Annotated in this window: 53 protein-coding genes and 1 tRNA gene (2 of these 54 cut by a window edge); 21 read left to right on the top strand and 33 right to left on the bottom strand. The window is 37.7% G+C overall.

The genetic code is table 11. The features are described from left to right. On the bottom strand, nt 1-41 hold the 5' portion of the coding sequence (gene fkpA / locus CBE70_RS13360) for an FKBP-type peptidyl-prolyl cis-trans isomerase (protein ID WP_099075947.1). The gene continues 709 nt to the left of window position 1, outside the view; the window shows 41 of its 750 coding nt (coding positions 1-41); the start codon lies at nt 39-41; the stop codon falls past the left edge of the window. Nucleotides 42-373: 332 nt separating this feature from the next. On the opposite strand from fkpA, the gene CBE70_RS13355 reads away from it, so the two are divergent. Beyond that, the gene (locus CBE70_RS13355) at nt 374-592 is read left to right on the top strand and encodes a SlyX family protein (RefSeq protein WP_023583298.1); all 219 of its coding nucleotides are present in this window, start codon (nt 374-376) and stop codon (nt 590-592) included. 80 nt (nt 593-672) lie between these two features. Here the strand turns inward: CBE70_RS13355 and slyD are convergent, their stop codons facing one another. The 4 genes from slyD to kefG form a co-directional block, all read right to left on the bottom strand. Next, a complete protein-coding gene (gene slyD / locus CBE70_RS13350; protein WP_098941721.1) occupies nt 673-1,317 on the bottom strand; it encodes a peptidylprolyl isomerase in 645 nt (214 codons plus the stop codon). Nucleotides 1,318-1,405: 88 nt separating this feature from the next. Beyond that, complete coding sequence (locus CBE70_RS13345) at nt 1,406-1,609, bottom strand: YheV family putative zinc ribbon protein (RefSeq protein ID WP_036914399.1); 204 nt, start codon at nt 1,607-1,609, stop codon at nt 1,406-1,408. A 13-nt stretch (nt 1,610-1,622) separates the two neighbouring features. Continuing rightward, a complete protein-coding gene (kefB, locus tag CBE70_RS13340; protein ID WP_100159728.1) occupies nt 1,623-3,476 on the bottom strand; it encodes a glutathione-regulated potassium-efflux system protein KefB in 1,854 nt (617 codons plus the stop codon). After that, nucleotides 3,476-4,027, bottom strand: coding sequence for a glutathione-regulated potassium-efflux system ancillary protein KefG (gene kefG / locus CBE70_RS13335; protein WP_098941719.1), 552 nt, complete (start codon nt 4,025-4,027; stop codon nt 3,476-3,478). Before kefG ends, kefB begins: the two co-directional genes overlap by 1 nt. 121 nt (nt 4,028-4,148) lie before the next feature. Here kefG and CBE70_RS13330 point away from each other — a divergent pair, with 121 nt between their 5' ends. The 3 genes from CBE70_RS13330 (at nt 4,149) to CBE70_RS13320 (ending at nt 10,389) form a co-directional block, all read left to right on the top strand. Next, nucleotides 4,149-6,083, top strand: a complete 1,935-nt coding sequence (locus CBE70_RS13330; RefSeq protein ID WP_100159727.1) for an ABC transporter ATP-binding protein — start codon at nt 4,149-4,151, stop codon at nt 6,081-6,083. A gap of 331 nt (nt 6,084-6,414) precedes the next feature. Beyond that, nucleotides 6,415-8,103: a methyl-accepting chemotaxis protein gene (locus tag CBE70_RS13325; RefSeq protein WP_100159726.1), complete on the top strand. Its 1,689-nt coding sequence runs from the start codon at nt 6,415-6,417 to the stop codon at nt 8,101-8,103. A 540-nt stretch (nt 8,104-8,643) separates the two neighbouring features. Further along, the gene (locus CBE70_RS13320; RefSeq protein WP_100159725.1) at nt 8,644-10,389 is read left to right on the top strand and encodes a methyl-accepting chemotaxis protein; all 1,746 of its coding nucleotides are present in this window, start codon (nt 8,644-8,646) and stop codon (nt 10,387-10,389) included. A 99-nt stretch (nt 10,390-10,488) separates the two neighbouring features. On the opposite strand, the gene CBE70_RS13315 is transcribed toward CBE70_RS13320, so the two are convergent. The 3 genes from CBE70_RS13315 to CBE70_RS13305 form a co-directional block, all read right to left on the bottom strand. Further along, nucleotides 10,489-12,033, bottom strand: coding sequence for a methyl-accepting chemotaxis protein (locus tag CBE70_RS13315; RefSeq protein WP_100159724.1), 1,545 nt, complete (start codon nt 12,031-12,033; stop codon nt 10,489-10,491). A gap of 149 nt (nt 12,034-12,182) precedes the next feature. Then, on the bottom strand, nt 12,183-13,043 hold the full coding sequence (locus CBE70_RS13310; protein WP_100159723.1) for an SIS domain-containing protein: 861 nt from the start codon (nt 13,041-13,043) through the stop codon (nt 12,183-12,185). Between the two features lie 714 nt (nt 13,044-13,757). Continuing rightward, nucleotides 13,758-14,363, bottom strand: coding sequence for a LysE family translocator (locus CBE70_RS13305; protein ID WP_100159722.1), 606 nt, complete (start codon nt 14,361-14,363; stop codon nt 13,758-13,760). A gap of 99 nt (nt 14,364-14,462) precedes the next feature. Between CBE70_RS13305 and CBE70_RS13300 the strand changes: the two genes are divergently transcribed. The 3 genes from CBE70_RS13300 (at nt 14,463) to CBE70_RS13290 (ending at nt 16,597) form a co-directional block, all read left to right on the top strand. Further along, nucleotides 14,463-15,443 (top strand): hydrolase, encoded by a 981-nt coding sequence (locus CBE70_RS13300; protein WP_100159721.1) that lies wholly within the window; start codon nt 14,463-14,465, stop codon nt 15,441-15,443. Next, nucleotides 15,440-15,661: a YheU family protein gene (locus CBE70_RS13295; RefSeq protein WP_023583288.1), complete on the top strand. Its 222-nt coding sequence runs from the start codon at nt 15,440-15,442 to the stop codon at nt 15,659-15,661. Before CBE70_RS13300 ends, CBE70_RS13295 begins: the two co-directional genes overlap by 4 nt. Nucleotides 15,662-15,727: 66 nt before the next feature. Continuing rightward, on the top strand, nt 15,728-16,597 hold the full coding sequence (locus CBE70_RS13290) for a phosphoribulokinase (protein ID WP_023583287.1): 870 nt from the start codon (nt 15,728-15,730) through the stop codon (nt 16,595-16,597). 88 nt (nt 16,598-16,685) lie between these two features. Here CBE70_RS13290 and CBE70_RS13285 read toward each other — a convergent pair whose 3' ends face one another. Beyond that, a complete protein-coding gene (locus CBE70_RS13285) occupies nt 16,686-17,093 on the bottom strand; it encodes an OsmC family protein (protein ID WP_023583286.1) in 408 nt (135 codons plus the stop codon). Nucleotides 17,094-17,405: 312 nt separating this feature from the next. Between CBE70_RS13285 and crp the strand changes: the two genes are divergently transcribed. Continuing rightward, entirely contained in the window at nt 17,406-18,038 is a 633-nt protein-coding gene (gene crp / locus CBE70_RS13280; protein WP_004246872.1) for a cAMP-activated global transcriptional regulator CRP, read from the top strand. Between the two features lie 90 nt (nt 18,039-18,128). Here the strand turns inward: crp and argD are convergent, their stop codons facing one another. The 3 genes from argD to ppiA all read right to left on the bottom strand — a co-directional run bounded on the left by argD (nt 18,129) and on the right by ppiA (nt 20,985). Next, on the bottom strand, nt 18,129-19,349 hold the full coding sequence (gene argD, locus CBE70_RS13275) for a bifunctional acetylornithine/succinyldiaminopimelate transaminase (RefSeq protein WP_100159720.1): 1,221 nt from the start codon (nt 19,347-19,349) through the stop codon (nt 18,129-18,131). Between the two features lie 117 nt (nt 19,350-19,466). After that, the gene (locus tag CBE70_RS13270) at nt 19,467-20,042 is read right to left on the bottom strand and encodes an aminodeoxychorismate synthase component II (protein ID WP_100159719.1); all 576 of its coding nucleotides are present in this window, start codon (nt 20,040-20,042) and stop codon (nt 19,467-19,469) included. Between the two features lie 373 nt (nt 20,043-20,415). After that, nucleotides 20,416-20,985: a peptidylprolyl isomerase A gene (gene ppiA / locus CBE70_RS13265; RefSeq protein WP_072064793.1), complete on the bottom strand. Its 570-nt coding sequence runs from the start codon at nt 20,983-20,985 to the stop codon at nt 20,416-20,418. 270 nt (nt 20,986-21,255) lie between these two features. On the opposite strand from ppiA, the gene yihA reads away from it, so the two are divergent. Continuing rightward, a complete protein-coding gene (gene yihA / locus CBE70_RS13260; RefSeq protein WP_100159718.1) occupies nt 21,256-21,888 on the top strand; it encodes a ribosome biogenesis GTP-binding protein YihA/YsxC in 633 nt (210 codons plus the stop codon). 151 nt (nt 21,889-22,039) lie between these two features. Here the strand turns inward: yihA and CBE70_RS18770 are convergent, their stop codons facing one another. After that, a complete protein-coding gene (locus CBE70_RS18770) occupies nt 22,040-22,087 on the bottom strand; it encodes a hypothetical protein (RefSeq protein WP_438361642.1) in 48 nt (15 codons plus the stop codon). 286 nt (nt 22,088-22,373) lie between these two features. On the opposite strand from CBE70_RS18770, the gene def reads away from it, so the two are divergent. Continuing rightward, nucleotides 22,374-22,892: a peptide deformylase gene (gene def / locus CBE70_RS13255; RefSeq protein ID WP_100159717.1), complete on the top strand. Its 519-nt coding sequence runs from the start codon at nt 22,374-22,376 to the stop codon at nt 22,890-22,892. Between the two features lie 169 nt (nt 22,893-23,061). Then, nucleotides 23,062-23,520 (top strand): hypothetical protein, encoded by a 459-nt coding sequence (locus CBE70_RS13250; RefSeq protein WP_100159716.1) that lies wholly within the window; start codon nt 23,062-23,064, stop codon nt 23,518-23,520. A 53-nt stretch (nt 23,521-23,573) separates the two neighbouring features. Here CBE70_RS13250 and polA read toward each other — a convergent pair whose 3' ends face one another. The 4 genes from polA to CBE70_RS13230 all read right to left on the bottom strand — a co-directional run bounded on the left by polA (nt 23,574) and on the right by CBE70_RS13230 (nt 28,933). Beyond that, a complete protein-coding gene (gene polA, locus CBE70_RS13245; RefSeq protein WP_100159735.1) occupies nt 23,574-26,372 on the bottom strand; it encodes a DNA polymerase I in 2,799 nt (932 codons plus the stop codon). A gap of 637 nt (nt 26,373-27,009) precedes the next feature. Then, nucleotides 27,010-27,633 (bottom strand): thiol:disulfide interchange protein DsbA, encoded by a 624-nt coding sequence (gene dsbA / locus CBE70_RS13240; RefSeq protein WP_100159715.1) that lies wholly within the window; start codon nt 27,631-27,633, stop codon nt 27,010-27,012. Nucleotides 27,634-27,653: 20 nt separating this feature from the next. Next, complete coding sequence (locus tag CBE70_RS13235; protein WP_100159714.1) at nt 27,654-28,649, bottom strand: serine/threonine protein kinase; 996 nt, start codon at nt 28,647-28,649, stop codon at nt 27,654-27,656. A 14-nt stretch (nt 28,650-28,663) separates the two neighbouring features. Next, nucleotides 28,664-28,933 carry a YihD family protein gene (locus CBE70_RS13230; protein ID WP_023583277.1) on the bottom strand — a complete coding sequence of 90 codons (270 nt, stop codon included), beginning with the start codon at nt 28,931-28,933 and terminating at the stop codon, nt 28,664-28,666. Between the two features lie 220 nt (nt 28,934-29,153). On the opposite strand from CBE70_RS13230, the gene mobA reads away from it, so the two are divergent. Both mobA and mobB read left to right on the top strand, forming a co-directional pair. After that, on the top strand, nt 29,154-29,738 hold the full coding sequence (gene mobA / locus CBE70_RS13225) for a molybdenum cofactor guanylyltransferase MobA (protein WP_100159713.1): 585 nt from the start codon (nt 29,154-29,156) through the stop codon (nt 29,736-29,738). A gap of 11 nt (nt 29,739-29,749) precedes the next feature. Beyond that, nucleotides 29,750-30,268, top strand: coding sequence for a molybdopterin-guanine dinucleotide biosynthesis protein MobB (gene mobB, locus CBE70_RS13220; RefSeq protein WP_100159712.1), 519 nt, complete (start codon nt 29,750-29,752; stop codon nt 30,266-30,268). Nucleotides 30,269-30,327: 59 nt separating this feature from the next. On the opposite strand, the gene CBE70_RS13215 is transcribed toward mobB, so the two are convergent. Then, a complete protein-coding gene (locus CBE70_RS13215; protein WP_100159711.1) occupies nt 30,328-31,986 on the bottom strand; it encodes an alpha-glucosidase in 1,659 nt (552 codons plus the stop codon). A gap of 216 nt (nt 31,987-32,202) precedes the next feature. Here CBE70_RS13215 and CBE70_RS13210 point away from each other — a divergent pair, with 216 nt between their 5' ends. Beyond that, a complete protein-coding gene (locus CBE70_RS13210; protein WP_100159710.1) occupies nt 32,203-33,183 on the top strand; it encodes a LacI family DNA-binding transcriptional regulator in 981 nt (326 codons plus the stop codon). A gap of 144 nt (nt 33,184-33,327) precedes the next feature. On the opposite strand, the gene CBE70_RS13205 is transcribed toward CBE70_RS13210, so the two are convergent. From CBE70_RS13205 to CBE70_RS13190, 4 genes are all read right to left on the bottom strand, one after another. Beyond that, nucleotides 33,328-33,822: a RidA family protein gene (locus tag CBE70_RS13205; protein WP_023583272.1), complete on the bottom strand. Its 495-nt coding sequence runs from the start codon at nt 33,820-33,822 to the stop codon at nt 33,328-33,330. A 45-nt stretch (nt 33,823-33,867) separates the two neighbouring features. After that, a complete protein-coding gene (locus CBE70_RS13200; RefSeq protein WP_100159709.1) occupies nt 33,868-35,289 on the bottom strand; it encodes an NAD(P)/FAD-dependent oxidoreductase in 1,422 nt (473 codons plus the stop codon). A 611-nt stretch (nt 35,290-35,900) separates the two neighbouring features. After that, the gene (gene gorA / locus CBE70_RS13195; RefSeq protein ID WP_100159708.1) at nt 35,901-37,256 is read right to left on the bottom strand and encodes a glutathione-disulfide reductase; all 1,356 of its coding nucleotides are present in this window, start codon (nt 37,254-37,256) and stop codon (nt 35,901-35,903) included. 144 nt (nt 37,257-37,400) lie between these two features. After that, nucleotides 37,401-38,243, bottom strand: a complete 843-nt coding sequence (locus CBE70_RS13190) for a 23S rRNA (adenine(2030)-N(6))-methyltransferase RlmJ (protein ID WP_100159707.1) — start codon at nt 38,241-38,243, stop codon at nt 37,401-37,403. Nucleotides 38,244-38,423: 180 nt separating this feature from the next. Here CBE70_RS13190 and CBE70_RS13185 point away from each other — a divergent pair, with 180 nt between their 5' ends. From CBE70_RS13185 to CBE70_RS13170, 4 genes are all read left to right on the top strand, one after another. Further along, nucleotides 38,424-38,813, top strand: a complete 390-nt coding sequence (locus CBE70_RS13185) for a DUF1090 domain-containing protein (protein ID WP_100159706.1) — start codon at nt 38,424-38,426, stop codon at nt 38,811-38,813. 333 nt (nt 38,814-39,146) lie between these two features. Continuing rightward, nucleotides 39,147-40,166, top strand: coding sequence for an inner membrane protein YhjD (gene yhjD, locus CBE70_RS13180; RefSeq protein WP_100159705.1), 1,020 nt, complete (start codon nt 39,147-39,149; stop codon nt 40,164-40,166). A gap of 69 nt (nt 40,167-40,235) precedes the next feature. Then, complete coding sequence (locus CBE70_RS13175; protein ID WP_100159704.1) at nt 40,236-40,445, top strand: 2-hydroxymuconate tautomerase family protein; 210 nt, start codon at nt 40,236-40,238, stop codon at nt 40,443-40,445. An 80-nt stretch (nt 40,446-40,525) separates the two neighbouring features. Then, entirely contained in the window at nt 40,526-41,536 is a 1,011-nt protein-coding gene (locus tag CBE70_RS13170; protein ID WP_100159703.1) for a serine hydrolase domain-containing protein, read from the top strand. 93 nt (nt 41,537-41,629) lie between these two features. On the opposite strand, the gene CBE70_RS13165 is transcribed toward CBE70_RS13170, so the two are convergent. The 8 genes from CBE70_RS13165 to CBE70_RS13130 form a co-directional block, all read right to left on the bottom strand. Continuing rightward, on the bottom strand, nt 41,630-43,159 hold the full coding sequence (locus CBE70_RS13165; RefSeq protein WP_232797397.1) for an insulinase family protein: 1,530 nt from the start codon (nt 43,157-43,159) through the stop codon (nt 41,630-41,632). Nucleotides 43,160-43,333: 174 nt separating this feature from the next. After that, a complete protein-coding gene (locus tag CBE70_RS13160) occupies nt 43,334-44,044 on the bottom strand; it encodes a HAMP domain-containing protein (protein ID WP_100159702.1) in 711 nt (236 codons plus the stop codon). Nucleotides 44,045-44,572: 528 nt separating this feature from the next. After that, entirely contained in the window at nt 44,573-45,574 is a 1,002-nt protein-coding gene (dppF, locus tag CBE70_RS13155; RefSeq protein ID WP_100159701.1) for a dipeptide ABC transporter ATP-binding subunit DppF, read from the bottom strand. Beyond that, on the bottom strand, nt 45,567-46,550 hold the full coding sequence (dppD, locus tag CBE70_RS13150; protein ID WP_100159700.1) for a dipeptide ABC transporter ATP-binding protein: 984 nt from the start codon (nt 46,548-46,550) through the stop codon (nt 45,567-45,569). Before dppD ends, dppF begins: the two co-directional genes overlap by 8 nt. A 12-nt stretch (nt 46,551-46,562) precedes the next feature. Continuing rightward, entirely contained in the window at nt 46,563-47,465 is a 903-nt protein-coding gene (dppC, locus tag CBE70_RS13145; RefSeq protein ID WP_069369576.1) for a dipeptide ABC transporter permease DppC, read from the bottom strand. Between the two features lie 10 nt (nt 47,466-47,475). Then, a complete protein-coding gene (gene dppB / locus CBE70_RS13140; protein WP_100159699.1) occupies nt 47,476-48,495 on the bottom strand; it encodes a dipeptide ABC transporter permease DppB in 1,020 nt (339 codons plus the stop codon). Between the two features lie 165 nt (nt 48,496-48,660). Beyond that, a complete protein-coding gene (gene dppA / locus CBE70_RS13135; RefSeq protein WP_100159698.1) occupies nt 48,661-50,268 on the bottom strand; it encodes a dipeptide ABC transporter periplasmic-binding protein DppA in 1,608 nt (535 codons plus the stop codon). 862 nt (nt 50,269-51,130) lie between these two features. Further along, nucleotides 51,131-51,207 (bottom strand) — tRNA-Pro (locus CBE70_RS13130). A 299-nt stretch (nt 51,208-51,506) separates the two neighbouring features. On the opposite strand from CBE70_RS13130, the gene CBE70_RS13125 reads away from it, so the two are divergent. Then, nucleotides 51,507-51,812, top strand: a complete 306-nt coding sequence (locus CBE70_RS13125) for a DUF5339 family protein (RefSeq protein WP_100159697.1) — start codon at nt 51,507-51,509, stop codon at nt 51,810-51,812. A gap of 55 nt (nt 51,813-51,867) precedes the next feature. On the opposite strand, the gene CBE70_RS13120 is transcribed toward CBE70_RS13125, so the two are convergent. Beyond that, the gene (locus CBE70_RS13120) at nt 51,868-52,203 is read right to left on the bottom strand and encodes a YceK/YidQ family lipoprotein (RefSeq protein ID WP_100159696.1); all 336 of its coding nucleotides are present in this window, start codon (nt 52,201-52,203) and stop codon (nt 51,868-51,870) included. A gap of 390 nt (nt 52,204-52,593) precedes the next feature. Between CBE70_RS13120 and CBE70_RS13115 the strand changes: the two genes are divergently transcribed. After that, nucleotides 52,594-54,252 carry a putative transporter gene (locus CBE70_RS13115; protein WP_100159695.1) on the top strand — a complete coding sequence of 553 codons (1,659 nt, stop codon included), beginning with the start codon at nt 52,594-52,596 and terminating at the stop codon, nt 54,250-54,252. A gap of 265 nt (nt 54,253-54,517) precedes the next feature. On the opposite strand, the gene CBE70_RS13110 is transcribed toward CBE70_RS13115, so the two are convergent. Continuing rightward, nucleotides 54,518-55,777 (bottom strand): valine--pyruvate transaminase, encoded by a 1,260-nt coding sequence (locus tag CBE70_RS13110; protein ID WP_100159694.1) that lies wholly within the window; start codon nt 55,775-55,777, stop codon nt 54,518-54,520. Nucleotides 55,778-55,947: 170 nt separating this feature from the next. Next, entirely contained in the window at nt 55,948-56,532 is a 585-nt protein-coding gene (locus CBE70_RS13105; protein ID WP_100159693.1) for a DNA-3-methyladenine glycosylase I, read from the bottom strand. A gap of 238 nt (nt 56,533-56,770) precedes the next feature. Between CBE70_RS13105 and glyQ the strand changes: the two genes are divergently transcribed. Beyond that, nucleotides 56,771-57,671 carry the 5' portion of a glycine--tRNA ligase subunit alpha gene (glyQ, locus tag CBE70_RS13100; RefSeq protein ID WP_004246832.1) on the top strand. It continues 5 nt past the right edge of the window, so the window shows 901 of its 906 coding nt (coding positions 1-901); the start codon lies at nt 56,771-56,773; its stop codon lies beyond the right edge, outside the window.

The following is a 57,671-nucleotide window of genomic DNA, read 5'->3' as shown; positions in this document are numbered from 1 at the left end:
AAACTGGTTGCCAGCAACGTCGTTTTTAATAAAGATTTCATCCCATTCTCCAGTATATGTTAGTGAGTCGCTACGTTTTACAAACGATCATCATAGATCATCGCTTAAACGTTTTGCATCACTTTTGCTGTCGTTGCGGTATATACTCATCCGCAGGTAGCAATTTTATATGAATTTAAAAAATTTGCCGACACCCTTAACAGTTAATGTTAGGATTTTTGTCAGCACAGAGTGCTATCACATTAGCAAAATAGTCTTTTATCTCAAACCAGATTTATGTCTTCCTGTGTATATATCAGTAAATAAGATTAAATTTCGCGAGTTTGTTAATCATATTCGTCGTAATAGGACATTTTAAAGGAGGAAAAACACAATGGATATTAAGGAAGTAGAGCGATTGCTCATTCAATTAGAAAGCAAAGTTGCTTTCCAAGACGCGACTATTGAAGAATTAAATCAGGTGGTCACACAGCAGCAAATTGAAATCAGTCGTTTTAAAGAAGCCTTAAAAATTGTTTCTGAGCGCCTAAAAAATTCTCAAACATCAATACTAGCTAGACCTGAGGATGAAACGCCTCCACCTCACTATTAAGCCGTCGTTCGCTGTTAATATCAAAACTGAAAACAAAAAAGGAGCGCTTAAACGCTCCTTTTGATCTTTTCAAAGAAAGATTAGTGCTGGCAACCACAACCGCCATTGCCGTGACCGTGGCCACCATGACCATGACCGCCACCACCGCAGCATCCACCTTCTTCACCGTGTGAATGACCATGACCGTGACCGTGACCACCGCCACAGCATCCGCCTTCTTCACCGTGACCGTGGCCACCACAACATTCGTGCTCTTCTTCTTCACCGTGTACGTGGCCGTGAGCTAATTCTTCTTCAGTCGCTTCACGAATTGCAACGATTTCAACATGAAACTTCAGGTTTTGACCTGCTAACATGTGGTTACCATCAACGATAACTTCGTCACCTTCAATACCTGTGATTTCTACTGGTACTGGACCTTGATCGGTATCAGCAAGAAAACGCATACCAACTTCTAACTCATCAACGCCCACAAAAACATCTTTCGGTACGCGTTGAACTAAGTTTTCGTCGTATTGACCATATGCATCATCAGAAGCAACTTCTACGTCGAATTTTTCACCGACTTCGCGGCCTGTTAATGCATTTTCTAAACCACTGATTAAAGAACCACGGCCATGCAGATAGTCTAACGGTGCGCTCACCGTGGACTCATCAACTAAAACACCGTCTTCTGATCTTACTTGATAAGCCAGACTAACTACCAAGTCGTTTGCTACTTTCATGACATCTCCTACATACCCGTGGGCAAAATTTTCCCGATTGTAACGAAAAATAAATCTTCTGTATCGGGTTATATCAAAAAACCTACAATTATTGTGGTGTAAAGATCCCAATGACTTGTTCATTTTCACGAACAAGTGAGTTAACTTCACCCTCTGTTTGCCGTTGCTGATGGCCACATTTTGCACATTCCACAATATCCACTTTATCTTCACGCCACATTTTAAGTGTATCTTGAGCTTGACAGTGTGGACACACGGCTCCTGCGATAAAGCGTTTACGGGTTGCAGACATGGGGTCAATTCTCCTATTTATCAATAGATTTTTTTTCTTTATGTATTTGAGGAATGTCTTCTGTTAAAGATTCATCCCAAATATCAGGTTGATGGTGCTCTTGACGAATTTCTTCACTAAAGAGCTCCTCAAGTTCTCGTCTCGCTTCTTTTACTCGTGAAACGTTAGAAACTTCTTCAGGAGATTCATCCACCAGCTTTCTCAATAAGTTAATATCCAAACGACGAAAATGCTGTTGTGCCCGATAAGCTTGATGGGGATGCATGCCTAATTCAATTAACGTTTTACGTCCTAATTCTAAGGCGCTAGAAAATGTTTCTCGGCTAAAATCTGTCACACCTGCTTTGAGCAATTCATGAGCTTCAACACGCCCTCTTGCCCTTGCAATAATATGCAAGTTAGGAAAATGATGTTGGCAAAGATGAACGATTTCCATCGTAGCTTCAGGTTCATTGCAGGTGATAACAATAGTTTTAGCATGCTCAGCACCGGCAGCGCGCAATAGATTGAGATCGGTTGCATCACCGTAATAAACTTTATAGCCATATTTACGCATGGTGCTTATGCTTCCAACATCATGCTCTAATACCGTGACGTTAATTTTGTTCGCCATTAGCAAACGCCCTACAACCTGTCCCATTCGACCAAACCCGACAAGAATGACCTCTGGGTGGTTATTTTCAACAAAGGGCTGTTCGTCCGTTTTAGCTTCATTATAACGACGAGCAAACACAGCGTCTGTCATTTGCATCACAAGAGGCGTTGTCATCATAGAAAGTGTGACAACAACCAACAATAACGCCATTTGCTGACTATCTAATACGCCCATTGCCATAGATGTCGAGAAAACAACAAACGCAAATTCCCCGCCTTGGCTTAATACAGCTGAGAATTGTAAACGCGTGGAAAAGCGTAATCTGGCTAACCAAGCAATACTATAAAGTATCAATGCCTTCACAATAACCAGAACTAAGACGCCCAATAATACTTGTGGAAGATAACGCCATAAAATGCCGATATCTAAAGACATACCAACAGAGATAAAAAAGAGTCCTAAAAGTAGACCTTTAAAAGGTTCAATGGAGATCTCTAATTCATGTCGATATTCTGAATCTGCCAACAATACTCCCGCAATAAAGGTTCCCATCGCCATTGAAAAACCTAGGGTTTCCATAAAAATAGCAGCACCTAAGACAACAAGTAGCGCAGCCGCTGTAAAAACTTCCCTTACTCCAGATTTCACAACTAAGCGTAAGAGTGGACGTAATAAATAACGACCACAAATCAGCAGCCCAGCAAAAGCAGCAACTTTCACGCCAATACGATACCAATCACTGCTTGCCGTTTCTCCGGCTAACAAAGGAATAACAGCAAGGATAGGAATAACCGCCATATCTTGGAAAAGTAAAACAGCAAAACCTAATTGCCCACCTTCATTATGATTCATTCCTTTCTCGTTCATCAGTTGCAATGCCATCGCAGTTGAAGACATCGCAATACCTAATCCACCAATAACGGCTGCCTGCCATGAGAAAGAAGTAAAAACGAGAATGAGTCCTGAAAAAATAGAGGCGGTTAATACCACCTGCATTGAACCAACACCAAAAATGGCTCGTCTCAATTCCCATAACTTGGCTGGATTTAATTCCAAACCAATAAGGAACATTAAAAAGACCACACCTAATTCAGCAAAATGTAAGATGTTATCGACATCTTTAAACAGCCCTAATCCCCAAGGTCCAATGGCAATACCAGCAATTAAATAACCGAGTACTGCACCAATTTTAAGACGTTGTGCAATAGGCACCATAACTACGGCAGCACACAGAAAAAAGAGCACAGCTTTAATCATCCAATTATCTTCCATTAAGCTTGCTCCCCTTCAAGTGGCGCACTTAACCAATGGCGATAAGCTTCACCAATATGAGTCAGTGTTGTTTTAGATTGTTGTCTTGCTGAATACACAATCATTGGTGATAACCAGCGCATACCACACATTTCTGCCATTAATTCAAAGGGACGTAATAATTCTGTGAGTGTGTAGTGATTCTTACCATCATGTTGATAAGCCTGCTCAGGCTCTCCCGTTGTAATAACACAACGAAATGACTTACCCTTTAATTGCGCTCTACCTGCTTTGTTAGCAAATGGACGAGTTAACACTCTATCTTGCCACTCTTTTAATAATGCAGGGCAACTATATGTTTGCAATGGAAATTGAAAAACAATCACTTGGTGTTTACACAACAAGGATTGTTCATGGTGTATATCAATAAAAAAATCAGGATAAGTAGCGTATAAATCATGGATAGTTATATTCTCTAAATCCCTCACCGCTTTTAATAACGCTTTATTAGCGATTGATTGGCGCGGCTCAGGATGAACATACACCAGCAATACATTTGATGCGTTTGACATCATTCCTCCTTACAAAACGTGTCAGAAACTGTTTTTTCCGTTACCATGCACGCATTGTGACCAACTGTTACGAACAACTTACTCTATATATTAATTTACATACTCTTAATAGACGATATTTATGATTGTTTTTTCTTCTTTGCAAATTCGCCGTGGTGTCAGAGTGTTGCTGGACAATGCCAGTGCAACCATTAATCCAGGGCAAAAAATTGGTCTAGTCGGTAAAAATGGCTGTGGCAAAACCACATTACTTTCTTTATTGAAAGGAGAACTTCAAGCTGAAGCAGGCAATGTCACCTATCCTAGTACATGGTCAATGGCATGGGTTAACCAAGAAACACCGGCACTTGACGTACCTGCTATTGATTATGTTATTGATGGTGATAGAGAATACCGCCAGTTAGAACAACGATTACAAAAAGCTAACGAGATAAACGATGGCCACGCTATTGCACTGATACACGGACAATTAGATGCCATTAATGCATGGACAATACAATCTCGAGCAGCGACCTTACTGAATGGTTTAGGTTTTAGCCAACAACAGCTTAATGAACCTGTAAAATCATTTTCAGGTGGTTGGAGAATGCGTTTAAACTTAGCACAAGCGCTGATTTGTCGATCAGACTTACTGCTACTCGATGAACCCACTAACCACTTAGATTTAGATGCTGTTATTTGGCTAGAAAAATGGCTAAAAAGCTACACAGGCACACTTATTTTAATTTCCCATGACCGTGATTTTCTTGATCCTATCGTGGATAAAATCTTGCATATTGAGCAAGAAAAAATATTTGAATATTCGGGTAACTACTCTTCGTTTGAAATGCAACGTGCAACCAAACTCGCACAACAACAAGCTTTGTTTGAAAATCAACAAGCCAAAATTGCACACTTACAGAGTTTTATAGATAGATTTAAAGCGAAAGCGACAAAAGCAAAACAAGCTCAAAGCCGTGTAAAAATGCTTGAACGAATGGAACGCGTCGCTCCTGCTCATTCAGATAACCCATTCCAATTTAGTTTCCGCCAACCTGAAAGCTTACCTAATCCTCTTTTATCAATGGAGAAAGTCAGCGCGGGTTACGGTGAAAAAGTTATTCTTAATGATATCAAACTCAATTTAGTTCCCGGCTCACGTATTGGATTATTAGGACGAAATGGTGCAGGTAAATCAACACTGATTAAATTACTTGCAGGCGAAATTCAACCGTTACAGGGAAAATTGGCGCTTTCTAAAGGTATTAAACTTGGTTATTTTGCCCAACATCAATTAGAGTTTTTGCGCTCTGATGAATCGGCATTACAGCATTTAACCCGCTTAGCACCCAAAGAAACTGAACAAAAATTACGTGATTACTTGGGGGGGTTCGGTTTCCATGGCGATAAAGTCACGGATGCTTGTGGTCAATTTTCTGGCGGTGAAAAGGCACGTTTAGTCCTATCACTTTTAGTTTGGCAACGTCCTAATTTGCTATTAATGGATGAACCAACAAACCACCTTGATTTAGATATGCGCCAAGCACTGACCCAAGCTTTAATTAGCTTTGAAGGGGCAATTGTTGTTGTATCGCATGATAGGCATTTATTACGCTCTACCACTGATGATCTCTATCTTGTACACGATGGCCAAGTTGAACCATTTGATGGCGATCTTGATGACTACCAACAATGGTTAGTTGATCAAAATCGTCAAGAGACTCAGGCAAATAAAAGCCAACAAGATAACAACAATACCACGACAACCGCCAATTTAAGTGCCCAAGATAAAAAAGAGCAAAAACGCAAAGAAGCTGAGTTTAGACAACAAACCCAGCCTTTACGCAAGAAACTCACAACATTAGAAAGCAAAATGGATAAATTAAGCCAAGAGCTTAATGATATCGAAACCGCTCTTTCTGATAGTGGTATTTATGATACTAGCCGTAAAAATGAGCTATCTGATTGCTTAAGCCGACAAGGTATTGCGAAATCCGCACTAGAAGAAGTTGAAATGGAGTGGATGGAATTACAAGAAACACTGGAAGAAATGACAAACACATTTGAAGCTCAGTAATACAACGTAATTCATTAAAAAAGGAACTATTTTAAGTGAAATAGTTCCTTTATTTTTGCCCTTTAATTCATTCTTAAAATTTATACAATTCATTTCACTTATGGTATTTATATCATTTTACAATAGCACGATTTACACAAAACATAATCTCACTCTATCTAGCAATAACCCAATAAAAATAACAATATAATGTTTATTTTCTACCTATTTATATTAAGTAAGGGAAATAAATTCTTTCACGCTAAAGTTTTTAACATTCCAGCCGAATTAATCATTCTGCTAAGTGGACCTCCCACTTACCAACGAAAAGACAAAGCTAATAGGTAGGGTTATGTTAAAACGAATTAAAATCTCTCAAGGTTTAATGTGTGTCCTGACTCTGTTTTGTATTATTCAGATCATTTCTGGAGTACAAAGTATTCACGATGCCTACCAAACTCAAAATACTCTTAAAAGAATTTCATACAGTTTCGATCAACTACGCACCATGGATAATACCTATGCGGAGTTGAATACATTACGTACTGATATTATTGCACAAGCATTTAGTTATATTTCAAATCCTCAAGCCGAGGATGCAAACATCACCACATTTATGCAAACTATGCCTGCGCGTAAAGCGCAAGTTGATGCATTGATGAATGAGTATGTTGAGCTATCCGCGCAAACAGGTTTCGATCAGCAACGCATGGCGCAGATCAAACAGCTCTATCAAAAGAGCCGAGCTGATCTTGATTTACTGGCGCAGTATTTAAGCGAACGTAATACTAACGCGGTTCGTTTAATTTTAAAAAGCCCAGCAAACACTAATTTCACGAATTCATTGTATGAAGCCACAGACTTTATTACCGATGAAGTTGTTAACCCTTCAGTGATTGAAGCAGAAGATAATTACCACAGCATGTTGTGGATAGCATCTCTCTTTATGGGTATCTTCCTCATCTTTACCACCTTAGTTCTTATTTGGATCCGCAAATACATTATTGTGCGCATTAACCAAATGATCACCTATCAAGAAACGATTGCTAAAGGTGATTTAGTCAGCCGCATTGATAGCGATATTTCAGGTAAGACTGAAATCGATCAGCTCATGCTTGGCTTACAGCAAATGCGTGCTCAATTAAAAGAGATGGTAAGCTCTATTCGAAATACTAGTGCAACTATTTACACTGGTGTACAAGAGATTGCTGCGGGTAATAATGACTTATCGAGCCGAACTGAAGAGCAAGCCAGCGCATTAGAAGAAACGGCATCCAGCATGGAACAAATGACCGCAACTATTCGTAATAACACGGAAAGCGCTCGTGAAGTAACAGAGCTCGTTATGAGCACTGCCGACATTGCCGTTCAAGGTGGTGAGCATAGTAATAAGATGGTCATGACAATGACTGACATTGCCGATCGCTCACAAAAAATTGGTGAAATTACTGCAGTTATTGATGATATTGCTTTCCAAACCAATATCTTAGCCCTTAACGCTGCTGTTGAAGCGGCAAGAGCAGGCGAACAAGGTCGTGGTTTCTCTGTTGTTGCCAGTGAAGTTCGCAACTTAGCACAGCGCAGTGCAGAAGCGGCGAAAGAGATCAAAGAGCTTATTGAATCGACAATATTACGTGTTAGACAAGGTAATGATCTTGTCGAACAAGTTAGCTTATTAATGGGTGAGATTGTTACATCTGTTAATCATGTCTCGGGTTCGATGAAAGAAATTTTGTCTGCATCAGAAGAGCAAACGCGTGGTATTGCACAAATCAGCCTTGCTGTTAATGAGATGGACAAAGCAACTCAGCAAAATGCGGCGATGGTTGAACAATCAACGGCTGCTTCTGCCACATTAAGTGAACAAGCAAGTATGTTGGATATGATTGTGAATACATTTAAAGTTGAGCATGAAAAAGTTGCACCAGCTAAAGCCAAATTGCCAGCATTCTCAGCTAAATCACAAGACACTGAAACACTTAAAACACCAACAATTAAAACCAATAATCATGAAATAGACGATAATTGGGAAAGTTTTTAATTATCTCTCTCACACAACATCGTGAAAGAGAGCAGTGTAGAAAATAATCCAGAACATATAACAAAACCTCTCCCTACCATACTCCCAGTAATTTTTCTGGGAGTATTTCTGATCTCACCGCACATAAACACAAAAAAACAGATCGTTTTTCATACGAAATAAAAGAGTTTTTTAAGAAATATTAAGAGTATTTGTGAAATCGATAATTTTATTTTACTTAACATAAGATAAAAAGATAAATAAAAATAAAATACTGCTTATTATCGTTTTAATATTCAACAAAACATTATTAATATTTATATTTAAACAATTAACACAAAAAATAAGTAAGATAATATACTTATAGATTATTCTATTAATCATTAGAGAATTTTAGCCATTAGCTGACAATTAAAGCTAAAAAAAGAAATATAAGTCGTCTTTACTATCAAACAGAGTAGAAAAGGTAAAGTTTTTAAATATTGAGCCGAATAAGTTTAATTGATAAATAGTTATCGCTCCTTGCTGTGTGTCCTACAAACCAATTAAATAGGTAAGGCTATGCTGAAACGAATAAAAATATCTAATGGCTTAATGTTTATCTTAATACTGTTTTGCGCCATTCAACTTTTTTCTGGTGCAATGAGTATCCGTGACGCGAGTTTAACAAATAAGCGGATCTCACAATTAGCGAATGGTTTTGAACAGATAAAAACGATGGATTATGGTTATGCTGAGTTGAATAAATTACGTGAAGATATGCTAAATGTTATGTTTGAAGCTCATCTCACACCCGATATTGCAGAAAATAAAATCTCTGATTTCCTTTCCTCTTATCCCAAAAGAAAACAAGAAGTTATACGTATTATTACCGCATACTTCACTGCGACTGAAGACGCAGATTTTGATCCCGAAAAAATAGAGAGTATGAAAAAGCTCTTTAATCGTGTGCTTTACGATCTTGACCAACTTGCATCATGTTTAGAGATCCGCGATTACTACGGTTTTCAATCTCTTTATGCACATAATACCAATGAACGTTTCACTCAATCCCTTTATGAAGCAACAGATTACCTCAGTGATAACGTTGTTACTCACGCAATAGAAGCAGCTCAAGGTAATTATGAACGTACCTTGGTCTTAGCTTTTGTCTTTATGTTTGTTTTTATTCTTTTTACTGTCCTTGTTGTATTGTGGATACGCCGAAATATTGTTTTACGTATCAATCAAATTGTCGATTATATGTCGGAAATTTCACAAGGAAATTTATTAGAAAATAAAGATGTCACAGCAAAAGGAAATAATGAAATCGACCAATTAATTACAGGTATTCAATATATGCGTACCGAACTGTCATTAATTGTGAATGCGATCCGAGGAACAAGTCATCATATTTATACTGGTGTTCAAGAGTTATCCGCAGGAAATACCGATCTTTCTTGTCGTACCGAAGAGCAAGCAAGTGCATTAGAGGAAACGGCATCAAGTATGGAACAACTCACAGCAACAGTGAGAAATAATACAGAAAGTGCACGTGAAGTTTCACACCTTATCAGTCAGACTTCCAATATTGCCAGCAAAGGAGGCGATGTCACCAATAGAATGGTGAAAACGATGACTGACATTGCTGATAGCTCACAAAAAATTGGTGAAATCACTGCTGTTATCAATAGCATCGCTTTTCAAACCAATATTTTATCATTAAATGCTGCGGTTGAAGCCGCCAGAGCGGGCGAGCAAGGTCGAGGTTTCTCAGTAGTTGCTACCGAAGTCAGGGAATTGGCACAGCGCAGTGCCGAAGCTGCAAAGGAAATTAAAGAGTTAATTGATGCCTCTATTAGCCGTGTTCGCCATGGTAATGATCTTGTTGAACAAGTTAGCATTTCTATGGGCGAAATACTGACATCCGTAAAACATGTTGAAGATTCAATGACTGAAATTTTATCTGCATCAGAAGAGCAAACTCGAGGCATTACTCAAGTCTCTCTTGCAGTCACTGAAATGGATAAAGCAACACAGCAAAATGCGGCTATGGTTGAACAATCTTCCGCTGTTGCCAGCCTATTGACTGAAGAAGCAGGTAATCTTGAACAAATCGTTGAACAGTTTAAAACGGCTGAAAGTGAACAGTTCAATAAAAAGGCACAACACAAAGTAATAGAAAAACAGTTCTCATCTGAAACATCACTACATACAAAAAATGAGAAGATAAAAAATACAGTCAAAGATGAAGTGAAAGAGAGAAAATCGGCAAAAGGAACAGCAACTGTAAATGACGGTGAGGATGATGATTGGACAAGCTTTTAAACCATTGATTTGATCATGATAAAAACGTGATTTAGAAAAACACAAAGACACCTATTTTTAGTAGGTGTCTTTTTCTTTTACTTGTTAAATAATGACAAATTAATGAAATACATTGATTGCACTAACTAAGTAGTTAGTTTGTACTTTCATTTCACCTGAAATCATTGAGGCTTTCGAAACATAATTCGCATTTTCATGCGTAATCGATTCCAATTTTTCAACAGCGCGACCAAGCTCTTTTAAACCTGCACTTTGCTCTGATGATGCAAGACTGATTTCACCAATTAAATCGGTCACATTTTTAACATGCACCACAATATCTTCCATTGTTCCGACTGTTTCATTGACTTGCTTTGAACCGACTTTGATATTGCTACTTGAAGCATTGATCAATGCTTTGATCTCTTTTGCTGCTTCTGCACTGCGCTGTGCCAATTCCCTGACTTCGGTAGCAACTACTGAGAAACCTCGACCTTGCTCGCCCGCTCTTGCCGCTTCTACGGATGCATTAAGTGCAAGGATATTTGTTTGGAAGGCAATACTATCAATAACACCAATGATATTACTAATACGATCAGAGCTTTTCGCAATATCATTCATTGTAGTAACGATATTATCCATTGCACTACCTCCTTTTATCGCTGCCTCACAAGTGATATTAGAAAGATTGTTTGCCTGCCCTGCCGTTTCACTATTACTGCTTACCGCAGTTGTTAATTCATTCATCGTTGAAGCGGTTGCTTCGACATTGCTGGCAGTTTGCTCTGTTCTCACATATAGATCACGATTACCTGCGGCTAATTGATCACAAGAGATATCGACTTGATGAATTTGATGACTCACATCACTAACCAACCAACGGAACATTCGTCCTAATTGATTAACTGAACGCTGTGTCATGCCCACTTCATCAATGCGATTTATATATGTAACGTTATGTTCATCGCCAGTTGCAACTCGATTCGCTTGCTCATTAAGTAATCTAATTGGCTTAACAATCTGAAAATACAGAATACGTTCATTTGCCATCAGTAATACCAGCAAAATCGCAATATGCACAAAAAGAGCATAACCCGATAAACCAGCAAACCATGCACTTAACAACATAAAAGGTAAGGGCAAGAGGATAAAAAGACGGAGTCGTTTTTTTAATGAAATTGTTTGATTCCATGAGCGCCAACGTTGCCATCCTTTATAAACAAAAGCGCCTTTTAAAAACGTGTGTGAAGGATATTTACCTTGATTAAATGCGGCATAAAGTGCTGAGGCTTGTGCTATTTCCTCTTTTTTTGCAGCAGTCCTTACCGACATAAAACTTTGAATTTTCCCCTGACGTATAATCGGGGTGATATTCGCTCTTACCCAATAGTAATCCCCATTTTTACGCCGATTCTTCACTATCCCGGTCCAAATTTCTCCTTGCTTTAACGTTTTCCACATATCCTTAAAGACTTCTGAAGGTATATCTGGATGTCGGACAATATTGTGGGGTTGTCCCACAAGTTCTTCCACTGAAAACCCACTGGCTTCGACAAAGTCCTCATTGGCATAAATAATATTGCCATCAAGATCTGTCGTCGACATCAGTGTTGCGTTTTCAGATACCGGGTATTCTCGCTGTGTCACCGGTTGATTGTTACGCATTAGTTACTCTCCTCGACATTGAAATTAAAACATCTCAACAAAAAAAGACTGCCTAAATAACTATCGTTTCGGCCGTTAGGAGAATAACTTTAGTAATAAGTGTAAATACCTACATTTAAATATTAGTTTTTTGAATCAGTTCAAAATTTTTAATTATCCAGGCTATTAATTAATGCCTGTGAACTTAGCACTAATGTCTTCGCACACTCATCACGTTTCTTTAATAACGCCATAAAAATAAGGTCAGTTATCGTGTTTTGTGCTGTACGTGAAGAGATTGAAGCGCTTCGCCACTCACCTTCATCCGCAATTGTTTCTAATATATAATCAGAAATTCTTCCTAATGGAGAGTGTTTTTCTCCTGTAATAGCAATGATTTTTGCTCCCTGTTTTTTAGCCACAGAGGCCGCAACTAACATATCTTTCCTTTTGCCACTATAAGAAATAACTATCTGTAAATCCTTTGAACTTAACATTTGAGCAACAGATATCTGAACATGATGATCTGTTTCAATCAGAGTTGTTATTCCTATTTTCTGTAGTTTATAACTTAAGTCTCTTGCAACTAACCCTGAACCACCAATACCAATAATCTGAACTCGCTGAGCCTCATCAATAAGCTGGATCACCTTTTCAAAATGAAGGTAATTAATTTGGCGAGTGGTATCACTGATAGAATTATTCTTTTCTTGAGCAAGTTTTTGAGCTATTACAACTAAGCTATCTTCAGAGCCAATCTGATTATGTAATATATTAGGATCCTGTCCAGTATTTGCATTTTTTCGCCCAAGATCTTCACTAATTGCAAGTTTCAAAGAAGGAAAGCCTTTGAATCCAATTTTTTGGCTAAATTTAACAATAGCTGATTGACTCACACCCATTGTTTCAGCAAGTTGCTGTGATGAAAGAGTGACCGTTTTTTCTGGGTTCTCTAAAATATAATCCGCTATTTTACGTTGATTTGTCGCCATACCAGGCTTGATCCACGCAATCTTCGTTAATGTTGGCATAATAACATTATCCACTTCGAGTACTGTATTGTTATATATGGGATCATTCTTGATAAAGAGTTTAATACCTAAAGTTATTTAGTTTTTCAGAATAAAATCAATTAAAAACAAAAAATGAACCATAATGAATTATAAAAACAGTAATATTTTTATTAAAATACTTACTTTTATAATTGTTTTATAATTATCTTTTCTATCCGCTTTTGTTCATTATTCACTATATTCTATAATACTTAATTTCTTTTTTTCCAATCTTTAATAATAATTTATTCTTTTTGGTCAATAAGAGAATATTGATTCAACTTATATATATTCAAAGATATTGCGTTTTTAAACATTTCTATTAAGTTAATAACACAATAAAAACAGTTTAAAAACATATGCATGATAAAAACTTCTTTAATTACAATCAGTAAAAAGGAATAAATAATTCCTATCTATTATAATTATTTTTCATCTTAAAGTATAAATAGAGGTAAGCGAACAAGTTAAATAGTTACGTTAATAGGAGACAATAAATTTTTATTCCCTCCTTATATAAAAGAGTACTTTAACATAAATACCAATGATAACAGGCGATCATAGATCTCTCTTTTGATAGATTAATACTCTTTTTTTGATACAGATTAAGAAATATCATTTCAACCAAACTTAAAAAAACATCACTAAAATCAAGAAAGTTAAGTTATCTATTGATTTATAACTATTTTTAATTCACTCTATCCAAATCAAAGGTACGCAGAGTGCCGTTAATAATCCCATTGAAATATTAAAAACAAACCAAGATCGCCTGCTTTGTAAAAACAGACTAATTAATGTTCCGCCTAATATCCAAACAACACCAGCAACGAAATTAACAATGATCATAACAATACTAATAGCAATAACAGAGCTAAAATAAGCATCACCTGATAAACTAAAGCTTCCTACTGCACCTAATCCCATCATCCACGCTTTTGGATTTAGAAATTGTAATAATCCCCCCTGAAACCAGCTTACTGTTTGGGGTGTTTTTGCTGGAATATCTAAACGCTGATAAGATGATGTTGCTGTTTTCCAAGCAAGCCAAAGCAGATATGCACTCCCAACTATTTTCAATCCGATATGCAGTGCAGGATAAATTATCAATAATGCAGCAACACCAAATGCAGAACTCAATAAAACGCATTGCATACCCAGCATAATACCAGCCATCAGCTTTAATGAGCTTTTAAAACCGACATTAGCGCCTGATGAAGTAAGTAATAAGTTGTTGGGTCCAGGCGTGATAGCTGCAATAAACAGGAAAATAGCTAACGATGAAATCAGACTAATTGTCATTATAAGTGCTCAAAGATGTGACAGATGTTTTATTTTCACCGAAAATAGCAGTATGTTATTTAGCAAACAAGTGTTAATTCATTTTGATAGACGGAAAATATGTCTCAATACTTTAATCCAATGCGTTGGGCTAAAAATCCACATTTACAAACGCTCTTACCAAGAATTGTACGTAGGACGCCACAACTTACACCATATTGGCAACGACTCAATCTACCAGACAACGATTTTGTCGATTTAGCCTGGAGTGAAGATCCGACAACGGCACTCAATAAGCCACGCTTAGTCATTTTTCATGGCTTAGAAGGTGGATTTAGTAGCCCTTATGCTCACGGCATGTTAGCTGCAGCAAAAGAGAGGGGCTGGCTAAGCGTTGTAATGCACTTTAGAGGATGTAGTGGTGAACCGAATAGACAAAACCGTATTTATCACTCAGGTGAAACGGAAGATGCTCGCTACTTCTTAAATTGGTTGAAAAAGGAATTTGGTGAGCAACCAACAGCCGCCGTTGGCTATTCTCTTGGTGGAAATATGCTTGCCTATTATCTTGCAGAAAGCGGTGAAAATGCGGTTGTAGATGCCGCCGTTATTGTCTCTGCGCCATTAATGCTAGAACCATGCTCAACAAAAATTGAACATGGCTTTTCTCGTTTTTATCAATGGTATCTATTAAAAGAGCTGAAAAATAACGCGACACGGAAGCTGGTTCGCTATCCTGAATCATTACCAATTAGTTTGTTGACGATAAAATCCATTAAAAAACTACGTCAATTTGACGATTTAATTACCTCTAAAATCCATGGATTTAAAGATGCGTTAGATTATTATCGCCAATGCAGTGCATTGCCTTTATTAAATAAAATAAAGAAAACAACACTGATTATTCACGCTAAAGATGATCCTTTTATGTCTGCGGATGTTATTCCTGATATCACAACCTTACCCAATAACATTGAATATCAACTCACTGAGTTTGGTGGGCATGTTGGCTTTGTGAGTGGAAAACTATCTAAGCCCGTGATGTGGCTTGAAAGCCGAATACCTGACTGGTTATCCGCTTATTTGGAGAAAACCAAATGATAATTCCTTGGAATGAGCTTTCCACAGAGACACTTGATAATCTTATTGAAAGTTTTGTTTTACGAGAAGGCACTGATTATGGTATCCAAGAGAAAACGCTTGAACAAAAAGTCGCCGACGTAAAAAAACAACTTAAATCCGGTGAAGCCGTATTAGTCTGGTCAGAACTTCATGAGAGCGTCAATATTATGCCGGCATCGCAGTTTCGCTCTGGTTAGTTATGCAAAGCAAGCGATGTATCGCCATCAAATAAGGGCCAACCTTATTTAGCAAAAGGATAACCTATGTCAATCAAGCATCCTATCATCGCAGTGACTGGCTCAAGTGGCGCAGGAACTACCACAACAAGCCAAGCTTTTCGTAAAATATTCCAACAACTCAATGCAAATTCTGCATTGATTGATGGAGATAGTTTCCATCGCTATACCCGCCCTGAAATGGATATGGCGATAAGAAAAGCCAGAGAACAAGGTAGACATATCAGTTATTTTGGCCCTGAAGCAAATGATTTTAGCTTACTGAGTAAAACCTTAAGTCAATATAGTGATACAGGGCAAGGTCAGTCTCGCAAGTATCTACACTCTTATGATGAAGCCACTCCCTACAACCAATTACCAGGTACATTTACACCTTGGGAGCCTTTGCCGAATAATACCGATGTTCTCTTTTATGAAGGATTACACGGGGGCGTTGTCACCAATGAGCACAATGTCGCACAACATGTTGATTTATTGGTCGGTGTTGTTCCTATCGTAAACCTAGAGTGGATACAAAAGCTTATTCGAGACACCACAGAAAGAGGACACTCACAAGAGGCGGTAAGAGATTCGGTTGTACGCTCAATGGATGATTATATTAGCTATATTATTCCCCAATTCTCACGCACTCACATTAACTTCCAACGCGTTCCGACGGTTGATACTTCAAACCCTTTTTCTGCCAAAGCAATTCCCACGCTCGATGAAAGCTTTATTGTTATTCGTTTTCGAGGCTTAACCGATATTGATTTTCCCTATTTATTGGCGATGTTGCATGGGTCATTTATGTCAACAATAAATACTATTGTTGTACCGGGTGGGAAATTAGGATTAGCGATGGAATTAATTATGGCACCATTAGTCAAAAAATTATTAAATGGCGAAAAGATAAGTTAACCAGAAAAAATTTATCTCTATAAAAATAATATCCCATTAATTAAGGGATATTATTTTTCAAATTAAACTTTATTTTAAAATATCAAAATTAGTCAGCATCTTTTATTTCAAATGAATGCGTAATATTGGCTGCTTTTCCTAGCATTAAAGAAACAGAACAATATTTTTCTGCGGATAATTGAACCGCTCGTTCTACGATTTTATCTGTTAATTCTTTACCTGAAACAATAAAATGTAAATTGATATCAGTAAACAAACGAGGGGCTTCTTCGCGTCGTTCTGATGTTAATTTTACTTCGCAATCAGTCACTTGGTGACGACCTTTACGTAAAATGCTGACAACATCAATAGCGCTACACCCACCCGCAGCAATTAAGACCATTTCCATTGGGCTTGGTGCTTTATCACCAGAATTTCCATCCATCATGATTTGATGGCCAGATGAAGACTCACCGACAAAAGATAAATCTTCTACCCACTTAACTCTCGCTTCCATTTATTTTCCCCTAAAGATGACAGAAACTAAAAGAGTACATTCTCATAATTCAACTAGCAATTAGCAAATAGGTTTATTATGCTGACTGCGTAAAACGAGACTTAATGCACTAATTGTGTTAAAAACAATATCTGCTTGATGATAGTGGTTAAGATCAATGCATTATTTTCTCATTTATTATAATCTACTCCATATTAACTTACCGTGTTCTCAGGAAGTTAATAGGTAAAGATAGGATTTTTAAGCACGCTGTCTCAAAAGGGAACCTATCCGTTTTGAAAGGCTGCATTTAACGTACAGAGGATAACGCGAATGGTTCTCGGCAAGCCGCAAACAGACCCGACTCTTGAATGGTTTTTGTCACACTGCCATATTCACAAATATCCATCCAAGAGCACGCTGATCCACCAAGGTGAGAAAGCGGAAACACTTTATTATATTGTTAAAGGTTCCGTGGCTGTTCTTATTAAAGATGAAGAAGGAAAAGAAATGATCCTCTCCTACCTAAATCAGGGGGATTTCATCGGTGAACTTGGATTATTTGAAGAAGATCAAGAACGTAGTGCATGGGTTAGAGCAAAAACAGCCTGTGAAGTAGCAGAAATTTCCTATAAAAAATTCCGCCAATTAATTCAGGTTAACCCTGATATTCTGATGCGCCTTTCTGCTCAAATGGCGAACAGATTACAAACGACATCAGAAAAAGTAGGTAACCTTGCTTTCCTTGATGTAACAGGTCGTATTGCACAAACCTTATTAAACTTAGCAAAACAACCCGATGCAATGACGCATCCTGATGGCATGCAAATTAAAATTACACGTCAGGAAATTGGTCAAATCGTTGGTTGTTCACGCGAAACTGTAGGCCGTATTCTGAAAATGCTGGAAGATCAAAACTTGATCTCCGCACACGGTAAAACTATCGTCGTTTACGGAACTCGCTAAGTTTCCCCGCTCGAATAAACAATAGCCCATAAAAGGGCTATTGATATACATTTTGTGTGTAAACCCCATCCTCGTTGATGGGGTTTTTAGTCAATACTGCCCTTTTACAAATTCCGCTATAGCCGCTTTTAATGCCACCATTCCTTCTTGTAACTCTTCTTGGGTAATAATTAGCGATGGTGTAAAACGCATCACATCGGCTCCTGCGTTTAACATCATTAAGCCATGTTTGGCAGCAAGACCGAGTAACTCTTTGGCTTTGCCTTCATATTGTGGTGCCAATTGCGCACCAATCAATAAACCTTGCCCACGTATTTGCGAAAAGACATTGTACATTTGATTGATTGCCGCCAGTTCATCGACAATCCATTGATAGCGCTTTTCTACTCCCTCAAGTACCTCAGGTGTATTAATTAAATCAAATGCAACATTACCCACGGCACAAGCTAATGGATTGCCACCATAAGTTGTACCATGCGTTCCTACACCCATTGCAGAAGCTATCTCATGTGTTGTTAACATCGCACTGAGTGGAAAACCACTTCCTAGCGCTTTTGCGGTTGTAATAATGTCTGGCGTCACATCATAGTTCATATAGGCGAAAAGCTTGCCTGTACGCCCCATACCTGTTTGTACTTCATCAAGGACAAGCAGAGCTTGATGCTTATCGCACAATTCACGTAGCCCTCTCATAAACTCAGGTGTTGCCGCAGTTACGCCACCTTCCCCTTGAACTGGCTCTAAAATAACAGCACAAGTGTGATCGTCTATTACTGCTTTAACAGCCTCTAAGTCATTAAAAGGAACGTGCACGATATCTGCAGGCTTAGGGCCAAAACCATCTGCATATTTAGGTTGTCCACCAACAGATACTGTAAACAGTGTTCTGCCATGGAATGCATGGTGAAAAGCAATAATTTTAGTTTTATAAGGACTATGGCGAGTGATGGCATAATGACGAGCCAATTTAAATGCTGCTTCATTCGCTTCTGCGCCTGAATTGGCAAAGAAGACACGTTCTGCAAATGTGTTATCTATTAATTTTTTTGCTAAGCGCAATGCAGGTTCATTAGTAAAAATATTACTAACATGCCAAAGTTGTTCGCTTTGTTCTTTCAAGGCTTGATTAAGCGCAGGATGAGCATGCCCCAGTGCTAAAACAGCAATACCACCAGCAAAATCAATATACGATTTTCCCTGCTGATCCCAAACACGGCTACCCATCCCTTTGACAGGAATAAATTCTGCGGGTGAATAAATTGGCAACATTACTTGATCGTAAGTTGCCCGGTTGATGCTTTGCTTTGTCATTACCCCACCTGATCGTTATTCATATTCAATATGAAAATATAATCACTAAATATGAATAAAAAATCAAATGTGGTTTTGTATAAAAAGGCGTTATTTCGCTATTTAGATGCTATCCATTTAATATTTAAGGAAATTATTTAATAGCTCATGTCCTTGTTCACTTAAAATACTTTCTGGGTGAAACTGAACCCCTTCAATTGGCAGAGTACGATGGCGAATTCCCATAATTTCATCAACATTTCCATCATGTTGGCTCCATGCCGTCACTTCAAAAGGTACGGGTAATGTCGTCGCATCAATCACTAAAGAGTGGTAACGCGTCACATTTAAAGGCCGATTAAGCCCCTTAAAAACACCTTGTTGATTATGATGTATTAATGAATTTTTACCATGCATCACTTCTCGTGCTCTGATAACTGATGCACCAAAAGCTTGTCCTATCGCTTGATGTCCAAGACAAACGCCAAGAATAGGAATTTCACCGGCAAACCGCTGTATAGCCTCAAGAGAGATCCCGGCTTCATCAGGAGTGCAAGGTCCTGGCGAGATAACAAGATGTGCTGGCATCATCTTTTCTATCTCTTTAAGTCCGATCTCATCGTTACGCTTAACAACAACCTCAGCACCCAATTCACAGAAATACTGATAGAGGTTGTAGGTAAACGAGTCGTAATTATCAATAAGTAACAGCATATTAGCCTATCCGACTGATTTTCTTATCATTATCTATTTTATTACTATTTTAAAGCGAGTGTAGATTTGCCAAAATAGCTCGTTGTTTAACCGACTTGGGTACAACAAAGCCGATTATCATAGCACAGGTGTAAAATATGAATAGTAAGCAAGAAAACCTGCTGATTTATTGCGCAATAACAAGAATGACGGTAATTGATGATGAATAGAGTGATTAATAGCGTAGTGAATACTTATTGCAGGAGATCACACGAAAAAAGGAAGGATAAAAAATATTTTTTCGTACCAAAAATCCCGGAATGAAAACATTCATTCCGGTTTATATGCATTTTATCTTATTAGAATAAGTAAATATCCTATCCTAATAATGCGTTTATTGTTTTACCACTTCCGCAGATAAAATAGTGACCGTTTTTACTGGCACATTTTGGTAAGGTCCAATATTACGAGTTGGAGTTTGTGAAATTTTATCAACGACATCCATTCCTTTCACAACTTTACCAAATACGGCATAGCCAAAATCACGTTGACCGTGATCTAAAAATGCATTGTCAGCCACATTAATAAAGAATTGGCTGGTTGCGCTGTCTTTATCTGACGTGCGCGCCATGGCAATAGAACCTTTTACATTGCGTAATCCATTGTCGGCTTCATTTTTAATTGGCGCTCTAGTTTGTTTTTGCTGTAAATCAGCAGTAAAACCACCGCCTTGAACCATAAAGCCAGGAATAACACGATGAAAAGTGGTGCCGTTATAGTACCCATCTTCGACATACTGAATAAAATTTTTCGTTGTAATAGGGGCTTTTTTATTATCCAGTGATATTTCAATATTGCCTTCAGAGGTGACTAATTTAACGAAGGTTTCTCCCGTTGCCATTGCAAAAGTCGCTGTTGTTAAAGTGCAAGCGGTAACGAAGGTGACAAGAAAACGTTTTAACATGCAGGGATCCTTTACTTTAATAGTCTACAACTTACTTAATATGCAGCGATTCTAATTCGCTGAGGTAAATAGTGCCAATCATTTACCTTTATTTACGCTCAATAAGTCTAATTACGTTATAACAGGGTAAATTTTAATTTTTAAGCACTGTTATAAGTCATTAAATTGCGCCAGAATAGAGCAAATAAATATTTTAGATATTCATTTTCATGCAAAATTGAAATGAGTATGCATGAAAAGCCGCATTATTTCAGAGAGGTTTATACCATAATGGCCCAATTTAATTACCAAAAAGCACATTTCATCATCAGTGCGCCTGATATCCGTCATTTACCACCAGATACAGGAATTGAAATTGCCTTTGCGGGTCGCTCTAATGCAGGTAAATCCAGTGCTTTAAATGCGTTAACCCAACAAAATGGATTAGCCAGAACCAGTAAAACCCCAGGTCGTACGCAATTAATCAACCTTTTTCAAATTGAAGAAGGATTACGCTTAGTCGATTTACCAGGCTACGGCTATGCCCAAGTTCCCGAAGAGATGAAGCGTAAATGGCAACGCTCTTTAGGTGAATACCTACAAAAAAGAGAGTGCTTAAAAGGTGTGGTTATTTTAATGGATATTCGTCATCCATTAAAAGATCTCGATATGCAAATGATTGACTGGGCTGTGGGCTCTGAGCTTCCAACTCTCGTTTTACTAACTAAAGCAGATAAACTCGCATCAGGTGCGCGTAAAAAGCAGTTAATGAGCGTACGTGAAGAGCTGGCAAATAAAGTAGGCGATATCCGCGTAGAATACTTTTCATCATTGAAAAAAATTGGCATTGATAAGCTACGTAACACACTTAATGAATGGTTTTCAGGTTCAGAAGAACAACCTACAAATGATAACAACGCTTAATTATCTTCTTGTTTCTCAACGATAGCGTTCTGATCTTCTATTGATAAAGGGGAAATCACTTTTCCCTTTCACTTCTCGCACAAACCACTTCAGTGAATTTTAGATAAAAAAATGCCCCAGTCGAAATAAAGTCGACTGGGGCAGCTAATATTCAGCTAAATCCGATTACGTGAAGTAAAAGGTCTGAAAGATAGAACATCTTACCTCTGTACCCTACAAGAGATAATGTACTCTATTTTATTGGTTAATAAAAGCCCTTTTGTAATTTTTTTTCATAGGTTGGCACGATTCAGCTGTGTATTTATGTATTCAAAACATAAATAAATGTAGTTTAATTACATAATTATGAGACTTTAATCACTTACGTGAATATGATTAAAAATAGAACAAATCACACAAAAGGTGCGGTTTATCCTTAATGATTTTGTGATACGCTTATTGCGAGACCGTAGTAAATATGTAATTAGCGATAAAATGAGGTATCCATGGCTGTATTAACGCTCCTGCGTTTTCCAGATGAGCGTCTGCGCAGAGTCGCAGTATCAGTGGAAAAAGTAGATGACGAAATACGCACATTAATCGATGACATGATTGAAACCATGTATGCAGAACGAGGTATTGGCTTAGCAGCACCTCAGGTTAATGTATCTAAACGCATTGTTGTAATTGATGTTTCTGAAAACCGAGATCAACCGATTGCACTTATCAATCCTGAAATTATAAGCACTGAAGATGAAGTGATGGATATGATGGATGGGTGTTTATCTATTCCAGATTCTTTTGCCCCAACAGAGCGTTACCGCTTCTTAAAGGTTAAGGCACTGGATAGAAATGGTGATGAAATTGAACTTGAAGCCTCTGATTTGTTTGCAGGCTGCATTCAGCATGAGTTAGACCACCTTGATGGCAAACTCTTTATTGACCATTTATCTCCGTTAAAACGCCAACGTATTGAGAAGAAACAGAAGAAATTGAGCAAACTAATAGACTCACAAGTTGCTTAATTATTCACTTATCTTTTTTTCACATTTTGATAAGTTTTGACATAAAAAAGCTCGGTAATTAACCGAGCTTTTCTTTTTTCTGCCCTAATGCAGATAAAATCCCACTGTTTTTCTCTCCATTCCTTATACAATAGATTTAAAACTCATCAGCACATCAATTGAGGCAAAAATGGAAAATAGTCGATTTAAGGATTTATATGAACAACTCAAAGCAGCCGGTGCAACAAACCCAAAATCATGGGTAAATAGTGAATTACAAGAAGACATTCCGCAGCTCACACGATTCCTTGTGCTAAAAGGACTCACCGATATCTATCGTGATGTTGAGGAAAATATTAGTGAAATGGATATTTACTCTGATGAAGCAACCGAAATATATCAAAAACTTGCTTCCCAATTTGATAATCAAGAACTTAAAGGGTTGTTGCATTTCTATGGTAAATCAATGATTGGCAGGATGATTGATATGCTTGATCAAAACTATCTTTATGGCGTAAATGACAAGGTAGGTTGGTCTTTGATGGAACTCGATGAAAAAGGCGCAACAACGGATAGATTAATCCAAGGTTTGCATGAAGACTTTCTTGAATTTGAAGAGTCAGAGCTTGCGCCAAATACCAAAGCATAAACAAAAAGAGCGCAATCCTGCGCCCTTTTCTAGTTAAGAATGGTATTTAAAAACTAGTGTGCTTCATCCCAGTTATTACCAACACCCACTTCAACTTTCAACGGGATCGCTAATTCCATACTGCTTTCCATCAATTTATGGATCATGATATTTGCGTTCTCTAGGTAAGACTCCCGTACTTCAAACACTAATTCATCGTGTACTTGCATAATCATATGCACATCAGTAGGACATTCATTGCAAATCCAATTATCCACAGCAATCATTGCTTTTTTGATAATATCCGCAGCTGTACCCTGCATTGGAGCATTAATCGCCTCACGCTCTGAAGCTTTACGACGAATTGCATTCTTTGAATTAATTTCTGGCAAATAGAGGCGGCGACCGTCTAACGTTTCAACGTAGCCTTGTTCAGAAGCTTGTTTACGAGTGCGCTCCATATAGTCCAAGACACCCGGATAACGTTCAAAATAGAGATCCATATAACGCTGAGCTTCTCTTCTCTCAACACCAATCTGTTGTGATAAGCCAAATGCGCTCATGCCATAAATAAGACCAAAGTTGATCGCTTTCGCACTACGACGTTGCTCAGAGGTTACTTCTTCTAAAGGTATACCAAACACTTCAGATGCAGTTGCACGGTGAATATCTTTACCTTGAGCAAAGGCATCTAACAAACCTTTATCTTGTGATAAATGTGCCATGATCCGTAATTCAATTTGTGAATAGTCGGCAGCAACAATTTTAAAACCTTCACGCGCAATAAATGCTTGGCGAATTCGACGCCCTTCTTCATTTCTTACTGGGATATTTTGAAGATTCGGATCACGAGAAGATAAACGCCCCGTTGCCGTCACCGCTTGATGATATGAAGTATGTACACGCTTCGTCTTGCTATTTACCATCAATGGCAGTTTATCAGTATAAGTAGATTTTAGTTTCGCAAGGCCACGATGCTCTAAAATTAAGCGAGGTAATTCATGGCTATGCGCTAATTCTTCCAATACTTCTTCATTGGTAGATGGCGCCCCTTTCGGGGTTTTCTTGATAACTGGCAATTGCAATTTATCAAATAAAATTTCTTGTAACTGTTTAGGTGAAGAGAGATTAAATTCTTGTCCAGCTAACGCAAACGTCTCTTTTTCAATTTCAGCTAAACGTTGTGTAATTTCTTGAGATTGAACAGCTAACACTTGAGCATCAATTAATACCCCTTTGCGCTCCATTCGAGAAAGCACAGGAACTAATGGCATTTCGATATCGCGGTAAACATGCTTAAGAGGCTCAATGGCTTCTATTTGAGGGTATAACGCTTGATGGAGTAATAAAGTGATATCGGCATCTTCAGCAGCATATAACGTCGCTTGCTCAACTTCAATTTGGTTAAAAGTCAGTTGCCCTTTACCTTTACCCGCAATCTCTTCAAATGTTGTGGTTTTATGGTTTAAATGTTTCTCAGCCAAAGTATCCATATCATGCCGATTACTCACGCTATTTAATACGTAAGATTCCAACATCGTATCAAAATGAATACCGTTTAATTCGATACCTTCATTTTCCATAATGCCACGGTCAAACTTCAAATTTTGCCCAATTTTTAAAATATTTTTATCTTCTAAAATGGGTTTTAATGCTGCTAGCACTTCATTAACAGGAAGTTGGTCTGGCGCATCTAAATACTCATGACGCAGTGGAATATAAGCGGCTTTACCCGGCTCAATAGCAAATGACAACCCCACTAAACGAGCATCAATATTATTTAAGCTGTCCGTTTCTGTATCAAATGCAAATGCAGGCGCTTTTTTGAGAAGCTCAACCCATCGGGCTAGGCTTTCATGCGTTAAGACAGCTTCATAATTCTCTTGTGTAATAACAGGAAAATTAGCGGATGCAGGTGCTTCTTTGGGTTTAACGGCTTCTGAGGTATAAGGCACAGCAACTTTGTGTGTACTACGTTGTGCTAACCAGCCACCATTTTGAAGATCACTTATCCAGCGTTTAAATTCATAACGCGTAAACATCTCTAATAATTGATCTAAATTTGGCTCATTAACCACTAAATCATCAAACGTTTTATCGAGTTCAACATCCGTTTTAATCGTTGCCAGCTTATAAGAGAGTTTTGCCACTTTCTCATGCTCTGCCATTTTAGCGCCAAGCGTTTTAGCACCACGGAAACTCAACGTTGCGATATTATCAAGCTGTTGATAGATATCATCTAAACTACCAAGCCCTTGTAAAAGACCTAGTGCCGTTTTTTCACCCACTCCCGGCACACCAGGGATGTTATCTGATGAATCTCCCATTAATGCGAGGAAATCAATAATCAGTTCAGGAGGAACGCCATATTTCTCTTTAACTTCATCAGGGCCTAAAATAACGTTGGTCATGGTGTTAATCAGCGTGATCTTTGGCGTCACTAATTGCGCCATATCTTTATCACCGGTGCTTATTAGGACATCACGTCCATCAGCTGCCGCTTTTAGTGCCAATGTTCCAATAACGTCATCCGCTTCCACACCTGAAATAGATAGCAATGGTAAACCCATTGCTTGCACCATCTCATGTAAAGGCGCTATTTGTTCACGTAGATCATCCGGCATTGGAGGACGATTAGATTTATATTCCTCATACAACTCATCACGGAATGTTTTACCTTTAGCGTCAAACACAACCGCAACATGGCTTGGCTTATACTGTATTATCAGGCTACGCAGCATGTTCAACACACCATACATCGCACCAGTTGGCTCACCTTGGCTATTGGTTAGCGGTGGAAAGGCATGATAGGCACGGTAAAGGTATGAAGAGCCATCTACAAGGATAAAGGGGTTTTCTGCTATCTGGACCATAATCTGTTCATCATTGTTCTGAGGTTCGTTGATATGACTAGAATGCCACATCACAGCCCAATAGACGAATTTTACCTGTTCTTAAATGCAGAAATTCAGCTTAAATACTCAATTATTTATTATTAACCGAACTTAACAGAAAGAATAAGTATGAATGATAACTTAATATTAATTAAAGTACTTTTTTATCAAAAGCCATATCCATAAATCTGATTTCAATTAAAAACAAAGACTAAAAAGTAAACTTACTGCGTAATTTAGAAAGTATTTAAGGTAGCGCTATTTACTCATTATAAATATTAACGTTCATATTAGTGTCATCTTTTTTTATTAAGGATTTATTTTTTAGACAACATCGAAATAACCTGTGGATAACTCTGTGAGTACTTTTGTAACCCTCTCTATATTAATAAGTTAGCTTTCTTTTGAATTTATTAACACAATTAAAAAATCAATCACTTAGCGAATTCATTAAGATATTATAAATTAACCTCAATATTTTTTATTAATGTGGATAGTTATATTATGACAAAAATATGAAAGTAAAAAAAATAGCACCCCTATTTCTGGAGTGCTATTTTTCATATAAGGATCTATATACTTTTACTTAATCAATATAGGAAAAATTAAGCCTATATTATTTTTTTAGTAATAATTGATTCACAATATCAGAATATGTTTTTGCATACTCTTCTGGTGATTTTGCGCTGATACCATCATTTTTCATTTTATATTTACCACCAATGATCATGGCTGGAACACCGTTGATTTGGAAATCAGCGACAGCATTTTGTTGTTGGCTAACTAAAGAATTCACCACAAAGCTATTCATTGCAGCATCATAATCTTCGCCCTTTACGCCAGCCTTAATAAAGGCATTACGGATATCGTCAACAGAACGAATAGATTGAGTTTCTTGAATGCCTTTAAATAAAACTGGAGAAACTTGATCTTCAACACCTAATGCCATTGCTACGGCCCAAGAGCGTGTTAAGTCTTTACCTAAAGGCCCTAAGAAATCAACGTGGTAGCGGACAACATTAATATTTTCAGGTACATTCTTTTCAACAGTACTGTTAACTTTATATACTTCAGAAAATTGATAACAATGTGGGCAATAAAAAGAGAAAAACTCAACAACATCAGGCGCTGATGTAACAGGTTTAGAAAGGTTGGTATACTGTTTTCCTTCAGAAATATCAGCAGCAGAAACACTGAATGCTAACACCATACTTGCTAACGCCAGCCAAATCTTTTTCATTTCTCATCGTCTCCTAAGAATTAATACATTGGGCTAAGTTGTAAAGGAGGCTCATTTAACTGCTCCACTTGTCCCTTGAATAAGGCTAATTGTTTAAACCAAAAATCTTGCTCTTGAAACCAAATAAAAGCGCGAGGGAAAGCAGGGTCATTCCAGCGTTTTAATACCCATGCGAGATAATGCACCATTCTCATCGCTCTTAGTGGTTCAATTAATGACAATTCACGTAAATCAAAATCTTGGTATTCATAATAAGACTCAAGGATCGTATCTAACTGTATAACCTGCTCTTGCCGTGAGCCATTTAATAACATCCAAAAGTCTTGTACCGCAGGTCCCATTCGGGAATCATCGAAATCAACCATTACAACTTCATCACGCCACAATATATTACCGGGATGGCAATCACCATGTAGCCGTAACATTTGCCACGCAGAGTCCTCTATTCTAGGACGCACATCATGAATAAGTTTATCTATAACCTCTATAAATTGATGTTTGAGGTTATTAGGAATTAATGCACTACTTTCAAATTCTAATTTTGGCGCTATCAGATATTCTGCAATAGAAACTGTCGGTCGGTACTCATAACTCTTTTTTCTGCCTATTTGATGAATGCGCCCTAATGTGCGTCCTACTTCTTCTAGCTGAAATAAATTATCAGTTTCATATGCTCTTCCCCCTATGCTGGGGAATATTGCAAAATAAAAGCCATTATCAGAAAGATGAACTGTCTCACCATTAATCATTAAAGGGGCAGCAACGGATACCTCAGCCTCCTTTAATGCTAAAACAAATTCATGTTCTTCTTTTATTTGTTCATACGACCAACGTTGAGGACGATAAAACTTCACCACATAACGTTGTCGATGTTCATCCATAAATTGAAAAACACGATTTTCGTAGCTATTTAATTCCGTTAACCCTGACTCAGGATAAAAACCGATTTTAACTAACGCGTCCCAAATGTTATCAGGTGAAAGTCCCTGAAAATTAAATGAGGCAGACATTTCCATTTTCTATCCTGAATTTAATCTTTAATCACGCCACGAGCACGTAAAATGGCGGTTTTAAAATCTTCTTCGTAATCTTTTTTCAGTCCTGGTATCACATCTGTCGGTGCTGAACCGCGCATTTTCAGATGGTAAATCAAAATATCATCAGTCAGATCAGATAATTGACCTTTAAAACCCGCTTCATCAGCCAGTTTCTGCAATAATTGAATTAAGTTTAAATCAGAATTTTCTTCCCAAACTGGGTGCAATAATTCCATAACTTCATTAAGACGGTGACATTTCATACAAAAAATCCTTATTATTAATTACAACAACAAAGTACCAATTATTATCCGATAGAAAAAGGAAACCTCTGTCAATATGCGTAAAGATTACGCTTTTTTGATAAAAATTGCTGTCGCTTTACATGAAATCTCATTAAGTCGATATTTTTTATTAGTATATCGTCTTTCCTTGATAAAAATCGTTCGGAAAATTTAGCCAATTTATTCACAAATATTGAATATGAAAATGAAGAATATTACAGGTGGTATACTTGCAGGTGGTCAAGCAACACGAATGGGAGGGGCTGATAAAGGGCTTCAAATGCTACATGGGCAGCCTTTATACCGCCATATTGCCCAAAAATTAGCACCACAAGTTGATAGCATACTGATTAGTGCTAACCGAAATTTAGATCAGTATCGCCAAAGCCAATATCCTGTTATTACAGATGAAATAGAAGGATTTTCAGGGCCTTTAGCTGGCATGCTCACGTTATTAAAGCAAGCTTCAACACCTTGGGTTGCCTTTGTACCTTGCGATGTTCCCTATTTTCCTCTTAATTTAGTTGAAAAACTCTATGAGCAAAGAGGCAATGCATTAGCCGTTTATGTTGATGATGGTGAAAGAGAGCATCCTACCTTAGCACTGCTAAATCGTCGTATTATTCCGATGCTAGAAACTTATTTAGCACAAGGTGATCGAAAGTTAATGTTGTTTATGAAACAGATAAATGCACACCCTGTTTTATTTGCGGATCAAGCAAGTGCTTTTATTAATTTAAATACCCCTGACGATATTGAAAAAGCCAACAAATTAAAAAAATAGGAATGAAAAATATGGCACAAGTAGATTTACCCCTTTTAGGGATCACGGCGTGGAGTGGAACCGGTAAAACGACATTACTAAAACAGCTTATTCCACAATTACGCAAAAGAGAAATTCGTGTAGGTATGATCAAACACACTCATCATGATATGGATGTGGATAAGCCCGGAAAAGACAGCTATGAGCTTAGAAAAGCAGGAGCAGACCAGACATTAGTCGCAAGCCAACAACGTTGGGCATTAATGACAGAGACGCCAGAACTACCAGAATTAGATTTGTATTACCTCGCGTCTCGTTTTGATACGAGTAAGCTAGATTTAATCTTAGTTGAAGGATTTAAAGGCGAAACCATTCCTAAAATTGCACTTTATCGCCATATCAACGAGCGTGATTTTAATGATTTACTTGATGAGCACGTTATTGCCGTCGCCAGTGATTGCGATTTAAATGTGGATTTTCCACTACTAGATATCAACGCACCCGAGACTATTGCAGAATTTATTGCAGATTGGCTGAAGCAGATGAAATAAAAATCGCAAATACTAAAGCGCCTTATAAAGGCGCTTTAGTTTCAATTAAATAGAGAAAATTAAGCAAAAATAATTGCTTGATAAGGCTGAAGAATAAGGTCGCCTTGTGCGTTTTCTACTATTGGGCTGTTATGCAAATAAATATTTTTAGCCTTAATGGTAAGTGCTTTTTCTTCACCACTAAAATTACAGTAAATATTGACTGAGTTACCTTCATAAGTACGCTTAAAAGCAATCACATTTTCTGGTGAATTTAATGGCAAAAACTCACCATAAATCAAAATATCACTGATCTCTGAATGTCGTCTTAATGCAATTAATTGTTGGTAATAAGCGAAAAGAGAGTGCTTATCTTCAGTCTCTTGCTCTGCATTAATCTGCATATAATTAGGATTAACTTTTAACCATGGTTTGCCTGTACTAAAACCACCATTTATTTCACTATTCCATTGGAAAGGTGTTCTTGAATTATCACGGCTACGGTCATTAAAGTATTCAATTATTTGCTTGTCGCTATAACCTAATTTATTACCCCATTCATGCAATTTAAAAACATGTAAATCATCATGTTCCTCTAATGTCATAGGGCAATTTGTCATACCAATTTCTTGCCCTTGATAAATAAAAGGCGTTCCTCGTTGAGTTAATAAAAATGTCGCTAACATTTTGGCACTAATAGGATTAAGGCCTCCTTTAGGGAGAAATTTATTTAATGAACGAGGTTGATCATGATTTTCTAAATAAGGTGCTCCCCAACCTACTCGTTGAGTATCTAATTGGCTTTTAATAAATACAGGTTTTAATCTTTCACCCGTGATTGGATTAATGGTGAATGGCTTTTCATTGCGAATATCTAAATCAGCGATACTAAAATCAAATACCATGGAGAAATAACCATTCTCACCAACATAAGCGCGCAAATCTTTTTCAGGCACATCAATTTCTGCAACTGTCATACTATTTGCAGGCTTAAAAGTATTCTCAACTAATTCAGTTAAAAACTTATCAATGCCAGGTTGATTTAAAACCCAAGGCACTAAAGATGCAGAACCATCATCTTTATCAGGTTCAAATTGATATTCAGATAAGGCTTCAGGAGATTTTTTTAAATTCCCAATCGCATCTATACGAAATCCTGCAACCCCTTTTTTGATCCAGACATTTATCATGTCGATAATATCTTTACGTAATTGTGGGTTTTCCCAATTTAAGTCTGGTTGTTCAGGGCCAAATGAATTGAAATACCAACGATTAGTTTTCCCAACACGGCTCCAAACAGAACAATCAAAATAAGTGCGTAAATTATTAGGAGGAGTCGGCTTATCCCATTGCTTAAAAATATAATAATCGCTATATGGGCTATTAGGATCTTCAATTGCCGCTTTAAACCATGGATGCTCATCAGAAGAGTGATTTAATACTAAATCTAATAGAATTTTAATATCACGTTTTTTAGCTTCGCTAATAAGTTTATCTAACGCGTTATTATCACCAAAGATAGGATCGACAACAGAATAATCAGCAATATCATAGCCATTGTCTTTCATTGGTGATTTAAAAATAGGACATAACCAAATAACGTTTGTACCGAGTGATTGAATATAATCTAATTTTTCCGTGATCCCAGCTAAATCCCCAACACCATCCCCGTTACTATCATAATAACTCTTGGGATAAATTTGATAGACCACCGCTTCTTTCCACCAAGTATTAGACATATTCACCTCACCAAGGTAATTAGTATATATGGAACTGTTCCACAATTAATATAAGATACTATAAGCACTAAAAGAGAGGGTAAGGTAATTAACATACTAAAATGTGAAACAGCTCATACTAAAAAAACACAATTACCTCAATAAAGATGAGTTTGTCATAATCAGATTAAGATATATTAAGTAATCAACTAATCGAAAGGAGCAACAGCATATTCAATGGCCGGGATCCGTGATGTCGCAAAAAAAGCCAACGTCGCAGCAAGTACTGTTTCCAGAGCATTAAATAACAGTGGTTATGTTTCTCAAGCGGCACGAGAAAAAATAAAAAAAGCGGTAGAGGAATTAGACTACATTCCAGATACATGGCTGAGAAATTTATATCAACAAAAGAGTGCTGTTGTTGGTGTCATTATTAATAGCCTTGAATACCCTTATTTTGCGACTGTGACACGTTTTATCGAAAATAAACTCGCTGAAAATGGCTATAGCATGATGTTATGTGCAACACAAAATAGCAAAGTACGTGAGCGTATATTCTTTGATATGCTTAAACGCGGTCAGATCGACGGTATTATTGCAGAATATCTGTTATTGGATGATAGTGAATATCAGCATATTCAAAGACCGGTGGTAACGCTAGATCGTCATCTTAGCGATATTCCATTAGTTTGTTCCGATCACCATACTGGTGGTAGATTAGCAGCAGAACACCTTATTCAAAAAGGTTGCCAAAAAATCCTCTATATTGAAGATAATTCCAGTTATTTATCATCAACCCCTTCATATCAAAGCTGTTTAGCTTTTAAAGAAACACTCATTCAGGCAGGTATTAAACCTATTTCTTGTAAAGTAAATTGGAAAGAAGAAGAGAAAGATTATTTTCACTCTTTTGCAACAAAAATACTTTCTTTGCATTCAGAGATCGATGCTATTTTTGCTGCTGATATTCCCGCCATGGCATTATTTAATGAAGCAACAAGGCGAAATATTGCCATTCCAGAACAATTAAAAATAGTTGCTTACGACGGCAGCCCTTGGTTAAACCAAACACTGCGCCAATTAACCTGTATTGAACAACCCTTTGAAAAACTGGCTGAAAAAAGCGTAGAAGTGATTAGTGCATTAATTGAGAATAAAGAAATAACAGATAACATTTCTGTTATTCCAGTGAAGTTTATTCAAGGTGAAAGTAGTTAATTATTGAGTCAATTCTTATAACAGTTTTGTGTTGAGATATCGCCATAACATGTCGATACTATAAAAAAACGCCAAAGAAAGTTACCCTTCTTTGGCGTTTTATCGCATTACATTTTACTTCAAAATTGAGTAAAGCTTGTCGCCTTATTTTGCAGGACGAACAGCGATAACTTCAATTTCTACACGCCATGCTGGATTTGCCAGTTTAGCGATTTGGAAAGTTGAGCGAGCTGGTAGTTGGTCAGTTTTAGAAGCATCAAAGTACTTAGAATAACCGTCCATAAAGCCTTTAAAATCCATCTCACCTTTAGTTTCTTCACCGCCGACTAAGAAGACTTGCATTTTAACAACGTCTTTCATGTCTAAGCCAAGTTCATTTAAGTGAGTTTTGATTTGCTCTAATACACTGATAGTTTGTTCTTCAGTGTTACCATAAGACGCTAATACGCCTTCTGGAGCATCTGCTGATTTCTTAGCTGGTACTTTACCGCTTAAGAATACGAGGTTATTAGCTGCGCTCACTTCAACAGATTCAGAAATAGGCATACCGTTTAATTTATGGTGCACAACACCCTCCGCATTCGCACTTGCTACGCCAAAAATAAAAGGTAGGGCAACAAGTAAACTTTTATAGCGCATGAAAACTCCTTAACATGTTTAATTTACAGTAAAACAAGGGGTTATTTACTTCTTAAAGCGATCCATACTAAATGGTGTTGGATCAATAACTGGTTTTTTACCCGTAACGATATCAGCAGTCACTTCACCTGCTGCTGGGCCTTCAGTCATACCCCATACAGTAGCTGTATTAATAACTAGACCTGGGTATTCTTTGACTTCAGAAATAATAGGTAATTCATCAAATGTTGGGCTAACTACTGCGCCCCAACGTTCAACAACTTGTGATTTTTCAAATACTGGGAATTCAGCTTTCATTCTTTGGAATACAGCATCCAAGTGCTCAGTATTCTGCGTTGCTGTTGCAACACGATATTGTTCAAACGGTGTTTTTTCATCTAATTTCCAAGATGTTGCCATCTTAAATGAGTTGAATAAGTCTTCACCGATAGAGAATTCTAATGGCAGCTCACCACCACCTAATAGGTGCATGAACTTAGGCCCTAACAAGAAGCTATCTTTCACGATAGAGCTTGTGAAAATACGTGGTGCGACAGCATAAGTACCATCGGCTTGTTCACGGAAGTGAATACCATTTGGTAAATGCACGTTGCCACGAGGTGCGCCCGGAACACCTGATACACGTTGCTGTGATAAGTAAACATTCAGCGTTGGAATATCAATGCCCATGTTACCCATAAATAAACGTGACCAAATACCACCAGCAAGAACAACATGAGATGTTCTAATTGCACCTTTTTCTGTTACAACATCAGAAATTTTACCACCCGCAGTTTCAATGCCTCTTACCGCGCAGTTGGTATAGATTTTTACGCCAATTTGTTTAGCGTAGCGTGCTAATGCCGGTGTGCCTGTTTCTGGATCAACAGAGCCTGAGTCTTCTTCAAAAGCGGCCACAGTCCATGGTGTTTGAGCACCAACAAGACGGTTTGATAACTCTTCACCTTTAATAATGCGTGTATTTAATGGTGTATCAAATCCAGCAGTTTCCTTTGCTGTTTTGATCCACGCTTGAGCTTTATCAAATGCTTTTTCATCAGCAAGGGCTTCTACACGACCTTGTGTACGATAACTGGTATCTGCACCAATTTTCTCGTTCATTCCACGCCATAAGATTTTCCCGTAATGGTGTAATGGGAAAATCTCTGGTGATGTTTGATAACTAATAATTTGGCTGTATGCTCGGCCTGATTGTTCACCGCCAATCTCGCCTTTTTCTAAAATAGTGACACTCATGCCACGTTCTGCAAGGTTGATAGCAGTCATGATACCTTGGATACCACCACCAATAATCACTGCATCAGACTCTTTAGGCAGCGCACCCTCTGTACCTTCGACAAATGATGCTCTAGATTTAGCTTCAACGAATTTGCCATCACGGCGAACCATTGGAACTAACGCAGCACCACCGGCTAAAACACCCGCAGCACCAACACCTAAAAGCAGCTTTCTCCTTGAAATTTTCATCTTCTACCTCAGTAATGGATTTACCATTTATATTTATAATGTTATTCATTTATTTCTTTAAAACTGAATAATACCATAGTTCATTATATTGTTAATAATTATAATTATTTGTTAACCATTTCTTAGAATAACAATATCCACAGATACAATATGGTTACTTTAACCGTTTTTTTTCATAGAAACTCATCACTTAATGAGTTAACAATAAAAACATGTTGTTTATTATCAATTGATAAATAAGAGAATAATAAGAACGGAAGAAATTTTTAACAGAAAAAGTAATTGTTTAAATAATTAACATTTTGATACAAATAACAAGGAGGGACTGTAAAATATTGTTTACAAAACAAGCAAAACCTATAGCACAATTGCATAAAATAAAAAGATGATCCTGACTATGTCATAGCCTTATTTTACAAAATAAGTAACTTCACCTAATAACTGGTTTATGGGTCAGTAAGTAGACAAATATACTTTTTGGAAAATACGTAAAAAGATGTTTGAGTTCGAAATAAAACTAGGGTGAGTACAAATTTTCAATAAAAAAAGCCAGAGGATTAACTCTAGCTTTTCGCGTAATAATAAAAATAAGCGATATAAATAAAAATGGCTTATCTCATCGTAACAAATTCTTCTGCTGCAGTTGGGTGGATTGCCACAGTATCATCAAAGTCTTTTTTCGTTGCACCCATTTTCAGAGCCACAGCAAAACCTTGTAGCATTTCATCCATACCAAACCCAATACCATGAATACCAACAATCTTTTCGTCCGCACCAACACAAACCAACTTCATACGACATGGCTGACGGTGACGAGTCACAGCACTATACATTGCTGTGAAAGACGATTTGTACACTTTAACTTGGTCCGCTCCGTATTGCTCAACTGCTTGAGGCTCTGTTAAACCAACAGTACCAATAGCAGGATGGCTAAATACCACCGTTGGAATATTTGAATAGTCTAAGTGTTCGTTAGGTTTGTTGTTAAATAAACGCTCAGACAAGCGACGCCCTGCGGCAACAGCGACAGGTGTTAATTCAACTGCCCCTGTATTATCGCCAACAGCATAAATTCCTTTCACATTGGTATTTTGGAATTTATCGACTTTGATATAGCCTTTTTCATTTAACTCGACACCCGTTACCGCCAGATTCAGGTTATCTGTTGCTGGCTCACGACCAATTGCCCAAATTAATGTATCAACTGTTTGTTCTGTGCCGTTTTCAAGTTGTAGCGTTAAACTTCCATCTGCATTTTTAATCACGGCTTTAGGAATAGCCTGTGTATGCAATTTAGGCCCTTCGGTTTCCATCACTTCTAACAGTGTTTCAACGATTAATGGGTCAAAATTACGCAGTGGTGCATGTTTACGTACAAATAGATGTGTTTCACTACCTAAAGCATTTAACACACCTGCAAGTTCAACAGCGATATAACCAGCACCAACAACAGCAACGCGTTTTGGTAAGGCTTTTAATTCAAAAAAGCCATCAGAATTAATACCATACTCAGCACCTGGAATATTAGGTTGAACAGGACGACCACCTGTTGCAATCAGAATATTGTCAGCCGTGATCTTTTCACCATTAACTTCAATAGTATTGGCATCAACAAAACGAGCAAACCCTTGGATAACATCAACTTTGTTATTACCTAAGACACGGTCATAAGATTGATGAATACGGTCAATATAAGCAGAACGGCTACTAATTAGCGTATCCCAATCAAAACGGTTAACAGTGGTATCAAAACCATAATCAGGGCCGTATTGATGAATAGCTTCAGCAATTTGCGCTGCATGCCACATCACTTTTTTAGGTACACAACCCACGTTAACACAAGTGCCACCTAATGCTTTCGCTTCAATTAATGCACATTTTTGGCCATACATTGCCGCTCTATTAATTGATGCGATACCGCCACTACCGCCACCGATGGCGATATAATCGTAATGTTTGCTCGTCATTTCTCTGATCCATTTATCTGTAGAAAAATAGGTAACTCACAGGCTAAGTCTTTCATATCATGATGTCTATTATGACAAAATTTAAAACATAGCACGTCAGATTTTAGCTTTTACAGTAATAGGCAAAAACAATAATAAAGATGCTTATTCTGGTACAACCCACTCAACTAATGTATGTCCAATACCCTCAGGAACTAAGGTTTTATGTAACCAAGGGAGTATTGATTTCATTTGTGATTCTAATTTCCAAGGTGGATTAATCACAATCATGCCTGATGCAGTCATCCCTAGTTGATCACTATCGGGTTTTACTGCTAATTCGATTTGTAAAATCTTACGGATCCCGGTTGCTTCAAGCTCTTTTAACATGCGTTTGATTTGCTGACGGTGAACAACTGGATACCAAATCGCATAAGTTCCTGTCGCAAAGCGTTTATGGCCTTCAACAACACCGTTAACAACGGCAGAATAGTCTTGTTTAAGTTCATAGGGTGGATCAATTAATGCGAATCCACGACGACTTGGCGGAGGTAACTTAGATTTTAATTGGCCAAAACCATCTTCACGAGAAACTCTTACTCGCTCATCACGAGAGAATTCGGTACGTAATAAAGGAAAATCCGTTGGATGTAATTCAGTTAACACTAAAGAATCTTGTTCTCTTAGTAATTTGCCCGCCAATAGAGGTGATCCCGGATAATAACGCAGTTCACCACTTGCATTTAATTCTCCAACCGCTTCAAGGTAAGGCAAAATAAGCTCAGGCACTTCTTCTTGCTGCCATAAGCGCGCGATCCCTTCTAAATATTCGCCAGTGCGAGTCGCATGAGCATTGGTTAATTGATAACGTCCAGCGCCAGCATGAGTATCAAGATAAAGAAAAGGTTTTTCTTTCTCTTTTAAAGACTCAATGATGAGTGTTTGAACAATATGTTTTAAAACATCGGCGTGGTTGCCAGCATGGAAACTATGGCGATAGCTCAGCATTCTTTATCTTCCGTTAGAAATAAGTATAGCTTAGTAATTAATTTACTCAGAAATAGTGATTAAACTCAGTGTATCAGAAAAAGCCGAACTTCTTCATTGAAAGCGAAAGAAACGTTGTGTCTTAGTATTCAGCCGTTATGATAAGTTCATATTTCACTTAAGTTTAAACAGGATAGAAAGATGAAAAAATTACTTTTTACGGCCATAACCTTAAGCTTACTTGCAACTAATGCTTATGCAGATAGATCAGCCAATGGCTGTGAGATAAAAAAGCAGAATATCCAAAAACAGATGGAATATGCAAAAGCACATGGAAATCAATATCGTATCCAAGGCTTGGAACGAGCATTACAAAATGTTGAACGCTATTGCACACCTGAAAAAGTGGTTGAAAACACACGCCTTGAATTACGTGAAAAACAACTTGATGTTAAAGAGCGTGAGCTAGAATTAAAAGAAGCACAACTTAAAGGCGATGCAGATAAAATTGCTAAACAAGAAAGAAAGCTAGCTGAAGAAAAAGCCGATTTAAAAGCAATTGAAGAAGAATTAAATCTACTAACAAAGTAGTTATCATCAGTAATTAATGTCTACTCCTTATTTGACTGTGAAATGCCTAATAAAACAATAAGTGAGTAGCCATTCTCTTATTAAACTAAATTTAATTTTAGAATTGGGCTGTGTTGTTTTTTTTATCCTTTATTTCGTACAAGATTATCTACGCCTTTTGATAGAGCATCATCTACACTTAAGCCAGAACAAACAAATACATCTCCTAAATCAGTGGCTAATTACAATAAGCATAAGGTGTGTAATAGAAATTAAGCTATGATATTTTTGAGTGAAAACTATAGTAGTGACACTCAGTTATTAAAAATGGACAGATCTAATTAAAGAGGATATATGTCAGAAGAGCAGCAACCCAAAACAGAGAACGAAAAAACTCAACTGACTCAGCCGCTCAAAAAAGGGCTGGAAAAAGGGATCCATGGCGGAAAAAAGGCCATCGGTATTGGGATAAAAATCAGTAACTTTATTACTAACATTCCTTTTATTGCACATCTTATTCGCACTGCCGAACGCTTTACTGACAGAATGGGAAATCAGTTTGGTGCCGCTATTACTTATTTTTCATTTTTATCATTAATCCCTGTATTAATGCTTTCCTTTGCTTGTGCGGGTTTCGTTTTAGCCTCAAATCCAGATTTGCTCGCTAAATTAATTACAGGTGTCGCAAATAGCATCGACGACCCAACGCTTGCATCCACCGTTCAACAAAGTATTGATACCGCAGTTCGCCAGCGTACAACCGTTGGTTTAACCGGTTTAGCAATTGCACTTTATTCTGGTGTTAATTGGGTAGGTAACTTACGCCAAGCCATTTTGGCTCAATCACGCCCCGTTTGGGAAAGAAATAAAGAAGAGCAAGAGAAAATCTATTTTCGCTACTTTCGTGACTTTTTGGCGCTAATTGGCTTACTTTTTGCGTTAATTGTCACTATTACACTAACTTCTGTTGCCGGTTCAGCCCAAAGAATGATTGTTCACACATTGGGATTAGATGGTATTGAATGGCTAACGCCAGCATGGACAACAATCGGCTTAACTATTTCCATTACTGCAAACTATTTACTTTTTTTATGGATATTGTGGATCTTACCTCGCCATCAGCCAAAACGAATTTCGCTTATTAAAGGTACACTTATCGCTGCCATTGGTTTTGAAATATTGAAATCTGTTATGACATGGATGCTACCCAAAATCGCAAGCTCACCTTCAGGTGCCGCATTTGGTTCAGTGATAGGTTTAATGGCTTTCTTCTACTTTTTTGCCCGATTGACACTTTTTTGTGCCGCGTGGATCGCCACTGATGGCCCAAATATGCGCAAAGAACAGTTGGCTGAAACGCAATCAACATCTTAACTTTATGATAAAACTATATGGTTAATTCCCTGCATTAACCGCCTATAAATAACGTAATAAGGAAAAACAATGCCATACGTTAATATTAAAATTACACGCGAAGGTGCAACTCCAGAGCAAAAAGAGCAACTCATTGCGGGAGCAACACAACTTTTGGTTGATGTATTAGGTAAAAACCCAGCAACCACCGTTGTGGTAATTGATGAAGTTGAAACGGATAACTGGGGAATAGGCGGTAAAACAGTAACGGAATTACGAGCAGCAACAAAAAGTAAATAAAGAATTTCTGCAATATAAATAAAGGGTGCCAAGTACACCCTTTTTGCTGATTTATTTTCCTGACAGATAAGGAAGTAACTATGGTTCAATCAATGACTGATGCTTTTCATGCCTTACCTTCAGCAAGTGCTATCTATATTACAGGTGCAGGCATTCAGTACCCTTTTGGTATGGCGCACGGATTTGCCGATGAAAGTACCCAGAAAAAATTAACTGTAGATACGCCTTTTCGAATCGCTAGTAATACAAAAACCTTTCTCGCAGCCGCTTTTTTACGTTTATGGGAACAAGATGCTCTATCCCTTGATGATGATATAACTAAATATTTAAGTGCTAATTATCAACAGACATTATTAGAGCTAGGGTATGATCTTAAGACTATTACACTGCGCCATTTATTAAGCCATAGCAGTGGGTTATTCGATCATGCAAATGAAGCTTACCTTGAAGATGTTATTAAAGATCCCTCTCATAAATGGACGCGAGAAGAGCAAATAGCGCGCTATGCTCAGCAAGGCTTTCCCATTATTCCGGCTGGAAAACGCTTCATTTATTCAGATACAGGATATATTTTGTTAGGTGATATCCTTTCTCAGTTTATGAGAAAAAATATGGCCACCGCTGTTCGTGATTTATTGCATTTTCAAGACTTAGATTTACCACAAACGTGGTGGGAAGATTTAGAACTACAACCTAAGCATCCTAAAGCGCGTGCTAGACAATTTACAGGTGAGCATGAAGGTACTCATATTGATGCTTCAATGGATGCTTTTGGCGGTGGCGGGCTTGTGATGACAACCCTTGAGTTAGCTAAATTTACAGCTGACCTTTTCGAAGATAGAGTTTATTTGCATCCATCAACCTTAAAAGAAATGAAATGGCAAGGCTCACATACAGGTGCTGCAAATTATCGTTTAGGTTTAATGGCCGAAGAAACTGACCTAGGCACACTTTACTATCATCTTGGTTATTGGGGTTCAGTAGCTTATTACTTACCTGAAAAACAGATTGCTATTGCCGGTTTTACAACCCAAAGAAATAACCGTGAAGATTTGATAGCCATTATTAAAGAAGCATTTAAACGCCTTTAAAAAGCAAAAAGCCAAAAATGTATCAATAACACTTTTGGCTTTTGGTTTATTTTATGGCAGATATATTGCCAATATCTGCCTATCTCTATTTTATTACGATTTCTTTGCCGGTGTTGCTGCTGGAGTTGTTACCGCAGGGGGTTCAACTGTTTTATTTGGTGTAGCATTAGTTGCAACAGGCGCAGATTGTATTGCCGTTTCTGGATGAACTTGTTTTTCAAATTGAATACGTAATTCACCTAGATTTACAGTTGGCGTTTCACCGCTTTGCGTTAATACAAAAGTAATATCTTCAGATAAAACTCTTGAAAGCTCCTGATTTAATGTCTCTTTTGTTAAACCAGCTAAAAATGCTTGGCGTAAACGTTGATATTGTTCAGGTGGAATATCAATGATATTGCTTTGTTGTGATAACAAACGCTGATTAATTAAAATAGCCGTACTGGTTTTTGCATAGCGCGCAAACAACTGAGTTAATTGAAGTTGTTTCTCTTGTTGTAGCTCTTGGTATAACTCATCGCTAATACCTTGGTTACGCAAACGACCTAATTCTTCTCCCACCCATGATGCTAAGGCAGGAATGTGCGCGGTTGCAGTATCAATATTTAAAGAACAACTTGCACGCTGATATTGTACCCGGCAATCAATGTTAATTTGAGTACTGTCGTTTTCCTTACGTTGTTCAAGGCTACGACCTAAATGCACAAAAATCACTTCACGAGCTAAATCACTTAACCAATATTTGTTTAACGTGTCAGAGTCTTTTACTGGCGACCAGTCTAAATCCCAAATTAAAGCAATTTGGTCTTTTGCACGCATAGGCTCTTGCACATATAACGTTTCAGGTTTCATATCGGCAAGAACAGGCACTGGAACTGGTGTTACACGCTTTCCTGATAGAGGTGAAAAGGCCTGATTAATACTTTCAGTCAATACTCGATTATCAACATTACCTGCAACATAAAGTGTCATCATATCTGGGGTATACCAACGTTGTTGGTAATCTGACAACTCTTTAGTATTTACAGATTGATTAACAGGTTTGCCCGGATTGTGGCCTTTCAAATTAGAACCTTCAAGGCGTGAGCGCCAGATAGGATCTTCAATATTAAGAGGAAACGTTGCAACAGGAAGTGGGGATTGAACTGCGTTACGAACCGCATCTTCAGTATATTGTGCCGGTTTAGCAATACCTGCTAATAATGCAAAAGCATCTTTTAACAACTCAGGCTGGTTATTCGGTAAACTTAGATTATAAACAGTAAAATCGTATGAAACGATCATTGGCGGCAACGGATAGTCAGGATCTAACGCATTTTTCCATAGATTATCGCGTTTCTCCGGCGTTAAACCTGTATTTTCCAAAACGTTGAGTTTGGATACTAAGGATGAAAAACCCGTTTCACTGCTTTTTTCTGATAAAGAGCCCGTATTGACTAATAAACGGATCTGTATTCTATCATTTGGGCGTTGCGGTGTTTGTAAGATTTGCCACTGAAAACCATTTGCTAGTCGCCCTTCTTGCCAAGCAGGGTCAGGCTGTAAAGCCTCCGCTTGAACTTGGCAAATAACAGCGCCGAACATAACGCTTCCCAATAAAATTCGTGTCATTACACCCTGCATGTGAACCTCTGTTGTATTAATCCTTGGTATTAAACCACTTATGAGGTTTAACAATAAGTGCCAAAAGACATGTTAGATGTTGGATGTCTATTTTTTGTATTATCATTCTTTATCACCACAGAAACATGAAATGAAATCACTATAGTGATTAGACTCATTATGGCGTAAGAAGGTTCAGACCTTCGGCAAATTTTGATCAGATTTTTGATGATTATATCCTTTAACCAGCAAACCAATCTCATCATCACAATGTGATTTTGGACAAGATAACGCTGAAACTTGGCTATCTTTATTGAGGGTAACGGCGATTTGGCGTAAAGGTTTTACAACAATACGATTAATACACCAACTAATAGCAACCGTCAGAATAAGCCCCATCAACAGATATGTTGTTAGCATCAAGGCAACAGTATTACTGGCAAAACGATAAAAACGATTTGTGTCAGCCTGTAAAATAAGATGACCACTATAGGACTTATCATCTGTTGAAGTAATACCTAATGGCTGTAAAGGAATAACAGCTTCAACGGGAATACCAAAAAGCCAACTTGAGAATTCAGAGACTTCTTTCTTCGGTGCAAAATCTAAACTCATCACTTGTACATTTTCGGGTTGCATGACAATCGCTTTTCCCAAAATCCCCGTCGCTTTTAGTGTAACAATCTGTTGTTTAGCATCGTTCAAATCTGATCGTAACAATGCATCAGCGAGTGGTTGCTGGATACTTACACCGGCATTAAAAAGCTGATTTTGATAATCTTCACGGCGTTGATCTATCAAATAAACAAGTTGAATACTGATAAAAATAGCAATAGTCACCAACGTAACGCCCGCGACAGCGGCCATCTGTTTTATTGTTAATGAATGTTTAAGATGAGGTTTCATCGTTGCTATTTCCAATATACATGTCTGAACAGAGTGATTATACTGTATTTTTGTGATTATGTATCACTCTCAATAAAGAAAATAACGTTATAAAAAGCGCCTTTCCATTAAAATGAAAGTAGATAAATATATAATTATTGTTATTTGAGTATAGTTATAAGATAAAAATAGTAAAATAAAAATAAAATCTTACTTTCTCTTAGTTATTTACAACAAATCTACTTTATTTTAATGAAAAGATACAATTCACTAAAAAACACTAGAACACATAAAATTAAACGCTATTAAACCCTTACTTCCAAGTTAAAATGCAATGCTAAGAGCCGTATATTCCTTAATAGAAAATATTATTTCCCTTTAATATCATTGAAGTTTATATTTTAAAAAATTCATATAAATATAATATTTGATATCTATAAAATCATTATTAGATTATTTAGTTAAGATTAATTAAATATTATTAATGAAAAAATAAGAACAATATAAATCAGTATATTGTTCTTATTTAATGAGAGAAATTTATTTTATTTAAACTGTCGCGTTATCTTGCTCCACCGCAAAACAAGCAATAAGCTGGCCATTATACTCTTTTAATGTTGGCTGTAATTGACTGCATGGACCAAATGCACGATGACAACGAGCTGCGAAAGCACAACCCGGTGGTGGATTTAATGGGCTTGGCAATTCTCCCGTTAATTTAATACGCTCTCGTCTTAATTCCGGCATTAATCTTGGTGTCGCTGATAATAATGCCTGCGTATAAGGATGTTGTGGATTTTCAAAAATTTGAGCTTTTGTTCCTTTTTCTACACAACGCCCTAAATACATGACAATTACTTCATCTGCAATATGCTCGACAACCGAAAGATCATGAGAAATAAAAACATAAGAAAGTCCCATATCTTGTTGTAGATCCATCATTAAATTCAGTACTTGGGCTCGAACTGATACATCCAGCGCAGAAACAGGTTCATCAGCGACCACAATGTCTGGATCAAGCATTAAGCCACGCGCAATAGCAATACGCTGACGTTGACCACCAGAAAACATATGTGGGTATCGGCTATAATGTTCTGTTTTTAATCCAACTTTAGCCATCATTGATAATACTTTTTCTTTACGCTCAGAGGCATTCAGTGTTGTATTAATCAATAAAGGCTCTTCTAAAATTTGCCCCACTTTTTTACGCGGGTTCAATGATCCATAAGGATTTTGAAACACAATTTGGATCTTTTGGCGACGCAGCTTCTCAGCCGATTTATCTTTAATTAACAGATTTTGCCCTCGATAAGAAAGCTCGCCTGAAGTAGGGACCTCAATCATCGTCAATAATCGACCTAATGTGGATTTACCACATCCTGATTCACCAACAATAGCCAAAGTTTTACCACGTTCTAATTCAAAAGAAACACCATCAAGGGCTTTAACTGTTCTCTCTTTTGAGAAAAACCCGCCTTTTACGCTGTAATATTTCGCTAAATTAACCGCTTTTAATAAGGGAGTTGATACATTTGGATTAACTTCAGCCATGGGTAGGTTCCCCTGCGTTATCTAACGGTGTATGACATTTCACACGGTGCGTTCCTAATTCTTTTAATTCAGGCTCAATCTTATAACATTCATCATGAGCATATGGGCAACGTGGATTGAGTAAGCAACCTGTTGGTCGATCATAGCGTCCCGGTACAACGCCCGGTAACGATGCTAATCGCGCTTTATTACTCGCAAACTCAGGGAGTGCTCTTAATAATGCTTGAGTATAAGGATGTCGAGGCGCTTTAAAAATTTCAGATGCTTTTCCGGATTCCACCACTTGCCCCGCATACATCACAATAATGGTGTCGGCAGCTTCTGCCACTAACGCTAGATCGTGAGTGATTAACACTAACGCCATATTTTCTTGTTTTTGTAAATCGAGTAGAAGCTCTATGATTTGAGCCTGAATAGTCACATCTAGTGCTGTGGTTGGTTCATCTGCAATCAATAACTTAGGGCGACAAGCGATCGCCATTGCGATCATCACACGCTGACTCATTCCCCCTGAAAGCTGGTGTGGATAGACATCTAAGCGAGAAGCTGGATCAGGAATACCCACCAGCGTTAAAAGATCGATAGCACGCTGTTTACGTGTTTTACGACTTCCTCCCTGATGGACTTTTAACGCTTCCATAATTTGATAGCCAATCGTAAAGCAAGGATTCAAGCTTGTCATTGGATCTTGGAAAATCATCGCAACATCGGCACCGACTAAATTGCGTCGCTCTGATTCGGAGATTTTCATCAAATCTCTACCATCAAAATAGAGCTCTTGTGCGCTTACTCGCCCAGGAAAATCAATAAGCCCCATAATCGCCAGTGAGCTGACTGATTTACCTGAACCTGATTCCCCTACAATACCGACAACTTGTCCTTCTTCAACTTGATAACTAATTCGGTCTACCGCTTTAAACGGAGTATCTTCATCACCAAAGTGAACAGATAGTTGATTAATATTTAGTAATGCCATGTTCTTACTCCGTTACTGCTTTAATTTCGGATCAAGCGCATCTCGTAAACCATCACCCATTAAGTTAAAGGCTAATACGGTAAACAAAATCGCCAGACCAGGAAACGTCACAACCCACCATGCACTTTGTGTAAACTGCAACACATCAGATAACATGGTTCCCCATTCAGGTGTTGGTGGTTGCGCGCCCATGCCCAAAAAGCCCAATGCCGCCATATCTAAGATTGCATTAGAAAAACCTAAAGAGGCTTGAACAATTAAAGGTGCAAGGCAGTTAGGTAAGATATTGATAAACATCTGACGCAGTGAACCCGCGCCCGCAACACGAGAGGCAATTACATAATCGCGATTAACTTCAATTAAAACCGCGGCACGAGTCAGTCGAACATAATGTGGTAAAGCAACAAAAGTTAACGCAATAGAAGCATTAACAATAGAGGGGCCAAAAATAGCGACCAAGACTAACGCCAATAATAAACTTGGTAATGCCAGCATGATATCAACGACACGCATAATGCCGATATCCACAAGACCGCCGAAATAACCCGCTGCCAACCCTAGAATAATTCCTAAGATAAGTGATAGTACAACAACAATACAGCCCACCAACAATGAAAGGCGAGCACCAAACATTAAGCGCGAAAGAATATCGCGACCAACATCATCAGTACCTAGAATAAATTGCCAGCTTCCCCCTTCTTGCCAAACAGGAGGCGCCAATAAGAAATCACGAAATTGCTCATTAGGGGCATGAGGTGCAAGAAAACCTGCCAGTAATGCGATAAGCAACATAATTACAATATAGATTAACCCAACAACGGCACCTTTATTTTGTTTAAAGTAGTGCCAAAATTCTTGGAAGGGTGTCATGGGAGCCGGTGCACTGATGACCGGTGTTACTTTATTTTCAGTCATTATGCATTCCTTATTTTTTATGGCGAATACGCGGATTCACAATGCCATAAAGAACATCAACCAACAGATTGACAAAGATAATCATCGTTGCAATTAAAAGCACACCACCTTGAACAACTGGATAATCGCGTCGCTGTAAGGCATCAATCAACCAGCGTCCTAATCCCGGCCATGAGAAAATAGTTTCTGTTAAGATTGCGCCAGCCAGCATTGTTCCAACTTGTAATCCAATAACGGTGACAACAGGTAACATTGCATTGCGTAATGCGTGGATAAGAATGACACGAGCACGGCTTAAACCTTTTGCTCTAGCAGTACGAATATAATCTTCGCCTAATACTTCAAGCATCGAAGAACGCGTCATACGCACGATAACAGCTAAAGGAATGGTTCCTAATACTATGGCAGGTAAAATGATGTGATGAACTGCATCTAAGAAATCCCCTTCCTCACCCCAAATAAAGGTATCAATTAGCATAAATCCAGTGAGTGGATTGCTGTCATCTAAAAAGACACTATCAGCGAGACGCCCAGAGACAGGGGTTAGGTCTAATTTTACAGACACTAGCATGATTAACATGATCCCCCACCAGAAAATTGGCATAGAGTAACCTGCTAATGACACACTAATCGCGGTGTGATCAAAGATAGAGCCACGTTTTACCGCAGCCAAAACACCAACGGGGATCCCAACCGAAACCGCAAAAATCATGGCGCAAACGCCAAGTTCTAAAGTAGCTTTAAAGCGAGGTAAAAATTCATCCCATACAGGAATGCGGCTTTTTAATGAGATACCTAAATCACCATGTAAAATGCCATTTAGGTAATTGATATATTGTTGCCATAAAGGCTTATCCAGCCCTAACTCAGCCATTAAATAAGCATGTCGTTCTGGAGAAAGTCCACGTTCACCCGCCATGATCATTACCGGATCGCCGGGAATAAGATGAACAAAAATAAACGTCAGTAATGTAATTCCGATAAACGTAGGGATCACAAGTCCCAAACGTTGAAGGATAAATTGCAGCATATCCTAATTCTCTTTTCAAACATCAGCTAAAAGATAGCGCTGATAAATCAGGGGAAAGTCCCCTGCGCCCACAGTGTACTGAATGTATTCGTTATTATTGAATAGCGGTGTCTTTCATAAAGAAAGACACCGTACTTAAGGCAACCCAACGATTAGGTATTGCTATTATTTAAGAGAGACATTCTCGAAGTGATGTTTGCCTAATGGATCAACCACGTAGTTTTCTACTTTTTTACTCACTGGCTCATAAACCGTCGAGTGAGCAATAATCAGAGCCGGTGCTTGATCATGCATAACAACTTGAGCTTGTTTGTAAAGTTCAACACGCTTTTCGTGATCAGCGGCTACTCGTGCAGGCTGGATCAGATCTTCAAATGGCTTATAGCACCATTTTGAATAGTTTGATCCTTGCTCTTTTGCCGCACAACTAAATAGCGTAGCGAAGAAGTTATCTGGATCCCCATTATCACCTGTCCAACCCATCATGACAGCTTGGTGTTCGCCAGACTTAGCACGCTTGAGATACTCGCCCCACTCGTAACTCACAATTTTGGTTTTAACACCAATTTTTTCCCAATCCGCTTGTACCATTTCAGCCATACGGCGGGCATTTGGGTTATAAGGACGCTGTACCGGCATTGCCCATAAGTCGATAGTAAAACCATCGGCAAGACCAGCTTCTTTTAGCAGTGCTTTCGCTTTTTCAGGGTTATATTCATAATCGACGATATCATCGTTATAACCCCACATTGTAGGAGGAATAAGGTTTTTCGCCTTCTGACCTGCACCTTGATAAACCGCTTCAATAATGGCGTCTTTATTCACCGCCATACTTAATGCTTGGCGAACTTTTTGGTTATCCAGTGGTTTTTTCTCAACGTTAAAAGAGATATAACCCACGTTTAGTCCAGGTTGTTCTAACAGATTGATATCGCTATTTTGCTTCATCTTCGCAATATCAGCAGGATTTGGGAAAGGCATTGCCTGACACTCGCCTTTTTGCAGTTTTGCATATCGTACAGAGGCATCAGGTGTAATAGAAAAGACTAAACGGTCAATATCTGGTTTTTTACCCCAATATTGGTCGTTGGCTTTATAAAGAATACGAGAATCTTTTTGATATTGCTGTAATTGAAAAGGCCCTGTACCAATAGGATCGAGATCCACTTTCTCAGGTGTACCTGCTTTCATCATATTATCTGCATATTCAGCAGATAATATAGATGCAAAGTCCATTGCCATATCAGCAATAAAAGGCGCTTCTGAGCGAGTTAAAACAAAACGAACGGTATGATCATCAACTTTCTCGATTTTCTCGATCATGTTGTTCATATCCATGCCGGAGAAGTATTCATAACTTCCACCAGAGACTTTATGATAAGGATGTTTTGGATCCATTTGACGCATAAACGTATACATCACGTCATCCGCATTAAATTCACGCGTTGGCTTAAAGGTTTTACTACTATGCCAATTCACGCCTTTACGCAAATGGAAGGTATACACTTTGCCATCATCGCTCACATCCCAGCTTTCAGCTAAGCCCGGAATAATTTCTGTTGTACCCAGTTTAAATTCAACTAAACGGTCATAGATAGGCACTGAACTTGCGTCATAAGTTGTTCCAGAGGTAAATAACTGAGGGTTAAATCCTTCAGGTGAACCTTCAGAGCAATACACCAATGTTTTTGCCTGTACACCCGCAGAAACAGCTAATGCGAGCAATCCAATTGTAGCGGTCAAAATTCCTGTCTGTTTTTTGGAGCTTTTCATCATTACTCTCCGAAATTGTTCTGTTGTGTTTTGGTTTCCTGTTTAAAAACGGAATACCTTTTTATTTTGTCATTGTTCAATTAACCAACTGTATTCCCTTACGTCAATAAGGTGTTAGAAGGTAAAAAGAACAAGTTATAAACACAAATGAAACGAATATCGAACAAACTCAGAATAAAAAAATAAGTCTCTGGCTAATATCTAGTCAATAAAACCACACATTAAGAAATCCTTAAGTGAAATGACTATTTTAAAAAAAGCCATAATTTGTGATTAACCGCTTAAATTTTGAACGAATATTTTGAAATGAAACAAAGAACTTGGTGCTTTATTCTGTTATGGAAGAAAAATAATCACCTTGCTAGAGGATCCTGATTTCAGTTTTAATCAGGCAAATAGAGTGAAAAGTGTCAATTTTTGGCTCTTAACAAATCAGTTAACTAGATAAGACTATTAGACTCAGTCTGTTATTAATAATTTTCATGCTTTTATAGTGAAAAATTTATATTTTTTCAATATTTTCAGACATTCCATCCTCAATAAAAAGAGGGTTGGATGAAAAACTTAAAGATCCCTTTAGGTTATTCATTAGGCGTTTCTAAGATAATTTAAGGGCAAACAACTTTATTGAGCCTGCTAAATCCAAAGCCATTTCCAGCCAATATTTTTCTTGATTTGGAAAATATTTCCACGGTTATCTGTTTCTGAACGAAATGGGAGTTTGGAATGCAAGATGGAGATGAAATAGAAGTTAGATTATCGAGAGAAAATACCATTTATGGCGAAATCAAAAAATAAGAGCACGGTATTTTGGTAAGGCTAAAACGACAAAACCCCGCTTTAAAAGCGGGGTTTCTTAATATGGTCGGCGAGAGAGGATTCGAACCTCCGACCCACTGGTCCCAAACCAGTTGCGCTACCAGGCTGCGCTACTCGCCGAAAACGAGGTGCATCTTACTGCCAGAAGCCCACTCCGTCAATACTTTTTTAGTATCTCCTGACTGTTCGTATGGTTTTCAACCAAAATGGTTGATTTTTAACTTTTTTATCATAAAAAAGAGGTGTGTTTTAGCTTTATTGTAACAAGCTCACCTTTCTTTCTTCGTTTTACTATGGCTTTCTTTACGTTATCCATAAAATATGAAAAAAAATAACAAATTTATTCTTAATTATTATCGTCTAATTAGTGTGCTTTTTATATAATTCACTTATGTCAAATAAGGTAGGTAGTTTAGAGAATGAAACAATGTTGGTGGGGTGTCGTATTACTTTTATTGTCAACCACACTTCCAGCTCAAGCATCTACAGCTCATGCTTGCCGAGTGTACTTTAAAGAAGCTGATAAATTTATTCAGTACATTTCTCAAAGAGAAGATCTAAAACATAATATGCCGGAGATTAAGGCTAACTTCGAGCAAAGCAAAAAGCAGATAATGACAGCGCCTCTAGCAGAACAAAAAGTAATATGTGACAAGGAAATGCAAGAGCTTAATAGTTTGAATAAAATGTTTGGCCCTAAAGAAGAAATGGCTCTAAATAAATAATCAAACAAACAGATAATGACTAAATATAATTACTTATTTAGTCATTAATTTGATATTAATTCTTATTTTCATGATTATTATTCGCAGTTGTACTTTCCAATCTTTTTATGCGTTCTTTAGGTGAATTATCACTTTTATCATCACCCTGAGTATAATAATCATAAGGTAATAATAAAGTATCTAATACGGCACTAAAAGGGAGATCGATAATAACCAATGGTTTCATTGCCCATCCGGTTTCATCATCTTTTAGCATTGTCATGTTATTTTTTGTTCCTGAATAAAGTTCTTTATTCGGGCCTGCATGAGTCATAACACTTGAGCAACCTGTCAGTAATGTCGTCAAAAATGTGACTAATGTTAAATTTTTACTTGTCGTTCTGAATATCATAGGGCACCTATAAAACGAGATCTGTAGTCAACGCTTTTTATCATATAGTTAAACCTGTTTTCTCTTACAGGACAAGAGAAAGATGATATAAAAAAGCTTAATTTTTCAGTCATTAAATAAATAATTCTAGTATAAGAAAGTTTCACTTTATCTAATTAAAAAAAGCATAATAATATTATTAATTATTATGTTTCGATGATATTAAAATTCAACCGTCATTATTTTAAATAAACACTTTAACTCTATATTTATCTTTCTTGTTTTTTTGATCTCTATATATGTTGAATCTGTGCGATAAGACACAGCGACTTTCATTGTTATTTGCCAAAATAGGTTTATCGTTTTAGCTCAAATTTTCTCATTGTTATTTTTGGGTACAGGATCTTTTTTATGAGTGATATTGCATTAACAATGGTGATGTTGTCATTAGCAGGCGCTCTAGGTCTTTGGATTGGCAATATCAAAATCTATCGAGTCAGTCTAGGGATAGGCGGTGTTCTTTTTGGTGGCATTATTATTGGCCACTTTGCTCAGCACTATAACTTCTCACTTAATGCACAAACCCTTCATTTTATTCAAGAATTTGGGCTTATTCTTTTCGTTTATACTATTGGTATCCAAGTCGGCCCTGGTTTTTTCTCCTCACTACGTGTTTCGGGCTTAAAACTAAACGCCTTTGCCATATTAATTATTCTTCTTGGCTCAATTATAACCGCGTCTATTTATCGTTTATTTGACGTTCCTTTGCCTATTATTTTGGGTATTTTTTCAGGTGCTGTAACCAACACCCCTTCTTTAGGTGCAGGACAACAAATACTGACTGATTTGCATGTTGACCCAACTTCTGTGGGGCAAATGGGGATGGGCTATGCCATGGCTTATCCCATGGGGATCTGTGGCATTCTACTAGTAATGTGGCTGATTCGTGTGTTCTTTAAAATCAACATTGATGAAGAAGCAAAAGCGTTTAGCAGCCAACAACACAGCACTAAAGATGCACTACATACCATTAATATTGCGATTAAAAACCCCAATTTAGATGGCTTATTAATGCAAGATATTCCTCTGCTCAATGAAGATGCCATTGTCTGCTCCCGCTTAAAGCGGGGAGATAACATCATGGTACCTATGCCATCAACAATTATTCAGTTGGGAGATTTGCTGCATATTGTGGGTTCAAAAGAAGATCTCAATAAAGTACGCCTAGTACTTGGTGAAGAGGTTGATGCTTCACTTTCAACATCAACAAATTTACTGCAATCAGTGCGGGTTGTTGTAACAAATGATTCTGTGCTCAGTAAGCGTTTAAAAGATCTGGATCTGAAAAGAAAATACGATGTTGTAGTAACTCGATTGAACCGCGCGGGTATCGAACTTATTCCAAGTAATAATAGTATGTTGCAATTCGGGGATATTCTTAATGTTGTTGGACGCCCAGAATCTATTGAAGCCATTACAGTCCTGTTAGGTAACGCTCGTCAGAAATTAGAACAAGTTCAAATGCTCCCTGTCTTTATTGGTATCGGCTTAGGGGTTTTACTTGGCTCTATTCCTATTTTTATTCCTGGTATTCCTGTGGCACTTAAACTGGGATTAGCAGGCGGTCCCCTTGTTGTAGCCTTAATTTTAGGGCGTATTGGTACATTTGGTAAGCTCTATTGGTTTATGCCTCCAAGTGCAAACTTGGCATTGCGAGAGCTAGGTATTGTCATGTTTCTTGCGGTGGTAGGACTAAACTCTGGTGGTGAATTTGTTGAAACATTAATTTATGGTCAAGGCTTGAGTTGGATTGGCTACGGTATTTTGATTACGTTACTACCATTATTAATTGTCGGTATGATAGCCAGAGTCTTCTTTAAGCTTAATTATTTAAGCCTCTGCGGAATGTTAGCAGGTTCAATGACAGATCCCCCTGCATTAGCCTTCGCAAACTCAATTCATAGCTCAAGTGGGGCTGCCGCACTTTCCTATGCCACAGTTTACCCTTTAGCAATGTTTTTACGCATCATAACACCACAATTAATGGCACTTATTATATGGACTTTGTAGTAAAAATAATAAATATATTAAATAGTTGAACCAAATTTGTTATCAAAATCCACATTTAGCTTAGCAGAGAGATAATTAAGGCAATGAATGGCTCTTATTTAAGCCATAGATTTTATAAATATCTGTTTTAATGGTTCTCGTGCTAAGAAATTTAGATTGAGACGGATTGCTAAATTTTTAGTAATCAATTTCTTTCCGTCAAACTTATGCTCAAAAGTCCTCGTTATTGTCTTTGCCCCTTCTTCTCGCTGAAGGGGCATTTTTATTAGATATTCACTGGCTGATAGATATTCTCGATTTCTTCAGCCAGAATTTTTATTCCTTTCTCAATCAATTCAGGCTCAGGTACGTAATTCATTCGCATACATTGATGAGCGTGATCCCATGAATTTTCTAATCCCGGAAAGAAGTAATGCCCCGGCACCATTAATACACCACGCTTTTTCAAACGACGATAAAGCTCTTCACAAGAAACAGGTAAGTCTTTAAACCAAAGCCATAAAAAGATTGCACCTTCAGGCTTATGAATAAGACAACGTTCTTCAGGTAAATAGCGGCGAATAATATGAATAGTTTCAAGTACTCTTTGATGATAGAAAGGCCCTATCACATCTTGGGATAACCGCATTAAATCATCGCGTTTTAGCATTTCTAATGCCATTGCAGGCCCAATTCCTCCCGGTGCGAGGCTAATAATGCCGTTAACATTTGTAATGGCTGAAATCAGCTCTTCATTGGCGATAATAATGCCACAACGTGCCCCTGGTAAGCCTAACTTAGATAGACTCATACAAAGGATAGTGTTGTCATTCCAACGAGGTGTTGCTTGAGTAAAAATAATACCCGGAAAAGGAACACCGTAAGCATTATCTATAATCAGAGGGATATTGTGCCGTTTAGCTAAAGCCTCTAGCTTTTCAACCTCGTCATCTGTAATAACATTACCCGTTGGGTTTGTTGGTCTTGAAACACAAATAGCCGCAATATCATCACTGATTTCAAGATGAGCAAAATCAACATGATATTTAAATTGCCCATTCGGCAACATTTCTATTGTTGGCTTATTCGCAACAAACAGATCTTCTTCTAATCCAGAATCAGTATAACCAATGTATTCAGGGGCAATTGGGAAAAGAATTTTGCGTTTTTTTCCATCCTTGGTTGTGCCACCTAATAAATTAAACAGATAGAAAAAAGCACTTTGACTACCATTAGTTAGTGCAATATTTTTCGCCGAAATATTCCAGCCTAACTTCTCTTTTAAACATACCGCCAGCGCTTGTAACATGGCATCTTTACCTTGAGGGCCATCATAGTTACAAACCGCATCACTTAATGAGCCATTTTCTGTCATCTCTTTCAGTAATTGGCGAAAATAGTTATCCATTTCAGGAATATGAGCAGGATTTCCGCCCCCGAGCATTACAGCGCCAGGTGTGCGAATACCTTCATTTAAGTCTTGCATCAAGCGAGCAATGCCTGAATGCTGAGCAAATTTTTGCCCAAATTGTGATAGTTGAGTCATCTTTGCAGGTATCTTCTATGTTGCTTTCTCGTTAAGAAATACCATACCGCGAGCTTTAACCTGCATCAATAGTTATAATCAAAATGATAGAGCAGTAATATTAATATGCTTTTGCATATTGAAATATAAAACTAATAACATTAAAAATTAAAGATAACTCAACTCATATTTTACTTTTTATTGGTGTTCTTACTCTCTTCTTGGCGACAAAAACAAGAGAGAATATGGTCATTTACCATACCTACGGCTTGCATAAAAGCGTAGCAAGTTGTTGTGCCAACAAATTTAAAACCTTTTTTCTTTAACGTTTTTGCCATTTTATCTGAGATTTCGGTGGATGCTGGTACTTGGGATATATTGTTCCACTGATTAATAATGGGTTTATTATCAACGAATTGCCAAATAAACTGACTAAAATCTTCACCTTTTTCTTCCATTGTCATAAAAATACGTGCGTTATTAATAATGGCGTTAATTTTTCCTTGATGGCGAATAATTGCAGGATCTTGCAATAAAGCTTCAACATCTTTATCTGTCATTTTGGCAATTTTTTCGGGTGAAAAATCAAAAAAACAGCGACGAAAACCTTCTCTTTTCTTAAGTACGGTATACCAAGATAACCCAGCTTGTTGACCTTCAAGGCAGATCATTTCAAAAAGCTTGTATTTATCTCGTTCAGGTTTGCCCCATTCGTCATCATGATATGCCAAATATTCAGGATCACTGGTTACCCAATCGCAACGCTGCTTATTCATTTTTTCATTCCTTGTTACCAATAACTTTCAATAGCACCATTTTATATACTGTATAAATACACATGTAAATAGGCGAAAAAAAATTCAATCTAATTCTTTGAGCATAGTCATAAACTCAATTAAGGGATTATTTTTTTGATCGAGGGAAAATTGCCCGCATTCCTTGCTGTATATCTTTCGTCTAGAAGGTATACTGAAACCTTTCTTTTTATTCTATGTATCGCCATGCGGATATAACATGCAAAAGTTTGATACCAAAACCTTTCAAGGTCTTATCCTGACACTACAGGATTACTGGGCTCGTCAGGGCTGTACCATTGTCCAACCATTAGATATGGAAGTGGGCGCAGGCACATCACACCCAATGACTTGTTTACGAGCATTAGGTCCAGAGCCTATCGCTGCGGCTTATGTACAACCTTCTCGTCGTCCAACAGATGGACGTTACGGCGAAAACCCTAACCGCTTACAGCACTATTACCAATTCCAAGTTATCATTAAGCCATCACCTGATAATATTCAGGAACTTTATCTTGGCTCATTAAGAGAATTAGGTTTAGACCCAACAATCCATGATATTCGTTTTGTGGAAGATAACTGGGAAAACCCAACTTTAGGTGCTTGGGGCTTAGGCTGGGAAGTTTGGCTCAACGGCATGGAAGTGACGCAGTTTACCTATTTCCAACAAGTAGGTGGATTAGAGTGCAAACCTGTTACGGGTGAAATCACTTACGGTTTAGAACGTCTTGCCATGTATATTCAAGGTGTTGATAGCGTTTATGACTTAGTTTGGTGTGATGGTCCATTAGGTAAAACCACTTATGGCGATATCTATCATCAAAACGAAGTTGAGCAATCAACCTATAACTTTGAATACGCAGACGTAGACTTCCTGTTCTCTTGCTTTGAGCAATATGAAAAAGAAGCTCGTGAGTTGTTAGAGTTAGAAAAACCTCTGCCTTTACCTGCCTATGAACGTATTTTAAAAGCAGGACACACCTTTAACTTATTGGATGCACGTAAAGCTATCTCTGTAACAGAGCGTCAGCGTTATATTTTACGTATCCGTACTTTAACCAAAGCGGTTGCTGAAGCATATTATGCTTCTCGTGAAGCGCTTGGTTTCCCTATGTGTAAAA

Source organism: Proteus columbae, from assembly GCF_002777965.1.
Lineage (GTDB): Bacteria > Pseudomonadota > Gammaproteobacteria > Enterobacterales > Enterobacteriaceae > Proteus > Proteus columbae.
This window is presented reverse-complemented; position numbering and strand designations above follow the sequence as displayed.

Excerpts from the sequence above, each read along its gene's own strand:
- CBE70_RS13320 (WP_100159725.1), top strand. The coding sequence starts at position 8,644 with ATGCTGAAACGAATAAAAATATCTAATGGCTTAATGTTTATCTTAATA.
- ppiA (WP_072064793.1), bottom strand. The coding sequence starts at position 20,985 with ATGTTAAAACGTTTTCTTGTCACCTTCGTTACCGCTTGCACTTTAACA.
- gorA (WP_100159708.1), bottom strand. The coding sequence starts at position 37,256 with ATGACGAGCAAACATTACGATTATATCGCCATCGGTGGCGGTAGTGGC.
- CBE70_RS13230 (WP_023583277.1), bottom strand. The coding sequence starts at position 28,933 with ATGAAATGTCACCGTCTTAATGAAGTTATGGAATTATTGCACCCAGTT.
- CBE70_RS13205 (WP_023583272.1), bottom strand. The coding sequence starts at position 33,822 with ATGCGCTATAAAAGTTTACTTGTTGCCCTACCTTTTATTTTTGGCGTA.
- dppB (WP_100159699.1), bottom strand. The coding sequence starts at position 48,495 with ATGCTGCAATTTATCCTTCAACGTTTGGGACTTGTGATCCCTACGTTT.
- mobB (WP_100159712.1), top strand. The coding sequence starts at position 29,750 with ATGGCACAAGTAGATTTACCCCTTTTAGGGATCACGGCGTGGAGTGGA.
- CBE70_RS13215 (WP_100159711.1), bottom strand. The coding sequence starts at position 31,986 with ATGTCTAATACTTGGTGGAAAGAAGCGGTGGTCTATCAAATTTATCCC.
- CBE70_RS13200 (WP_100159709.1), bottom strand. The coding sequence starts at position 35,289 with ATGAAAATTTCAAGGAGAAAGCTGCTTTTAGGTGTTGGTGCTGCGGGT.
- CBE70_RS13285 (WP_023583286.1), bottom strand. The coding sequence starts at position 17,093 with ATGGAAGCGAGAGTTAAGTGGGTAGAAGATTTATCTTTTGTCGGTGAG.
- mobA (WP_100159713.1), top strand. The coding sequence starts at position 29,154 with ATGAAAATGAAGAATATTACAGGTGGTATACTTGCAGGTGGTCAAGCA.
- kefG (WP_098941719.1), bottom strand. The coding sequence starts at position 4,027 with ATGTCAAACGCATCAAATGTATTGCTGGTGTATGTTCATCCTGAGCCG.
- CBE70_RS13355 (WP_023583298.1), top strand. The coding sequence starts at position 374 with ATGGATATTAAGGAAGTAGAGCGATTGCTCATTCAATTAGAAAGCAAA.
- argD (WP_100159720.1), bottom strand. The coding sequence starts at position 19,349 with ATGACAAAGCAAAGCATCAACCGGGCAACTTACGATCAAGTAATGTTG.
- polA (WP_100159735.1), bottom strand. The coding sequence starts at position 26,372 with ATGGTCCAGATAGCAGAAAACCCCTTTATCCTTGTAGATGGCTCTTCA.
- CBE70_RS13290 (WP_023583287.1), top strand. The coding sequence starts at position 15,728 with ATGTCAATCAAGCATCCTATCATCGCAGTGACTGGCTCAAGTGGCGCA.
- CBE70_RS13125 (WP_100159697.1), top strand. The coding sequence starts at position 51,507 with ATGAAACAATGTTGGTGGGGTGTCGTATTACTTTTATTGTCAACCACA.
- dppD (WP_100159700.1), bottom strand. The coding sequence starts at position 46,550 with ATGGCATTACTAAATATTAATCAACTATCTGTTCACTTTGGTGATGAA.
- dppF (WP_100159701.1), bottom strand. The coding sequence starts at position 45,574 with ATGGCTGAAGTTAATCCAAATGTATCAACTCCCTTATTAAAAGCGGTT.
- CBE70_RS13235 (WP_100159714.1), bottom strand. The coding sequence starts at position 28,649 with ATGGAAATGTCTGCCTCATTTAATTTTCAGGGACTTTCACCTGATAAC.
- CBE70_RS13270 (WP_100159719.1), bottom strand. The coding sequence starts at position 20,042 with ATGCTGTTACTTATTGATAATTACGACTCGTTTACCTACAACCTCTAT.
- CBE70_RS13185 (WP_100159706.1), top strand. The coding sequence starts at position 38,424 with ATGAAAAAATTACTTTTTACGGCCATAACCTTAAGCTTACTTGCAACT.
- CBE70_RS13210 (WP_100159710.1), top strand. The coding sequence starts at position 32,203 with ATGGCCGGGATCCGTGATGTCGCAAAAAAAGCCAACGTCGCAGCAAGT.
- dppA (WP_100159698.1), bottom strand. The coding sequence starts at position 50,268 with ATGAAAAGCTCCAAAAAACAGACAGGAATTTTGACCGCTACAATTGGA.
- dsbA (WP_100159715.1), bottom strand. The coding sequence starts at position 27,633 with ATGAAAAAGATTTGGCTGGCGTTAGCAAGTATGGTGTTAGCATTCAGT.
- CBE70_RS13190 (WP_100159707.1), bottom strand. The coding sequence starts at position 38,243 with ATGCTGAGCTATCGCCATAGTTTCCATGCTGGCAACCACGCCGATGTT.
- CBE70_RS13115 (WP_100159695.1), top strand. The coding sequence starts at position 52,594 with ATGAGTGATATTGCATTAACAATGGTGATGTTGTCATTAGCAGGCGCT.
- CBE70_RS13325 (WP_100159726.1), top strand. The coding sequence starts at position 6,415 with ATGTTAAAACGAATTAAAATCTCTCAAGGTTTAATGTGTGTCCTGACT.
- CBE70_RS13330 (WP_100159727.1), top strand. The coding sequence starts at position 4,149 with ATGATTGTTTTTTCTTCTTTGCAAATTCGCCGTGGTGTCAGAGTGTTG.
- slyD (WP_098941721.1), bottom strand. The coding sequence starts at position 1,317 with ATGAAAGTAGCAAACGACTTGGTAGTTAGTCTGGCTTATCAAGTAAGA.
- CBE70_RS13300 (WP_100159721.1), top strand. The coding sequence starts at position 14,463 with ATGTCTCAATACTTTAATCCAATGCGTTGGGCTAAAAATCCACATTTA.
- yhjD (WP_100159705.1), top strand. The coding sequence starts at position 39,147 with ATGTCAGAAGAGCAGCAACCCAAAACAGAGAACGAAAAAACTCAACTG.
- CBE70_RS13305 (WP_100159722.1), bottom strand. The coding sequence starts at position 14,363 with ATGACAATTAGTCTGATTTCATCGTTAGCTATTTTCCTGTTTATTGCA.
- CBE70_RS13110 (WP_100159694.1), bottom strand. The coding sequence starts at position 55,777 with ATGACTCAACTATCACAATTTGGGCAAAAATTTGCTCAGCATTCAGGC.
- CBE70_RS13250 (WP_100159716.1), top strand. The coding sequence starts at position 23,062 with ATGGAAAATAGTCGATTTAAGGATTTATATGAACAACTCAAAGCAGCC.
- CBE70_RS13345 (WP_036914399.1), bottom strand. The coding sequence starts at position 1,609 with ATGTCTGCAACCCGTAAACGCTTTATCGCAGGAGCCGTGTGTCCACAC.
- CBE70_RS13170 (WP_100159703.1), top strand. The coding sequence starts at position 40,526 with ATGGTTCAATCAATGACTGATGCTTTTCATGCCTTACCTTCAGCAAGT.
- CBE70_RS13120 (WP_100159696.1), bottom strand. The coding sequence starts at position 52,203 with ATGATATTCAGAACGACAAGTAAAAATTTAACATTAGTCACATTTTTG.
- crp (WP_004246872.1), top strand. The coding sequence starts at position 17,406 with ATGGTTCTCGGCAAGCCGCAAACAGACCCGACTCTTGAATGGTTTTTG.
- def (WP_100159717.1), top strand. The coding sequence starts at position 22,374 with ATGGCTGTATTAACGCTCCTGCGTTTTCCAGATGAGCGTCTGCGCAGA.
- CBE70_RS13160 (WP_100159702.1), bottom strand. The coding sequence starts at position 44,044 with ATGAAACCTCATCTTAAACATTCATTAACAATAAAACAGATGGCCGCT.
- CBE70_RS13295 (WP_023583288.1), top strand. The coding sequence starts at position 15,440 with ATGATAATTCCTTGGAATGAGCTTTCCACAGAGACACTTGATAATCTT.
- CBE70_RS13165 (WP_232797397.1), bottom strand. The coding sequence starts at position 43,159 with ATGCAGGGTGTAATGACACGAATTTTATTGGGAAGCGTTATGTTCGGC.
- kefB (WP_100159728.1), bottom strand. The coding sequence starts at position 3,476 with ATGGAAGATAATTGGATGATTAAAGCTGTGCTCTTTTTTCTGTGTGCT.
- dppC (WP_069369576.1), bottom strand. The coding sequence starts at position 47,465 with ATGACTGAAAATAAAGTAACACCGGTCATCAGTGCACCGGCTCCCATG.
- CBE70_RS13310 (WP_100159723.1), bottom strand. The coding sequence starts at position 13,043 with ATGCCAACATTAACGAAGATTGCGTGGATCAAGCCTGGTATGGCGACA.
- yihA (WP_100159718.1), top strand. The coding sequence starts at position 21,256 with ATGGCCCAATTTAATTACCAAAAAGCACATTTCATCATCAGTGCGCCT.
- CBE70_RS13105 (WP_100159693.1), bottom strand. The coding sequence starts at position 56,532 with ATGAATAAGCAGCGTTGCGATTGGGTAACCAGTGATCCTGAATATTTG.
- CBE70_RS13315 (WP_100159724.1), bottom strand. The coding sequence starts at position 12,033 with ATGCGTAACAATCAACCGGTGACACAGCGAGAATACCCGGTATCTGAA.
- CBE70_RS13175 (WP_100159704.1), top strand. The coding sequence starts at position 40,236 with ATGCCATACGTTAATATTAAAATTACACGCGAAGGTGCAACTCCAGAG.